Here is a 43,835-nt window from a genome sequence, read left to right on the forward strand (position 1 = left end):
AGGCATAGGAGCGCGAAGCGCGGCAGCTGCAGCGGACGGGCTGTCACGGAGTCTTTGGGTACGGCAAGCAACAACATAGCCAGAACGTGGGGCGTGCTATGTGAAAAGGAATTGAAAAGACCAAAGACTCCCAAAGTAATCAAAGCGGGCAGTGCGGGGTTTCGTTTTCTAAAAGTTAGGATAAAGAAGACAATCCAGCAGAGGATCCCGGCGATCCCTGTTTCAGACATCCAATCCAAAAGTTCCCCGTGGGCGTGATCGGTATGCAGTTCATTGTGATAATAGGCCGCGCCGCCGGGTGCCCACAATACGCGCCCTTGATAGGAAGGACTCCAGTATGCGAATTGACCGAGTCCTACCCCCAGCCATGGGTGATCCCGGATCATATCCGCGGCGCCTGCCCAAAACCACAGCCGTGCATGACCGCCCACGTCGTCTTCGGAAAAGCTCGCGGCACTGCGCTCATAGAGCTGGGCAGCACTGAGCGCCAGCAGCGCCATGGCCACGAGAAGAAGCAGGAACAAAGCATTCCGATGTCTTGCGCGCAGCGATCGGCGAAGGCGTTGAATACCACCCGGCAATAAGATGATGGACAGGCCGCCCAGAGCAGCGGCGAGCCAGGCAGAACGGGAGGAGGACACGATCAATGCTGCCAAGAGCAGGGCGAAAACCATGGCTTGAAACAAACTAAAGCCGCGCTTCCTTTTTTTTGATCTAAACCACAGAGAGAGGAACAGTACAAGGGTGAAAGCCGTATAGCCGCCCAACAAATCTTGATTACCGAAAACCGAATAGGCAGGCTGGTCGTAGCCGGGAAATACGGGCAGGAGCAAGGTTATCAAACCCGCGTATTGCAGTAGGGCCAGGGCGCTTACTGCCGCTCCCGCTCCGAGAATCGTGTTATAGAGCCAGCGCCTGCCGCCGAATACATCGAAATTAGCGAGGATAAGAGCGGCAGCCGTCAGGATCAGGAGCCAACGAATTATATTTTCCAGCAAATAGGAAGGGACTTGTGCCGTCACCATACCGGAGACTCCCCAAATAAGGAGTCCTAACCACAGGGGCGCAATCTGCAAAAAACCCTTTAGGGACACGGACACTTTGCTGCGGTATTGGAGCCATGCTACAAGAGGCAGCCCTATTGCCAGCACCAGATCCTTGGCATGCAAAAAAGAGAGGAGGTGAAAAGACCACGCCAAGGTTGAGGCAATGATTAATGCGGTCCATGCCGTTGCCGTTCCGTTTTTCAGTATGCGCGTTATAAGCGTCATCCTTGTTTATCCCGCGGGATCTCCCGTTTATCTGATGAGAAAGAGCAGCTCAAACAACTGCTTGACAAGACGTTACCACAGGCTCTCAATCCTGTGCAATTCCTTCTTGATTGCTAAAAGTTTCGGTGACGGTTGGTTATAGGAGTCGTAATTTTGCTAAGATACAGCCATTATGAATTTACCCAACCTTTTAACAATTGCCCGCTGTATTTTAGCCGCTTTTTTTGTTTTGTGCATGTCTTTTGATCATGTTGGCTGCTACACGATTGCGTATCTATTATTCATCGTGGCGTCCATCACCGATTATTATGACGGTAAGATTGCACGGGAACAAAATCTCGTCACCAATTTCGGAAAATTGCTTGATCCGGTGGCGGATAAGATCTTGATGGTCTCGGCCTTTATCATGCTCATGGGCGTGCCCGATCTCTTTATTCCCGGCTGGGCGGTCATCGCGATTCTCGCCCGCGAATTCCTCATTACGGGCGCCCGCTCTTTGGCCGCTACGGAAGGTGCCGTTATCCCTGCCAATATGTGGGGAAAAGCAAAAACCGTACTTCAAATGACCTATGTGTTTGTGGTCATGGCGCTGCTCCTTTTGTGGCGATTCGCCTGTCTATCCCCTGCGCTGTTTGATAGACTTCCGGGCAGCCGAGAAAACTATGCGACGGCGCTGCAATACATTTCGCTTGTCGGTATTATTTTGGTTGCAGCCTACACCATTTCTTCCGGTATTCAGTTTTTCTGGGCAAATTGGAAGGCGTTAAAGCTTCACCAAATCTAGTGAAAAGTTTGATCTATGTCCCGTAATGCCAATTCCAGAGTGATCATTGACCTTGACGCCTACCGTGCGAATCTTGCGTTTATCCGCAAAGTCGTGGGCAATACGGTTCGTATGATCCCGATCGTCAAAGCCAATGCCTACGGACATGGTCTCCGCGCCATCGCCGAAGCGGCCGTCGACGAAGGCGTGGCTTTGATAGGCGTTGCCACCGTCGATGAAGGCCTCTATCTGCGCGAGAGCGGCATGACAGCGCCCATACTCGTTATGTTACAGCCGCCCCGGCGCGCTTTAGAAGACGCCATTAAAAACAAGCTCACCCTGATGGTCGCTGACAAGGGCCTTGCCGACGATATCGGCGCCATCGCCTACGCCATGAATCAAGTCGTCCCCATCCATTTCAAGATCGACACGGGCATGGGTAGACAAGGCATTTGGCACGATGAAGCGAATGCGATGCTGCAGCATATCAAACACATTACCAATATTGATATTCAAGGGATTTGCACCCATTTCCCCTCCGCAGACATTGAGGAAGATTCTTTCACCTTAAATCAGATTAAAGTTTTCAAGCAATTGCTCAAGCAGCTGCAAAAACTTGGTTTCCCTTATGAAATCGCCCACGCTGCCAATAGTGCAGCCATTGTCAATTATCGGGACAGCTATTTTGACGCGGTACGGCCCGGATTGATCTCTTATGGTGTGTGGCCCTCGAAAACCGGAATAAAAGAGGAATTGCTTAAGCGAGTCTTGCGTTGGGAAACCAATATTATCCAACTCCGTGAACTGCCTCCGCAATCAAACATCGGCTATGACCGAAGCTATACCACCTATGGCCCCACGCGTACGGCAATCCTGCCCGTAGGTTATGCCGATGGATATCCTTATCGATTGGCGAATAAGTCCGATGTTCTGATCCGTGGGAAACGCTGTCCTGTGCGCGGCGCCGTATCTATGGATCAAATAGTCGTCGATGTGTCTGCGCTGCCCCGCGTATCCCAAGGGGATACGGCTATTCTCATTGGTAAAGACAGAGACATGGAAATCACGGCGGAAGAATTGGCACAGAAAGCCGGGACCATTCCCTACGATATTCTCACCGGAATAGGGCCGCGGGTTTGTCGCGAATATATACAGCAAAGCAAGGATAAGCAGGACTAAAGCGCTGCCATGACAACAACCCGCTATTTCATCGACGCCTTTAATATCCTGCATGCCTCGGCACGGTTGCGTAAAGAAGCGGCTCATGATCTTGAACGGGCAAGAGATATCCTCCTGGAACAGGTGCAATCTTTCGCCATGAATGGTGACTGTGAAGTAACGGTCGTTTTTGACGGAAGGCAACAACAAGATTATTCACCCGCCCAGTCTCAGGGAAAAGGCAGCATGACGTTTCTTTTTTCGCCGCCCCAAACCACGGCCGATTCCGTCATCGAAAGGCTTATTTATCAGGCTTCGGATCGTATTCATTGCATCGTGGTGAGTAATGACCGCAGCCTGCGCAGTCAGTGCCGCGGTATGGGCGCTCTCGTCATGGAATCCGATTATTTCCTTGAATCTATTGTTCGGATTGAGAAAAGTGCTCTCGAAAAGATTCAAAAAAAGAAGCCTTATCGCGCAAACTTGATCCAGGATCAATTGAGCAGCTCTTCTCTACAAGTTCTCGCCGGTGTGCGGGAGCAACTGCTTAAGAAAGCAGCGGCAGCGGAGAAGCGCCGGAAACAGCCCTCCTCCCAATCCTCCAGATCTTAACCGAAAAGAAGGCGTCGCCGAGGTACAAATCGCAGCAGCTCCACCCGAAGTGAGGATGTGTAAACATTCCCTTGTGTTATAACAACGATGCGAGCGCGTTGAGACCGAGATCATGGAGCAGCCCGTTAGAGGCAAAAAGACCTTCGTTGGCGTTGAGCCGTTTCCCTTGAGAGAAGTCCAAGGTCTTGCCCTTTAAATCGGTTATCCTGCCGCCTGCCTCTTCGAGTAGGAGTGAGCCCGCCGCTTGATCCCAAATACACTCACGATAATCGGGCTGAGCAGGGGATAAGAGGCGGAACAACATTTCAGCGCCTCCCGCGGCCATGAAGGTATATTTTGCTTGGCTGTCCATAGGCAGGTGCCGTTCCTGCGTGATACCGAGCAATTGCCCGAGCTTTTCCATGGCAGTTACATCGGTGTGGGCTCCTTCATAGGAGCGCATAAGCCGTGCCTCGCTCAAATTGTCGCAAGTGGAAACGCGCATTTCAGTGACGGATACATGGTTGTCATTCGACGACGTATACCAAGCGTTGTGTCCCCGCCCTGCCACAGCGACGATTCCCCCGCCTGTGTCGGATGAAGGGTCCTGTAGATCAAGGACAGGGCAAGCCAAGCCGCCGTAAACAACCGTTCCGTTGCGAATACATGCCAAGGCAATGGCGTATTGTCCGCCTCGGATATAACCTTTGGTTCCGTCAATGGGATCCAGCGTCCAGAAGTTATCATTAGGCGCGCCCGCGCCGCCGTCGATCCAATCGCAGAGGGCGTTGCCGTTTACCTCGGGAATGAAAGGGCTAAGGTGGTGCACAATCGTGTCAAGGAGTGCACGGTCTTCTCCGTTGCGCAGGGCTTGCGCGCCTTCCTCGCCAACGAGTACAGCGCCGGGAAAGGCGGCTTGCAAGCGATACGATGCCAATGCTTGTACGGCGAAGTCTGCAGCGGTCACCGGTGATCGGTCACTTTTAGATAGGCTGCGCAACTGCCCATCTTCCCGTATTGCTTGGGCAAGGGCGGCGCTTTCATAGAGCAGCCTTTCAATGAATAGAATTTCTGACGGGGCATCAGGAAACATGACACTTCCTTTGTAGAGGATTACACAGCGACGATGAAAAAAACATTATACCCCGTTGCAGGGGATAAGAGAGAATTACGGTATCAAGCCTTATTGCGGGAATGCTTGTTTTGCAGGTATTATTGATTCTGAAGGGCGGTCTTTTGACTGCGCAGTTCTCGGTCTATAAAAAGAAGTAAGTAGAAAATTATTGACTTTTTTGAGGGCGAGTGATAAGCTACCCACTACCCTCATAAGGATTTTTTTGGTTGTCACCCTTCTTTTTGTTCAAGGAATAGATGATGAGGAAACATCTCTGGATAGCAGGTCTTGCCTGTCTCATAGTTACGGTGTCTTTCGCGGTGTATGCCCTTGGCGCAGATGCCGCTGCCGGCGAATTGAGAGAAGCTTCGACGCCTCCCGACGCGATAGAGGATACCACCTCCTCGCAGGAGGTGTCGCTTACAGATACCTTGCTCAGCGTTGCGAAAGCGGGCGAGTTGTACGCGGCGTTGGATATGGTGAAGGCAGGCGCTAAAGATGAGTTGCGCGATGAAGAGGGCAAGAATGTGCTTCTCATTGCCGCGGAAAATCAGCATCCTGAGTTGGTCCGCGCCCTGCTCGATGGGGGCGACGATTTGATGGCGCAGGATTTGTTGGGGAATACAGCCTTGCATCTTGCGGTCAAAGCCAATGACGTATACACAGCGGATATGCTTATTGAAGATGGTATTCCACTGAACGCTGTCAATTCAGAATTTTATTCTCCGCTCCATGTTGCCGCTGCCGCAGGCAGCTTTGACTGTGTCCGCTATCTTGTGGAGCACGGTGCCAACCCGATGGAAAGTTTTAATGATGCACTCTATTTGCCTGCTTATACCGTTGCCGGTCAAGCGCGACAGTGGGACGTGACCGCTTATTTCCGCGAGCAAGGCGCTGATATGGGGCCTTTGAGCAATGCAGGGACGGGCGATATCCGCGCCCTGGAAGAATACGTTGAAAATGAGCCCACCGCCCTTTCCATGGCAACCCGTGTGGGGATCACCCCATTGCACAGTGCTGTTGGCGGCAATCAAGTGGAAGCGGTGCGCTTTTTACTCGAACATGATGTTCAACCTGCCCCTTCCTATGAAGGGATAACGCCGCAGATGTCTGCCGTACGTTTAGGCTATACGGAATGTCTGCGAGCATTCTTTGAGTTTGAAGTGACTCCCAACGATCGCGCGCCCGATTTCTATGGGTACACCTTGTTGATGCAGGCAACACGGGACGGTAATGTGGACATGATGCAATTTCTGATTGATCAGGGAGCCGATATGGGCTATCCCTCTGTGCGCGGTGATACGGCACTTCACGCCGCGGTGGAATGGGATCAGCCGGAGGCTGCCCTCTTTCTGCTTGACCAAGGATTCATTATTGATATTAAGAACGGCAGCGCCTGTTCAGCGCTGCATCTTGCCGCGGAAAAGAACAAAATAAAGATGGCACGGTTATTATTGGATCATGGTGCCAGCTTGGATATAACGGATAAGCGCCGCTGGACACCGCTGCACATCGCTGTGGACAGTAATCATTTGGATATGATTCAATTGCTGCTGAACCGTGGAGCCAACATAAGCGCTCCCGATAAAGTGGGTGATACGCCCTTGCTTCTTGCGATACAAAAGAAAGAAGAGAAGGCGGCATTGTTGATGATTGCCAAAGATCCCGATCTTTCTGTTGTCAACGAAAAAGGGGAAGGCCCCCTGTATCTGGCTTCACGGAACGGGCTGTTAAGCGTGGTGAAGTCGCTTTTAGACAAAGGCGCTCCCGTTGATACGGACGACGACCTCGGTCAGACGCCTCTCTACGCTGCGCTGCAAAAAGATCATTACGAACTTGCCCGTCTATTAGCCGAGAAAGGTGCTGACCTGCATCGGATGAGTAATCTGGGCGAATCGTTGCTCTTTCCCGCCGCTTACAGTGAAACCGCCGATGCATTGACGTGGCTTTGCGATGCGGGGCTTGATGTCCATATTCGTGCGGAGAATGGGTTGACGCCGCTTCATATGGCAGCCCGTTACGGATCGGAAGCGCCTGTTATTTTTCTGTTGGAAAAAGGTGTTGAAGTAAACGCGCAAGATGTGGAGGGGCGGACACCGCTGCATCTGGCTTCGGGGAGAGGGCACATTATTAATGTGCAGGAATTGGCCAAAGGCGGTGCCGATCTCTTTTTAAAAGATAAAGAAGATCAATACGCCTTGCATGCCGCCGCCCGAAACGGCCATTGGGGACCGGTACAATTATTTCTTGTGCGCGGCATTGATATTAATTCGCCTGACATCCATGGAGATACGGCGCTGCATTTGACCGCCCGCGGCGGCTTCCATCGTACAGCGAAACTGCTGCTCGTTCGCGGCGCTGACTTTACACTGTTGAACAAAGCGGGGGAGACGCCTTTGGTATCGGCGATGAACGCTTTTGCCACGTTGGACGAAATGGAGGAGCTCAGCTCGTCTCAGTTGGCGAGCAAAAATGCGCTGCGCAGCACCGTCCTCTTTTACGAAGCGGTCGTGATTGACGAATATCGTAATGCTGTGGAGCGGTCGGATGTAACGTTTTTGAAGCGATTGCTTGCCGTCTATGAAGACTACAAGGACGCGGCATGTTTCGGGTGCACGCCCGTGTATCGTGCCGTGCGCAAAAAAGATCTGCCCGTCCTGCAGCTCTTATTGGATCACGGCGCAGATCCTTCTTTATGCGCTTTGAGTGATGGCAGCCAAAGCCCGCTTCACCTTGCCGTACACGCTCGCAATGCGGATCTTGTGCAAGTCTTATTGGATGCCGGAGCGCCGGCGGATACGCCTGATGGGCAAGGCATGACCCCTCTAGATTTGGCAAAAAAAGAAATTCTTCCGGAAATTGCAGCGCTTCTTAAAAATGCAGGAGATACCCACACAACTGAAGAGGAATAAGATGGAAGAAGAACACTCAGAAGAAACGGCCGTTCCGCAGCCGCGGAGGTCATTGCGCAGACATGGTCTTTTTATTCTTATGTCTTTGGTTCTTTGGGTACCTCTTGGGTTGTGGTACTTTTTCCAACCTGCTCCGGCTGTCGTCGAAAAGCTCTATAGTTGCGGCTTCTACCCGGTTATGGCAAAGCTCATTATACCGGTGACCTCGTCGTTTCCTTTTTCCTTATCTCTCCTTATGGTCGCCGCAGCGCCCTTTTTATTCATCGTGCTGTGGATCCTCGCTTGCGTTATGGGCTACCGGCGGCATCAGCGTTTTCGCTGGCGGGGACTGTTGTGGGGGCCCAAATGGCTGCTCTTTGTTATTCCGCTTATCTGGCTTTGGTTTTTAATTTTTTGGGGCATGGGCTATGCCCGTCAACCCATTGAAGAACGCTTAGCCTTTGACGGGGAAGCAGTGTCTGCAGAAGAATTGGCCTCTATCAAGGAAGGGCTTTTTCAGGTGATTGATCGCGACCAGCCGCAAGAGGACTCGGATCGAAACATTGCTGAGGCGCTCGCCTCTGTGTCCAAATCCATGGAGCAGATGGTGAACGGTTGGGAAGGTAGTTCAAAACGTATTCCAAGACGTGTTAAGGCGACGCCGCCGGGGTTGCTGCTCATGAACGGCACCTCTGGTGTTTGTGCGCCTTTTACGCTGGAGCCTCATGTAGATGGCGGCCTTCCCGACACATGGTTTGTATCCGTAGGCGCTCATGAGCTGGGCCATATTGCGGGGGTTTGTGATGAAGGGGAAACCAATCTGATTAGTTATATTGCCGGGCTTCAGGCCGATCATCCCTATGCACGCTATGCCGTGGCATTAACCGTCTACGTGAGTGTCGCCAACCAGTTGACTGCTGAAGAGCGTAAAGAGGCGATAGCCAGACTGCCGGAACAGGCACGTGCGGATATCCAAGCTGCCCATGAGGCAGGACAGAAGTATCGTATTGACTGGTTTCAGAAATGGAGTTGGCGCGCCTACAATCATTATCTAAAATCTCAGGGAGTTCGGGAAGGGGTACGCAGCTATGGGCGTGGCACGCAGCTTTTGGTTCAGGCGTGGCGCAGCGGCTATCTCACGCTGCCTGAGTCTCCTTCGTCATCAGCAGCGGCAGAGACCGAGGAAGAAGAGTTGACCGCGGCGGAAGTGGAGTCAGCTTCCATGGAATTATAGAAAGACTTTAGCGTTGCTCTTCGTCGGGGAGCGGCGCAATATGAAAGCGTTCTTCCAGCTCCGTTAGTCTTGTTGCGATGGCATCCAGTTCCCGGATTAGCGCTTGAATATCGTGTTCTTGCTTCGCCTCACTCTTATGCTTTTGTACGGCGTATTCAAAAGCCGTTAGGATAGCGAAAAGCTGCGTATCCACGAATCGATGTTCTTCTTCGAAAGCTTTCATAGAGGCTTCGATCTCTTGGGCAATGCTATGGGTCGTCTTCAAATCAAGATAAATGGGCAGGTCAACAGGTATCTTGTTAATGATTACCCGTGTTGTTGCTGCTTTTGAAGTCATAGCTCTATTGATCCGGATATGGCTTTGGCGATGGTTAGGATGCGTTTGGTGCGTTCTCGTATTTCCAGATTTTGTTCGCGCAGGCGTTGGTTCTCGTCTTCAAGGGAAGGCAAACGGGCGAGCGTATGTTCCATTGTTTTCAAGTTGCGGCCGATACTCCACCATTCCTGAACTTTTTGTTCTTTTTCATCTTGCGCTGCGTGCAAGAGCCTTTCATGTCTTTCCAGCAAAACTTCTAGGTTTTCAACAGAGGCGCTGATCCGTGAAATATACTGTTTAAGAAAAGGATTCATCGCAGCACGGCTCCACAGTTTTTAACGACGGCATTAACGACACGATCCATCGCTTTTTGTGTATCTTTATCGGTAAGTGTACGTTCGGGAGATTGGAAGAGCAGGCTGAGCGCCACGCTTTTTTTATCAGGCGGCAGCGGTTTCCCCGAATACACATCAAAGATATTCACTGCTTTTAAGAGTGCGCCGCCTGCATTGGCAGCGGCTTTGATAATTGTTTCTGCAGGAACCGCTTTATCGACGACAAGTGCAATATCACGCAGCGCCGGCGGATATTGGGGAATGCTTTCGAACTGCGCAGGCGGCAGCGGTTTGGCCAACAAAAAGTCAAGGCTCAACTCGAAGACATAGCTGTTTTCGGGCAGGTCCCAATCGCGGGCTACTTGGGGATCCACTTTTCCGAGTTGCCCCAGATCTTGTTTGCGCAATTTGATTGATGCCCGCTGACCTTGTTGGAAAGCCGGAGATTCCAAAGTATCGAGTTGGAAAGAACGATTGAAGAAATCGGCGGTAGATTCCAGATAGCCTTTCAAGTCGAAAAAGTCCCAAGGCCGTTCCGGCGCATTCCACAGGCCGGGAGTAATTCCGCAAAGGAGCACGGCGAGGGTGGGTACTTCTTAGGGTAAAAGTTCATCTTCCACCGGAAGATATACAGGCCCAACTTCGAAGATGGCAACACTGTTTGCGCCTCGTTTACAATTGTAGGCGGCGGTGGCGTAGAGAGTAGGTATCAAGGAACTGCGCATGCCCGCATAATTTTCGGACAGAGGATTTTCCAACATGACCATGGAGGAAGAAGGAGTCTCCAATCGGGCGCGCGACACGTTTTCCCTACTTGAGAAGGACCAGTTAAGCACTTCTGTAAGGCCTAATGCAGCGAGTCGGTGCCGCAATGCGCGCAAGGTTTTCTCTTGGGGCGCAAAAATTATCTCAGACTGGCGTACAGGCGGCATAGTGACGGGGATTCGGTCATAGCCGTAATGACGAGCGATTTCCTCAATCAGATCGGCTTCATGGGTCACATCGTGGCGCCACGACGGCACTTCTAAAAGGCAGTCCTTCTCCCGAACCTGACTTGCGGTGAATCCCAGTTTTTTCAAAATTGCCTGTTGTTCTTCTTTCGCAATTGCCACGCCGAGCAGCCTGTCGGTCCGATCAAAGCGCAAGCGGACTTGAGGCGCTACGTGTTTTTCAGGATAGGCATCCAAGACGCCCGGCGCTACAGAGGCGCCGGCGAGTTCCTGCATTAAGGCGGCGGCACGATTTAAGGCGTAGGGCACCATATTGCAATCGGCGCCGCGCTGGATGTTTTGTGCCGCTTCCGTTAAAAGCGCGAGTTTTCGTGCAGTAGAACGAATGGATCGGGGCGTAAAATAGGCACTTTCGAGAAAGACATGTTTGGTGTTAGCGTCTACTTCGCTGTCGAAGCCGCCCATGACACCGCCCACAGCTTGGGGATTTTTGGCGTCAGCGATTACGAGCATATCTTCTGTGAGTGCGTGCTCTTGTTCATCCAGCGTTTTTATGCCTTCTCCCGGTCGGCTGCGCCGCACCACAATCCGATTTTCGGCGAGTTTATCAAAATCAAAGGCGTGCAGCGGGTGCCCGGTTTCCAACAACACATAGTTGGTAATGTCGACAATGTTATTGATAGGGCGTTGACCGGCTGCGATCAGCCGTGCGCAAAGCCAGGGAGGAGAGGCTTGGATAACCACATTGCGCAAGACACGGCCGGCATAGCGGGGGCATAAATCCGGGTCTTCAATGGTGACGCCGGAGACTTCTTTGGCTGCAGTGCCTTCCTCGTCTAAGTGAATTTCGGGCAGTTGCAGAGGAAGGTTGTAGTAGGCGCTCAATTCGCGGGCGACCCCGATCATCCCTGCCCAGTCGCCGCGGTTGGGGGTTACTTCGATTTCGAAGACCACATCATTTAGGCCCAAGACCTCTTTGATATCGGCGCCGATGGGGGCGTCGGGATCAAGAATCATGAGACCTGCATGCTCTTCTCCCAATCCCAATTCGCGAAGTGAACACATCATGCCGCAGGATTGGACGCCCCGCATTTTCCTGTTTCCGATTTTGAAGCCGCCGGGGAGGCAAGATCCATCAATGGCGGTGGGCACTTTGTCGCCGACTTTCATATTTGTTGCGCCGCAGATAATTTGGAGGGGCTCCTCTCCGCCAATGTTGGTTTGGCATACCACCAGTTTATCGGCGTCGGGATGGGGCTGGATGTCCACGATCTGCCCCACATAAATATCTTTGATCTCTTTGCCGGGCTCTCGGATCGCTTCAATTTCCATTCCGAGCATGGTCATACGTTCCGCAAGTTCTTCCGTACTCACTTGCAGCGGCACCAATTCTTTTAACCAGTTCAGTGATATTTGCATGTTAGAATTGCTCCAAAAATCTTAGGTCGTTTTCATAGAGGTGGGTGATACTGCTGATCGCATGGCGTACCATGGCGATGCGATCAAGCCCTAAACCAAAGGCATATCCGGAATACTGTTCATAGTCATAGGCAACATTTTTGAAGACTTGGGGATGCACCATGCCGCAGCCCAGAATTTCAAGCCACTTACTTTTGGTCTCGCCCGTATGCCGGTCTTTTGCCGTCCAGAGGATATCCACTTCAGCGCTCGGTTCGGTAAAGGGAAAGAAATGAGGGCGAAAACGCACCTTCACATCTGCGCCGAAAAAGCTATGGATAAAATGCATCAAGGTGCCTTTCAAATCGGCGAAGGTAATCCCTTTATCTACCAACAGCCCTTCCATCTGTACAAACATGGGGCTGTGGGTCGCATCCAAATCAACACGGTACACACGACCGGGTGCGATGACGGCGACGGGCGGCGGTGTCTGTTCCATCACGCGGATTTGTACGGGTGAGGTCTGCGTACGTAATACCACGCCAGGCTGTACGAAAAAGGTATCGTGTGAATCACGAGCGGGATGATCGTCCGGCGTATTCAAAGCATCGAAATTATAGTATTCCGTTTCTACATCGGGACCTGTCGCCACTTGGAATCCCATCTGCGTAAAGATGTCTTCGATTTCCTCACGGATGCGGTTGAGCACATGAAGATGGCCTGTAGCAACCCGTCGGCCCGGCAGCGACAAATCAACACTTTGATCCATTGCCTTACGCTGCTGTACAGTACGTTCTAATGCTTTGAAACGTTCGTCAATGGCGGCGGCGAGAATTTCTTTCAAGCTGTTGGCTTGCTGACCGATCTCACGGCGTTCGTCTACGGATGCTTTCGCAAGGCCGCGCAGAATTTCGGTCAATTTCCCTTTGCGCCCTAAGAAGGCGACGCGCAGTTCTTCCAAACTTTTGAGATCGGCTGCCGCGGTAATGCCGGCGAGCCCTTCTTGTCGCAGTGATTCAATCTGTTCTTTCATAAAAAAACACCCTAATTTAACGTGTATAAATAAGGACTGAAGTCCCTGTTGATTGCTCAGGATTAGCGTCCGGATGAGAACACTATTTTCATAAGCCCTATTATATAAATAAAGCTTGCCCAATCCGCACTTGTGTGGCACCTTCCTCGACGGCTATTTCATAATCGTTACTCATTCCCATGCTGCATTCCGGCAAGCCTGACGATTGTGTCAATTCCTTCAAGCTGCGAAAACAAGAACGAAGTACCTGTTCCGGCGCATCAAAGGGAGCCATCGTCATCAAGCCTTTGACCCGCAGGCGATCAAAAGCGCCCATCTCCTTGAGCGCTTCGGGCACTTCCGCAACCGTGAAGCCATGCTTCGACGCTTCTCCGCTGACATTCACTTCAATCAGTATTTCTAAACTTTTATCGTGTTGTTCACAGCGTCGTTGCAGATTCTCTGCAACTTTCACGCGGTCAACGGCATCAGCAACAGAAAATAGGGTGACCACATCGCCTGCCTTGCGTGTTTGTATAGGCGCTATATAGTGCCAGAAGATATCCTTGGGCAGCGCATCAACTTTTGGTTGTGCCGAGGCTAAGCGATTCTCTCCAAAGTGGCGTAAGCCTAAATCATAGAGGACTTGTATTTCATCGACAGACACCGTTTTGGTTATGGCGACCAGCTTGACTGTTGACGCATCACGCCCGCCGCGGACTGCTGCCTCCGTAATTTTTCCCTGAATTTGATTTAGATTATACAACAATCGTTCACGCATGAATGAGATGCCTTTTGCTCCCCTTAGAATGAGCAGGGCAGCGAGTTTAACAAATCTGCCGCACTAGATACAGAACAAGCCAAGCGGATCGGACTACTTCTTTATTAAAAATGGCGCGGCAAGAGGAGTACGCCCAAGTTTCTTTAAAGCGTATTCTGTCATAAATCGACTGCTTTGCTCTTAGGAGTACGCGGCTTGTCACCTATTCAGACACAAGTTTTTTTCTGTGATCTACATGAAAAAGGATTCTTAAAAATCTTGTGTCATTCTATTTTATTTGAAGCCAACCAATACAGGCATATGATCACTTAAGGCGTAGGAAGTGGGGTCGTCAGGATTGGGAACAAAGGGCACTTTGTTGAGCACTTCGGCGCGTTGTCCCCGTTCCGCGAGTTCCGGAGTAGCAACAATGTAATCAATTTGATATTTAGGATCGACGCTGTTAAAGGTCGGCACATCGCCAATACCCAGTTGTGCATTCATGTCCACCAGTCCCGCTTCTTGCAAAAGCTTATGTTCCGGGTCGCCGGGTTTATGATTTAAGTCGCCTTGTAAAAGCACTTCGCCCGTTTTGCGAAGTTTCTCAATCAGGGCAATGATCGCTTCCGTTTCTTGGATGCGAATGTCTTGTTTGTGGGCGTGGAAGTGGGTGGTAATGACATGCAGCGTGCCCCAAGGCGTTTTCAGTTCTGCACGACCCAGATGTCTGGTGAATAGGGCGGAACTATGGGCAGCGCCCGCACTGGGTCGGTCTTCGCTGTCGACAATGTCAAAGCGGGTGACAATAGCGCCGGGAAATCCGCAGGGGTAGCTAGGCGATCCTTTGACACCTGTCGAGAAATAGGCATGCTGCATGTTTAAGGTGAGGGCGAAACGTTCAACGAGGGGTTCAAAAGGTGCTTCAGACAAGTTGATCAGGTCTGGGGAAAATTCAGCCAATGCTTTAGCGGTTACTTCTGGAAGCTGATCGCGGTCCGTTTCTAATTTGCTGCGGTTCTCATCGGTTTCGGGGAAGCCAATGAAGGCAAGCACATTGTACGCGATACTTGTGAATGCGGTCGTATCAGCAGCTGCTAAAGATTTGGCACTTAAGCCAAGTAATCCGGCTCCTGTCAACTGTAAAAATAAACGTCGATCCATTTGTCGCATGATTTTCTCCTTAATTCCAAAAGGTAAAGCCGCCGGTGAGCGCGACCCAATACTGCTGTTGTCTAAGGCGTGTTTACTATAGATCGGATGAACCATAGCACCAGCAATCCAAAGGCTCTTTCTTCGCGTTGCTGTGACATTCGTAATCGAAGGAAGAGGTTTTTGTCGGCTGCTGCGAGCACACCCTATGTCCAGAACTCATTGTAACCAGAACACGTTGTCAGGCGCAAGAAGGGGCAATTCATCGGTCGGGGTAGTCGTGGTACATTAGCGAAGATTACGCATGAGCGCCACGCTGTTGGTGGACCATAGCGCTACGGCAATATCGGGATGTCCGTCATTATCCAAATCGGCGATTTTTAAGGTTCGTGGTTTACCAGGATTAAAGGCATAGGTCTCTGTGCGGAATTGCTGTCTGGCTGAGCTGTCTGTCGACGTGTTCAATAACACCACCACATTGCCCGAGGCATGACAAGCGGCGACGATATCCTTTCTGCCGTTTCCGTTTAAGTCGGCCACAGCAATAGCCCGTATTTCATGTTCGAGGGTGTTGCGGTCTTTTCCAAGCATCAATTCTTGCGACATAGAGTAGGAGAAAGGACCGTCTCCATAAAAGATGACAATGGAGTCGTCTGTGTGGGCGTGGCTTGTTACGATGTCCGGTTTGCCGTCGTTATTCATGTCTTCCACAACCACCGTAGTCGGCAATTCGCCGCGCGTTTTGAAACGGGTCATGGGGATAAACCCGCCTTTGCCTGTTCCGCGAAATAAAGCGATTTCTCCCGTCGTGTAAAGGGTTACGACGAGGTCGGGAATGCCGTCTCCGTCCAGATCCGATAAGGCCATGGCACAAGGGCCGCCGGAAACAGGAATATATTGGGGGGAAGCGAAGATCGTTTCGCTATGCCCCGCCATGAACAAGATAATGTCGCTGCTCCAGCCGGTAGCCAATAAATCGCGTAACCCATCTCCGTTTAAATCGCGGACTAAGACGGAAGTCAGTCCCGGCACGGTGAATAGGGGAATCCCTTCTCCGTCGCGATGGCACAGATAATCCATTCCTGTCTCCGGGATTTTAAACTCGAAGGGTGAAAAGACATCTTCATCTTTGAGATTTAAAAAGACAGAAATATGCCGTTGACGTGAGGCGAGAAAGTTGACCGTTATAATATCAGGCCATTTCAAATTGTCCACATTGGCAATGGCAATGGCATAAGGGGCGCTGCCCGCTTTCAGTGAGGGATGCCGCCTCGTATATTCGAAAGCTTTATCTGCCATGAGTATGGACAATTCATCATTGGCGGGCCTTTCTTCGCGGGGATCGTGAAGTTCACCGCGATCAGCTGTGATGATGTCGGGCAGCCCATCTCCATTTAAATCGGCTATGGCAATGTCATTTGGATTGGGCCCCACTTGCCAGGTTTTTGAGAGCACGGAAAAACTGCGCCCCTGATTGTCGCCCATGACGGTCAGGGGAAAGAATAAAAGATATGCTGTCAACAAGGACAGTAGAAGAACGTTCCCCTTGTGCGGAAAGGCGGGACGACTTCTGTTTACAGGAGTACCATGATTGAGAAAAAACTGTAGCCTTTGCGATGTCATAGAGATTCTTATTTCTCTTTCATCCGCGTCGCTGCCCACTGTGCCGTCAGGTTCATGGCGGCACACAGGCTGTTTTCTCGGGCTCGTCCTGTTCCAGCAATATCATAGGCTGTTCCGTGATCCGGTGAGGTGCGGATAAAGGGCAGCCCCAAGGTCACATGGACACCATCATCCATGGCAACCAATTTGAAAGGAATATGTCCCTGATCATGATACATAGCGATGACCAGATCGAACTCTCCATTATACGCGCGATTAAATACGGTGTCGGGCGCAAGGGGTCCTGCACAATCGATACCGCGGTTTCTGGCTTCCATGGCGGCCGGTCGGATTTCATCGATCTCTTCGCGGCCGAAAGCACCGCCTTCTCCGGCATGGGGATTCAAGCCTGCCAGCACCAGACGGGGATGGGGAAAGCCCAATCGGCATAGGGTGTCATATCCCATTTCAATGGCTTGAAGGACCAGATCTTTTTTAACGGCCGCCACCGCTTCCGCCATGGATAGATGGGCGGAAATATGGACAATGCGAAGGCGTTCATGGAAAAGACTCATGTGGCAATGCTCTACGCCGGCAATGGATTGAAGCATGGGCGTGTGGCCGGGAAATTTAGAGCCGGAACGAAGGAGTCCCTCTTTGTTGACCGGACAGGTTACGACGCCGTGGATTTGTCCTGCCATGGCGAGGCGCGCGGCTTTTTCAATCCACACTGCCGCTGAGCGCGACGCTTCCGGATCCAGTACGCCCGGCTGGATTGCGGGAGCGGGAGCGCCTGCATTCATGATGGGTACAGCGGGAGAAGACAAATCAATTTCTTTGACGTCGGTAATCTCGTAGAGGGGCGGCATGGAACGTATTGTTCTGCCCGCATTTTCCAGAGCCGCCTTATCGCCGATCACCAGAGGCAGACAGCAGTCTTGCCAGTTTCGAGACGATAAAGCTTTGGCCAATATTTCCGGGCCAATGCCGTTGGGATCACCCATAGTCAGGCCAAGTATAGGCCGAATTAAAACCGGTTTCTTATCCTGTTGCATGGTAGGGCACTCCTCTGACAGATTGCTGCTTTGTCAGGCGCACCGGATAAACCTATGTTCAGGTGTGCTTGTCTCGACAGCCGAACTGTTTTTGTTAAGGCTTCTTGAATGTCCTAAATAACGAATGGTTCATTCTAACACGAGTATTATCTTTCCGGGTAATTACTGAAGTGCCCTGCAAATTTTGCAGCCTCCTATAGACGGGGTTCCGGATTTTGCAGACGCTTCATGCAAGTGCGGCGTCCTATAAAGCTTCAAAATACAAAACACTATTGCAGAAAATTACGGTCATAAGGGCTTTCCCCTTGTAAAATGGCTTGAACCTTCGGTTGTGGTTGTCATTACAGCAGCGATAAGAGAGCCGAATAGAGAGATGGCATGTATCTTGCTCATTACTATTCAGAAGCTTAGAAGAAGAAAAACTTAAGATGCCGGTAAGGCAAGAAAGGAGTCAGTTATGACTATGAAACATTTAAAAATTGTGTTGGTCCTAATGCTAGTGATAAGCGGGTTCGCTTGGGCAGAAGGCAAGAAAGACACCGACCGAACAGAGACGGCGCCCGCTGTGCGCGGTCAAGGTCGTGCTTACAATTGTCCGCAATTTGTAGATGCTGACGGTGACGGTGTTTGTGATCGTTTTGTGGACGCTGACGGCGACGGTATTTGTGATTATTGGCAGAATCGCGCCGGTCGCGGTTATGGGCAAAGAATGGGACGCGGCAGGGGCGCCGGCGGCGGCTATGGCCGTTTCAGAAATGCTGATGTGGGCATAGACACGGACGGAGACGGCATTATCGATAGAAGACCGCAGCGGCTGGGTCTTGGCGGCCGTGGCCGTGGTGTAGACTGCCCCAATTTTGTCGACGCTGACGGCGACGGTATTAACGATAACTTTGTGGATGCCGACGGGGACGGTATCTGTGATCGATGGAAGGAACGCCGTGGAATGGATGGACGGGGCAGAGGAATCTTTTGTCCCAATTTTGTCGACGCTGACGGCGACGGTATTAACGACAACTTTGTAGATGCAGATGGTGACGGTATTTGTGATAATTGGGCTGCCGGTGGACGGAGCGGCATGGGCCGTGGCGTAGGCAGAGGCATGGGTGGCGGAGCGGGCGGAGGCTATGGCATGGGGCGTGGCGGCGGTGGTAGGGGCCTGGGAAGGGGTGTGGGCGGCGGCGGTAGGGGCTATGGCATGGGTCGCGGCGCAGGCTGTGGCATGCGCACGGGAGTTGGAAGCGATGCCTGTCAGTACGGCACACCCTCCACAAAATAAGCTGAGAATCTTTGTTGAAATCGAATAATGCGGCGGCCGCGGGATCCCCTTCCTGCGGCCGCATTTTATGATGGTTCTACGAGAATGATGAGAATTCGAGTCTCTGTGCACATACCCCGACTCTCTTCCCTATGTTTTTGATTCCGCTGCTCCGGTACAAGAAGAAATCTCCGAGACGGCAGACGTGATTAAGACCGCGGGAAATGCAGACAAGATAACCGTATAAGTACAGCAGTTTTTTTGCTGTTGACCTATTTCCTTGGGTAGGATCAAGTTTCGTTGGTACCAGCCTGTTGTTAAGAAAGAAAAAATAGTGTTTCCGTATACGTTCCTTAGCGGGGGCATTATTTTTTATAGGGTTCCGTCCTAATTTTTTTGAACCGCCGATTAAGATTGACGCGATGCCTTGTCGATAGGGTACAATCAAGGTGTAGGGTGAAGGACAATTGAAAAAACATTTGTACTGTTCAAGTATTTACCCTGTGTGAATGAAGTATCCATACGAAACGGCTCGCGGCTATGTGGCGATTTATTCAATTAACAGATACGCATTTGGCAAGTGAACAGAATGGGATTTGGAACAATCGTTTTCTGTGCTCCATGATGCCGGACATCATGGCGTGTCTGAAACGAGATTTGAAAACGCTCAACCCCGATTTTTTATTGGTTACGGGGGACATTGTCAGTCACAACACGCGGGAAGCCGTATTTCACGCACGGAATATGCTGGACACCCTCGGGCGGCCCTACTATCCGGCGGGAGGCAATCATGATTTTTTCAGTCCGGAATCCCGAGGCTGGTTTTTAGAAGCCTACGCCCATCGTTTGCCGACGAGCAACACCGTCTACAGTTTTCTTCATAAAAATCTTCGCTTTTGTGTGTTGGATCCTTGGTGGCTTTGGCGTGACGGATCCATGATGCCTTTTAAAGAAATACAGGATGAAGGACAAGAGGATGAGCAGGAGGCGCCGCCGCGTTGGGCACTGCCGCCCGAACAATTTGTCTGGCTTGAAAGTGTATTGTCTGCCTTTCCCAAGGAACCTGTTTGCGTGGTCACCCATTACCCTGTTTTTTCTTTGGAAGAACGCTTCAGCCAACCTGATTATAAATTCGCCGGCGCCTTAGAAAATGGTGATATGTTGGTGAGCCTTTTAAAGCGTCATCACCAGGTCAAAATTGTGTTTTCCGGGCATGCCCATACCAATGCGATTATGGAATACGGGGAGGTGATGTACGTATGCACCGCTGCTTTGCCGGAGTATCCCAGTGAGTTTAGGGTGGTCTCTGTTTATGACGATCACATCAGCATAAAAACACAGGGACTGAGCAACCAAGATTTCGCGAAGCAATCCCTTATCCCGGGGCATGAATACACGGCAGGTACGGCTGAAGATCGAAGCGCAACGATTTATTTCGACAAGAAAGTTTAGTTCTTAGAACCAAAGATACGTCTGAAATAATCAGGATTATCCAAACACTCCAGATCGATTTTTATAAACTGATCCATCTCTTGATCTGAAATTGGCGTTCTTGGTAAGCGCTTGTGATATTTATTCTCCAGTATACGTTTTATGGAGGGAGGGATGGTAGGTCGTCCGCCTGCGGGCGGAAAGGAAATAGACCCTGACTCAAGGAAAGCGGCGATCACCTCTGCCAGATGTTCTTTCTTTTCATCCAGGGTACCATGTTCGAGGACCTGCCTTTTTAAGGGAATGATTTTGTCGCGAAACAGTACGGACAGTTCTTCACAGTGGCGGCACGCGAAAACAGTGATGATCTCTTTCGGCATTCCGTCTTTATGCTGAACGATTTCGTTGCAATGTGGGCAACGTAAAGACTCCATATGATATCATTCCTTATTGACAGTTGTTTCTACCCTTTTACTTTAACGTTTATTGAGGGTAAAATTCAAACTTTAGTGTTATTTAACACGCCATAAAAGCAGAACACTCAATGAAAAGGATTTATTGCGTATTGTTCGAGTATGTGCAAATCCTGCCTGTGCTTTCACAGTAAAGGGTGATCTTAGGCTTTAAAAAAGAGAAGAGTATACGACGCTATACGAAGAAAGGAACGTAAATATGAAATCGCGACAGATCTGTGATCGTGTAAGTTTGATAGGGGCTGTGGATTGGAACCGCCGGCTTTTTGACTCGCTGATTCCTTTGCCCGATGGCACCAGCTATAACGCCTATCTTGTCAAGGGATCCGAGAAAACCGTTTTAATTGATGCCGTCGATCCGCCGATGGCTTCGGTGCTGATGCGCCAGCTTGAACCTGTTGAACAAGTTGATTATTTCATATCACAGCACGCCGAACAGGATCATGCGGGCGTGATACCGGAAGTTTTAAACAAATATCCCAATGCCATTTTATTGTGTACGCCCAAAGCGAAAGACTTGCTCTTGGATCATCTGGACATTTCCGAAGAACGTATCCGAACCGTTGCTGACGGAGAAGAACTTTCTCTAGGCGATCGAACACTCAAGTTTATTCATACACCTTGGGTACATTGGCCGGAAACAATGTGCACCTATCTGCCTGAGGATAAGATTTTATTCTCCTGTGACCTTTTCGGTTCTCATCTCGCCACTTCACGCTTGTATGCCGGTGACGATCCCTATGTGGTGGTGGCGGCAAAACGTTACTATGCAGAAATCATGATGCCTTTCCGAAAAATCATTGCCACCCATCTCACCAAATTGAGCGCCTATGATTACAACTGTATCGCGCCCAGTCATGGTCCCTTGTATGACAATCCCGACCTGATTCTAAATGCGTACAAAGAATGGATTTCTGACGCTGTCGCCAACAAAGTGGTTATCCCCTATATTTCGATGCACGGCAGCACGGAAATCATGGTCAACTATTTGGTTTCCATTCTGGCTGAATACGGTATTGAAGTCCAACCTTTTGACTTGACCGTTACCGACATAGGTAATCTTGCCATGGCACTGGTGGATGCAGCAACGATCGTTATCGGCACGCCCACCGTTCATTTTGGACCCCATCCCAATGTTTACGCGGCCACCCACCTTGCCAACATGCTGAAGCCAAAGCTGCGCTATGCCGCCATTATCGGGTCTTATGGATGGGGGACGAAAGCAATTGAACAGATTGCTGCGCTCATCCCCAATCTTAAGGTAGAAGTGCTTGACTCGGTCATGTGCAAAGGAGTGCCCAGAAAAGAAGCGTTGGCGCATCTTGATGCCTTGGCAGCGGCGATCAATGAAAAGCATCAGCAATTGGATTGATTATCGGCTGCCTGCTCTCTTTTGAGCCCGAAATTCTTTGCCCGCTGCCGTAAGGGCTAAGCCTGTTTATTACACGCGTTTAGAGTCACAAGCGCAATATGTAGGGATTGTGTGCAGCACCACCCACAACATTTAGTTGCAATTCTCCATGGCATCTGCTAGAATGAGTCTGATGATTTAGCCGCAGCCACGGGAGAATTTGACAGTGGATGAAGATGGAATAGTCAGTCTAAAAGTCAAACGGTTTTTGTGGGGAGTTATCTTACTCGTTGTCAGCCTTGCGCTTTTTTTTGCGTTGCTGTCTGATTATGATTATTCCCAACAAAACGCTGATAACACCATGATCGGCGTTGAGCCTGCTGTAAATTGGTTGGGACCCGTCGGGGCGACAATCGCAGGTCTTCTAGTCATCTTTTTTGGAGATGCGTCCCACATCATCTATGCCATTACTTTTTTATGGGCATTGAGACTCATTGCAAACAGGCCTTTCGGTTTTATTTTGCTTCGGTTTTTGGGGCTCAGTTTATGTGTTATCAGTGGCGCCAGTTTCATCGAGATGATCCCTTTTAGTAATGCGGCAGGGGATCGCGTGGGCGGCGCTTTTGGTTCCTTTTTCACATAACATGTTACAGATCAAAATTTTTGGCTCTTCGTTTTCATGTGGAGTGCCTTGGTACTGATAGGCTTTTTCCTTTCCACGGGAGGTCTCGGAACCATATTTTCTACTGTTACGGGTACTTCTTTCCGTATCATCGCAAAAAGCGGCATGCTTTTTCTTTCCCTGATTTGGAAAGGCTTGCTAAAGATTAGCGGATTGAAATCAGCTAAGGCGCAGGACGACGCATTGACTCCTATTACAGATTTTTGTGAACAGATTCCCGAAGGCGCTTTTCCGCCGGAACCTCCCCAAAAATGGTTTCGAAGAACCCGTAAAGTGCTGCGTTTTCTGCTGCCGCAAATTACGGTGGAAACGGTTACCGTTGAGATGAAGGACAATCCTAAAGGAAAGTACGCGCAGATTTTGGAAGAGGACTTCCAAGAAGAAGTCTTTGATTCAGAAACAGAAGTGCCCGCCGCTCCGGCGCAGTCCACAGCCGCGCCTGAGTTGATAGATCAGGAGGATGTTCCCTCCCAAGCGCCCATCATTGAGACCTACACTCCCGATGATTTTGAAGAAACAGAGTCGGAGACGGAAGAGAGCGACAGCGATTTCTCCACAGAGGACAGTCCTTTTGGTGAAATTCCTGATCTGGATTTTTCTGCTGATGACGGCGCTGCTCTCGATGAAACATTGGGGATGGGAGATGAAGAAGCCCTTACAGAAGAGACGGGCGGGCTTCTTTATTCTACAGGCGGCGATGAAGTAGAAGCGTCCGCGGCAGGAAAAAAAAGCGAGGAAACGAGCGCTGCCCTCCGGAATGCCGGTCTGCATAAGGGTGCGGCTGTGAGCACGGGTCAAAAGGAAGGTCCCGCAGGATTTACACGTCTGCGCAGAAAAAAAGAGGCGGGAGCAGCGTTGGCGGAAACGAACAGCTATCCTGCCCGCTATACGCCGCCGGCGCTGGATCTATTTAAACATGGTACGCGAAAAATTATCCCAAATCTCCATGAGAAATTGGGTAATTTGGCGACAAAACTTGAAGCCTGTCTCGCCACCTTTAATACTGAAGCCAAGGTAACCCATGTAAGCCGAGGGCCGACGGTAACCCGTTTTGAGCTGGAGCCGGCACCGGGCACCTTGGTAAACCGCTTTACGAAGCTCATCGATAATATTGCCCTCGCTTTGAAAGCCAAAGGGGTGCGTGTCGAAGCGCCCATACCGGGAAAAGGCCGTGTCGGTATTGAAATTTCCAATGACGAGCGGGATCCCGTCGTCATTCGCGAACTTTTGGAACACAAAGCCTTTAATAAACGCAGTACCGGTTTAAATTTAGCCTTGGGCAAAGATATTGCCGGTGAGGTGTGCATTGCTGATCTGACACAAATGCCCCATTTACTGGTGGCGGGGGCTACGGGCGCGGGTAAAACCATTTGTATTAAAGCCCTGTTGGCAAGTCTTTTATATCAACACACCCCCGATGAATTGCAATTGATGCTTGTGGATCCGAAAATGGTTGAGTTGTCAATTTTCAATGACATTCCGCATTTGATCACGCCGGTCGTGACGGATCCTAAAAAAGCGGCGACCTCTTTGCAATGGCTCATCACTGAAATGGAAGAGCGTTATCATCTTTTCACGGACTTGGGCGTACGTAATATTGAAGTTTACAATGACAGTGTTGAAAACGGCGAAATAGAGATGGAGGGCTCTTCAGAGCATTCGGCTCCCCAATCCTTCCATGTAGTTCGAAAATTACCCTATATTGTGTGTATAATAGACGAGTTGGCGGACTTGATGATTCTCGCGCGCGGTGATGTTGAAGAGGCGATTATGCGCCTTGCCCAACTTGCCCGCGCCGTGGGTATCCATCTTATAATTGCCACACAACGTCCCTCGGTAGATGTGCTTACGGGGGTAATTAAAGCCAATTTCCCTGCGCGAATTTCTTTTCAAGTTTCTTCGCGCGTGGATTCCCGGTGTATTCTGGATGAAATAGGTGCTGAACGCCTGATCGGCATGGGCGATATGCTGTATTTGCCTAAAGGTCAATCTAAACCCGTGCGTATCCAAGGCGCTTTCGTAAGCGACGATGAGATGACAGATTTGATCAATTATCTTAAACAACAAGCGCCGCCGCAATACCGGGATGAAATACAAAACTTTGGGAAAAATAAAGATCCTTTAGAAGATTTGGAGCAAGACGAAGACCCGCTATTGGAAGATGCCATACGCGTCGTTTTAGATACAGGGCAGGCATCGATATCAATGGTGCAAAGAAGGTTGCGAGTAGGGTATACTAGGGCTGCACGTTTGATAGATATGATGGAGTTAAAAGGCATCGTGGGGCCCCATACGGGCAGCAAAGCTCGTGAAATACTCGTGGCAACAACGATGAAGGAATAAGGTACATGAAAAAGCTACTCTTTCCTGGCGCGGTCTTGAAAGAGCAACGGGAACTGCTTGGGTGTAGTTTGCAACAAGTATCGCAAGAGATCCACGTTCCCATTGAATATATCGAGGCCTTCGAATCCGGGCGTATAGACAAGTCGCCGGGGCGTGCCTATGCCTTGGGCTTTTTACGTAGTTACTGTAGTTTTTTAAATCTTGATCCCGAACCCTTCTGTGATAAGTATCTCCTTTGTGACAGCAATTTAAAAGTCAACAGTCCCTTCCAACGCGGCGAAGGTTTCAACAAATCCAAGGCTGTGGACATGGCGCGTTCGCGGCGGCTCAATGAACTCATCAACTGGGGAACCGTCTGCGCCTTCCTGTTATTAGGCTGGCTCGCCTACACCACGATTATTCAACCCATTGCTGATTCTTGGAAAAGCCGTGTCGAAGCCGGTGCCGAAGCGATTGAAGCACCGATACATTTTAATGAAGAATTATAGTGCTTCATCTCCATCGCCGTATTCATTCCTTCACACCTTAAATACACGCTCCATTCTATCAGGCCGTACTATTTTTAATCCGCAATTTTCTGCATGCTGATTATCCGCTATATTGTGAAACATTTTTCCCTTCTGAGGGAGTCATAACGGTGGGGTGAGAAGAAAGGATGTCTGCCTTTAAGGCGGCATGATTATACTATGACACGAAAAAACCACACGTTTCACGCAGCCTCCCGCATCGGATTTATTCGAAAAAAAATGATCCTGTGGCTTAGCCTCATCGGTATCATTCTTGTTGTTGTCCTTGCCATCAGCGGCTATTTTGGAGAACGATCCCACAACCTTGCTGTTGGCGCTACCTTCACCGCCTTTGCCGGGCCCATGGAGATCACTGTTTTGGAAGGGGGCAGCATTGAGGCGAAAGACTCCTTGCAAATCCAATCGGAAGTGCAGGGAACCACACGAATACTGACGCTCATCGATGAGGGCTATTTAATCACACCGCAAGATGTGGAGCAGGGATTAATTCTGATTGAGCTCGATTCCAAAGATTTGGTGGATCGTCAATTAACGCAGGAGCTGGATTACCAAAGCTCACTCGCCGCATTTACAGAAGCGAGTGAAGAGTACGCCATCCAAGAAAATCAAAATGAAAGTGACATAAAAACGGCGGAATTAGCCGTACACTTTTCACGAATGGATTCGGAAAAATATCTGGGCGTTGGACTGTGCGAAAAGCTGCTCGATGAATTGGGACTTGTGGCTACTGAAGAGAAAGCAGCAGAAGCGGTAAAAGATGTGGTCTCTATTGATTTCGGACAGTACGCCGATCCTGAGAAATTAGGAGACGGCGAAGCACGCCAAAAGTTTAGACAACTCGAAGACGATCTGGAATTGGCGAATCAAGATCTCGGTTTGGCGGAAAATAAACTGGAAGGTACCAAGCGGCTTTACGAACGGGAATTCGTAATGAAGACCCAATTGGACACCGAAGAAAGCGGATACAATCGCCGACTTATCGCCCGTCAATCGGCTGACACGAACCGTGACTTATACATTAAATATGAGTTCCCGAAAATGGCGCAGCAGTTGCTTTCTGATTATGAAGAATCGCTGCGTAAACTCGTGCGTGCTCAGAAGCTTGCCAATTCAAAAATTGCACAAAGTCTTGCCAAGAAGAATTCCGCTGAAGCGCGCCATGAATTGCAAGCACGGAAAAGAGAGGAATTGACGACTCAAATTGAAAAGTGTACCATTCGTGCGCCGCGTCCGGGTTTGGTCGTTTATGGCACAGGGGAACGCGGGTTCCGCGCAGATCCTATCGAAGAGGGCGCATCCGTTCGTGAACGGCAGGTCTTGCTGACGATTCCCGACACCTCCGTTATGGCGATGCGCGTTCAAGTGCATGAGTCCTTTGTGACAAAAGTTAAGCCGGGACAGCGGGCTCGCATCAAAGTTGATGCCTATCCGAATCAACAACTGACCGGCGTGATCCATCGTATCGGCGTGCTGCCCGATTCACAAAACCGGTGGCTGAGTCCCGACTTAAAAGTGTACAGCACGATCATCCATATTGATGATGAGGTGGACTGGCTCAAACCGGGGATGAGTGCAGAAGCAGAAATTATTATTGCCACCATCGACAATGCCCTGCAGGTTCCGGTGAATGCCGTGCAAATGGTCGATGGTAAAATGGTATGTTATGTTGCCACTATCTTGGGCACCGAGCAACGTGTTGTACAAACGGGAGAATACAATATTTCTTTTATTGAAGTTACCGAAGGTCTTGAGCCCGGTGAACAGGTATTGCTCCGTGCGCCTAAGCGTTCGGGAGAAGCTTCGGAAAACGGAAAAAACGGCCGCAATAACCAAGAAAAGTCCGAAGCCCCGGGCGTGTCACCGGCGCCTCCTGAAGGCGGCGGTGGTGACGGCGGCGGCGGCGAAGGAAGAGGCGGCGGCGGTCGAGGCAGAAGAGAGGCGGCGCCTGCTGCTGAGAGCGGTACCGTATAATGGCGCGAAATATTGTTACATTGCAGGGCGTCACGAAAACCTATCGAATGGGGGATACGATTCTGCACGCCCTGCATGATCTCAATCTGGAAATTGATGAGGGTGAATATGTCGCCATTATGGGCCCCAGTGGCTGCGGGAAATCGACCTTGCTGAACGTGCGCGGTTGTCTTGACCGCCCTTCACAAGGGATGTATAGCCTTGGCGGACAGGATGTTTCTACACTCAATGATGATGCTTTGTCCGAGATACGGGGAGCGCGTCTCGGCTTTATTTTCCAATCCTACAACCTTATCCAACAACTGAATGTGCTGGAAAATATTCAAGTGCCCCTTTATTATCAGGGCAGAAATGCCCATGAAAGCCGCAGCATCGCTTTAAAATTGGCGGAACGTGTGGGCTTGGGACAGCGGATTCATCATAAGCCTATGGAGCTGTCCGGGGGACAGCAGCAGCGCGTCGGCATTGCCCGTGCTTTGGTCAATGACCCAATTTTATTGCTGGCAGATGAACCGACGGGAAATCTGGATTCTGCTTCAGGCGTAGAAATATTAGAACTCTTTGATGAACTGCGCCGAAATGGAAAGACCATTATCATGGTAACCCACGATCCTGATATTGGATTGCGTGCAGATCGTATTGTGCGCTTACGTGATGGTTGTCTGGAGGAGGATGTGCGCAATGTCCACCACTAGACTAAAAAGCCTACGCTCCCTTTTCGCATTGGGAAAAATGCGCCGTGCCATCATCTTGGGCTTTAAAACGCTCTGGCTCCATCGTATGCGTTCGATGCTTACCATGTTGGGTATCGTCTTTGGCGTGTGCTCCGTCGTTGCTATGCTTGCTGTGGGAGAAGGCGCGGGCTATGAGGCACAAGAACAGATCCGCCGTTTGGGCAGCCAAAACATTATTCTCAAAAGTATCAAGCCAACAGAAACGGAACGTATCAGCACAGAACAAAGCCGTATCTCTGAATATGGATTACGGTATGATGATATCAAGCGTATCCAAGACACGATCCCGAGTGTGCGGGTCCTTGCGCCGGGGCGGATCATCAGAAATCATGTGTGGAATGCGACCAGACGCGTTGATGCTGAGATCATCGGCGTCGTGCCGTGGTATCTTGATATACGTAAACTGGCGATCACGGAAGGGCGTTTTTTTACGGACATTGAATTTGACGGCTATGAAAATGTATGCGTAATCGGCACCTCGGTGGCTGATCGCCTTTTCCCGCTTTCCACACCGATCAACCACAACGTGCGCATTGGCTCCGATTATTACAAAGTGATTGGTGTCGTAGAATCGGAAGCCTCTGTTTCCGCCGGCGCCTCGGGAAATAATCAAGAAGGGGACAATGCGAAAAACGGCAGCGGCAACGGATACGCGCCACGGGTATACATCCCCTTGACAGCGGCGAAGAATCGCTTTGGTGAAACCTTGGTTCGTCAAAGCCAAGGTACCTTTGAAGCGGAACGGGTGGAACTTCATGAAGCGATTGTGCAGGTTGCCCGCCTTGAAGACGTGGAAGAAACGGCTTTGGTCATAGACAGTATTCTGTCTAGTCAACGGCGCACCCGTGATTATGAGATGGTCGTTCCTTTGGAACTGCTGCGGCAGGCAGAACGAACCAAGCAAATATTTAATACGGTGCTGGGCGCCATCGCCGCCATTTCTCTTTTAGTCGGCGGTATCGGCATTATGAATATTATGCTTGCCAGCGTGACTGAGCGCACCCGAGAAATCGGTATACGCCGCGCCTTGGGAGCCAAGAAGCGCGACATTATCATCCAGTTCTTGATTGAGACTGTTATCTTGTCGGGAACAGGCGGACTCATCGGCGTGATTATCGGCGTTACCATTCCTTTGGGGATCAGTTATTTCGCACACATGATGACCATTGTCACGCCATGGGCGCCTATGCTCGCCTTTTCCATCTCCTGCTTCGTTGGGATTGTCTTTGGTATTTATCCCGCCTTACGCGCAGCGAACATGGATCCGGTGGACGCACTGCGCCACGAATAATCCAGGTGGTGGGTGTGCCTTATCCTTGTCTGCCCCGCAGATCCACGACGCGCACCGCTTTGCCCGTAGAACGTTCCAGCGTCTGGGGACCAACCAATTCGACACGGGTATGTATATTCGTGGTTGCCTGTATTCTCCGTACGATCTGATCGCGGAGCAGCTGCATATCACTCATTTTGTCGGAGAAGACATCGGGACACAATTCCACTTTAACGGTTACTTCGTCTAAGGTTCCCGGGCGCGATACTTCAATAAGATAATGGGGAGACAGTCCTTCCATTTTAAATAGGGCTTCTTCAATTTGGGAGGGAAATACATTGACGCCGCGGATAATGAGCATATCATCAGAACGGCCGATTACACGGGACATGCGCCGCGTGGTGCGTCCGCAAATACAGGGCGCTGCGTCTAGTGTGGCAATATCGCGGGTACGATAACGGATCATGGGCATCGCCTCGCGAGTCAGCGCTGTGATGACCAGCTCTCCGTATTCGAAGTCCATGACAGGATCCAGCGTATCAGGGTGAAGACACTCGACCAAAAAATGATCCTCTTGGATATGCATGCCTGTCCGTGCTGCGCATTCGCCGCTCACCCCGGGCCCGATGATTTCGGAAAGACCGTAGTTGTTGAAGGCGTAAAGATCCATTTCAGCTTCTATTTTGTGGCGCATATCTTCAGTCCACATTTCGCCGCCGAAATGGGCAAAGCGCAGGGAAAGGCTCCGAGGATCAATATCCATGGAGCGCGCCACTTCCGCAATATTAAGGGCGTAACTGGGCGTGCTGATCAAGGCGTCGGCCTGAAGGTCTTGAAGAATATGGATTTGACGCGCCGTATTTCCCGAAGATACGGGGATGATGGATGCGCCGATTTTTTCAATGCCGTAATGCAGTCCAAAGCCTCCGGTAAAGAGCCCGTAACCAAAAGAAACTTGGACGGTGTGGCAGGAACGTAATCCGCCGGCATAAAGGAAGCGCGCGCACATCTGCGCCCACATCGCCAAATCCTTTTGCGTGTACCCCACAAAGGTTGGCTTACCGGTAGTTCCGGAAGAACCGTGAATACGGGCAAGTTCGCTGCGATCTACGGCGCACAAGCCCAAAGGATAATAATCACGCATGTCCTCTTTAGTGGTGAAGGGCAGCCGCTTTAAATCATCTAAGCTTTTGATACTTTCCGGAGTAATGCCGTCGCGCTTGAAAATATTTTTATAAAAAGGAACTTTCATGGCCCGTGCCACTGTTTCACGAAGACGTACCAGTTGCAGTGCGTCCATTTCTTCGCGCGACAGTTGTTCTTCACGATCTAAGATTTGGTTGTCCACAACAAAATCATTCATGGAATAGACCTTTTTGAGAAGGGGTAGATGATCGCCTTCATGAGAAGTAGGATATGTTGAGATAGAACGATACCCGGTATTGATTCTTAAGATGATATATAAACACGCATCGACAAGCTCAGAATAGGCTGTTAATGGCTTCGGTCATAAAGTTCCACACCGTTAACAACATTGATATTTTGAGCCTGAAGTGCTGCAATGGCTTGATCAGGGTTATCGAAACGAAAGACGATGACCGCCTTGTCATCACAACGGAAAGTGAAGGCATACATATATTCGATGTTCAATCCGGCGTTTTCGATAATATCAAGAATTTTTATGAGCCCGCCGGGCCGATCTTCTACTTCTGTGGCAACCACTTCTGTAACGTTCACGACGCCGCCGGCACTTTCCAATACCTGCTTGGCTTTTTCCCAATCGCGCACGATGAGCCGCAGAATTCCGAATTGCTGCGTATCCGCCACCGACAAGGTCAAGATGTTAATACCCGCTTCAGCGAGTAAACGACATGGCTCACTCAAGTGTCCCGGTTTATTTTCTAGGAACATGGACAATTGCTGTATTTTCATCTCACGTATTCCTTTTCTTTTACCCGGTACAGACAAAGAGTATCAAGAAACGGCCGTACCGGTATGTACCGTTTTGTTAGACGCAATGAAAGGGGTTGCTTATGATTTCCGCATATCCAAAACCCGCTTCGCTTTGCCTTCACTCCGTTGTATAGAGTTCGGTTCCACCAAGCGCAGTTTAACCCTGATATTAATAATGCGTTCGATGGAAGCGGCAAGCCGTTTTTGAAGCGTTTCCATCGTGCGTATCGTATCACCGAATACTTCCGGCGTAACCTCCACATGTACTTCCACATCGTCCATGGTCCCGTCATTGGTCAACACGATCTGATAGTGGGGAGAAGTGCCTTCCACAGCGAGAAGCGCTGTTTCAATTTGGGATGGATAGACGTTAATGCCGCGAATGATAAACATGTCATCACTCCGTCTGGAAATGCGGCGCATTCGGCGGATCGTCCTGCCGCAAGGGCAGCATTCAGTTTCTAACGAGGTGATGTCACGGGTTCGGTATCGAATCATAGGCATGGCTTGTTTGCTTAAAGTAGTCAACACCAGCTCACCTTCTGTTCCGTCGGGAACAGGCAGCAGCGTTTCCGGATCAATGATTTCCGGATAAAAATGGTCTTCAAAAATGTGCAGCCCTTCTTGAACTTGACATTCATTTGCCACGCCCGGCCCGATGATTTCAGAAAGACCGTAAATATCATAAGCCTTAATATGGGCTTCCGGCTCAATACGTTTGCGCATCTCTTCGGTCCAGGGCTCGGCGCCGAATACGCCGGCTTTAATCGGCAGTGCACGAATATCTACGCCCAGTTCGGGAGCACGTTCAAGAATACGTAAAAAATAACTGGGCGTGCAGCAAATGGCAGTGGCACGGAAATCTTTCATGAGCATGATTTGACGGTCTGTATTGCCGCCGGAAATGGGAATGGCCGTTGCGCCGAGTGCTTCCGCGCCGTAATGAGCACCGAGTCCTCCGGTGAACAATCCGTAGCCATAGGCATTTTGGATGACGTCGCTTCGGTCCAGTCCGCAGGCGGCAAAAGAACGTACCATCACGTTGGACCAAACCCGTAAGTCTTCTTGCGTGTATGCGACCACAATGGGTTTTCCCGTGGTACCGCTTGAAGCGTGGAGGCGTACAATGTCGCTCATGGGACTGGCAAATAAACCGAAGGGATAGGTATCGCGCAAGTCCGATTTAACGGTAAAAGGCAAGTCTTTCGCATCGTCAAGGCTGCGGAAATCTTCGGGACTCATGCCTCGTTTTTGCATACGTTCACGAAACAAAGAAACGTGGTCGTAAGAACGTTTAACCACGGCTTGAAAACGATGTAACTGCAGTTGTCTCAGTTGTTCCAAAGGTAAATAATCCGGACCGCTCGCCGGATGAAAGGAACAACCTCCATCATGCCAGTATTCACCCATAATACACTCCTTTTGTGCCGATTTGTGAACACCTATAAAAGGCTTTGGCCCTTCGAACCGAAAACCCCATTACCCAAATGTCTGCTCATAGTATATACCTTGATTGCCTTGGAGGCAAACAACGGCGTTTTTCTTCTTTTTGGAGATAGGGATTTTCCATGACGAGCCTTTCTAAAAATACGTAATTTTGTCTCGTAATTACAAGGGGAAGTTGCATTAAATTCAACAAATTGATACACTTCATTTACATTGTGATTTGAAAGTATCGAAGGGAATTGCCTTCTCCTTTCTCCGTTTCGAATTGATATGACCCAAAAAAAGAGTGGTGGAATGTACGAACTTAACTTCATCAAAGACTTTATTCGCACTAATTCCAATTATGTAGTGGAAAAACATCGGGAAAAACATCTCGTAATCGTAACGGATAAAGCCAATGACCCCAATAATTTGCTTACTGAAGTGGATTTAACAATTCAAAAGCGCTTCATCGACGCTGTCCAAGAAAAATTTCCCGATGACCTGATTGTGGCGGAAGAAAATAATTTAGATAAAACGCCGGAGCGTACCAAAGGGCGGATATGGGTGATTGATCCCATTGACGGCACCTATAATTTTATTCGTGGATTCAATCCTGTTTTTGCAATCAGCATCGCCTTCATGGAAGGGGGCGTTGCCACGGCGGCGGGCGTGGGATTGCCCTTGAAAAACGCTATTTTTCATGCTGCTCTCGGAAAAGGGGCGTGGTGTGATGCACGGCGCTTGGCAGTCTCAAAAGTGCAATCCATGGACAAGGCCTGTTTTGAAGTTGATTTTGACGGCATGATCGACCGCCGCAATCTTTTAAAACAAGGACCTGCCATTTTAAAGAAAGCCGGGCGGATCCGTTGTTTGGGCTCCGCCGCTGTCGGTATTTGTCAGGTAGCATCGGGGGATGTGGATGGCTATTTACACATGTCTCTTCACCCTTGGGATTATGCGGCTGCCCAGCTCATCGCCGAAGAGGCGGGAGCACTGGCAACACGTCTCGACGGCTCGCCCTTGCACGTTTTCGATAATAAGAAGGGAGTTCTTGTGACCAACGGGGCATTGCATCAGGCGGCACTGGATATGATCACCTTATAGTGGATTAGCTTTTATTTTGTGAAGCCTGTCTTAACGGGTGCCGTTTTGAAATGCCGAGAAGAGGAAGACCGTCTTTCGCGCCCTGTCGCGCCGCAGCCACTGCACACAGAAAGGACTTGTTCGATGGATAGTACCTTGGTGGAATATTTCAAAGGGGATCAGTTGGCGGCAACACTGGGCATAAAAATCGAAGAGGTTAAGCCCGGTTATGCCGTCGTGTCTATGCCTATTCAAAAAATGCACATGAACGGTATGGGCGTCGTTCATGGCGGCGCTTTATTTGCCTTGGCTGATTTCTGTTTTGCCGTAGCCTCCAATTCTCACGGGCGGGCAGCCACTGCGATCAACGGGTCCATTTCTTTTTTCAAGGGCGTACGTTCGGGTACCCTTACCGCCACAGCACGCGAGCAATATCTGGGGAATCGGGTGGCGGGCTATCTCATGGAAGTGGTAAACGAATCAGGAACACTGATCGCCAGCCTCCAAGCACAAGTTTTCCGTACCGAAAAGACACTGGAACAGATGTTGGCGCTGCGCTCTCAAGAAGAGTCGTCCGAGTGACACTTATTCCTTGGTGTCGTGCATGGCGCGGATAGAGTCCAAGCCTTCCCAGTATTTTTCGAGTGCCTCCCTCCCTCCTGCAGTAATACGGAACTCGGTGTGGGGGATACGGCCGTTGAAGGATTTCGTTACCGACACGTAACCGGCTTTTTCCAGCTTGTCCATGTGTGATGAGAGATTGCCTTTGGTAAGATCCAGCGTGTTGAGCAGGAAATTAAAGTCAGCTTCATCTAAACCGGACAGCAACGTAAGGATACGGAGTCGGGCGGGTTCATGTATGGTGCGATCCAAATCACTCATGAATAGAATCCGTATCTTCAGGTTGATCTTCTTCCGCATCGGAAGTTGTCATATCATCATATTGGGGAATAGCGCCGCGGGTCAGGGTTTTTAATTTCCAGAGCGCATAACGACTATAAAGGTGACCGGTCAAAATGGCGATCAAGCCGTATCCGAAAATGGGAACGACTATATTGAGCAGCTCTAATTCTCCGCTAAAGCGAATGGGAGCGCCAAAGAATAGGGCGATACCATGGAGCCCATATAAGAGGGGCCAGATCCACGCCCAAAATCCCAAACGTTGATAAAGAACCATGAGAATGAGGTAGGGTGTCATGTACGCCGCGGACCAAGGCTGCATGTGCCTTATGCTCACATAATTAAAACTGATTAATAAGGCTCCTACAAGGTGATACACCAAAAGTCCGCCGCCGAGCCCGGTCAGCCAAACGGGCATGGGGCCGTCTTGCCCGCTTCCGGAATAAGAGGCGTAGCCTTCGCGGCCATACAGCCAGTTCGTGATGTTATAGATTAACTCGCTGCTCCAACGGGATATGGAAAACCAAACCAGCGCGGCAGCAGCAAATACCATGGCCATAACGGATAGGTAAAAGGTGGCGATTTTCCCCTGCTGGTGAGCGGTGTGGGTCAGGCTGGCGGCAATGCCGATACAGATTACCATGACCATAATAAACACCCATTGCACGAGAAAGGAGATAGTTCTGCTTTTTGCATAGCTCCTTGCCCAACGCATGATCAACCGGGGATCACCCGGTTGATAGGATTTTTTTGCAGTTGCGATCATCGTTGTTCTCCTAAACCTACAGTCTCTTTTATCATATTCGAGCGGTAAAAGGAAAATGAGCCCCTATAAAAGGGTGGATTTAAGCGTACTATATCATGGGCGGCATCGAAGAGAAACAGCGTGTTGGCACAGATTCAAGGGTTAAAGATCCATGCAATCTTAGGAGGTGGCGCGCTCATGAAACACGATAACGGGATAAAAAGTGAGGCTTGATAAAAGAGCGCTCGAGCTTTGGTTTACCCTAGCTGAGACTGAAGGATCTAGAGCATTTGAACGAGGAATGAATAGAACATATATGAAAAATAAACAACGGCACAACCGGGGAAAAAAAACTTCAGCGAAGGCAAGACTATAGTGATGCTGCCTTTGCCAATCTTTTCAGGAAACTTTTTGTCCGGATAAAAATACTGAAGCGTGAAACATGTCAACATACCTAGCACCGCGATGAGAGAAGAAAGCATGAAGATTGCAAATGCTGCTACGATGAAGTATGCCAAAAGTTGCGAGTCTCTTTTGACTATGGCGAGCAATACAACACCTAGGGCGAGCACTATATGCAACTTGATGTATACACGGTTTGCAAACTGTATGGGGACGTCTTCATCTTCTTCTGTTTCAGGGACGCCAGTTATGGTATTTAAGAGAAATTTGGACAAATACCACTGGCTCAATACGAATAAAGCTATTGCAGCAACTTTCAAGAGACTGAACATAGCTATTTCCTCTTTTAAGTGTTGCAGCCGTCTTTTTGTGCAGTGTTAGCTATCATGGCATTTGCATCCACGCTAACTACATATCAGTATACGCGTGTATTGGTACTATGTCAATCAAAAAATGAGCTTCTGGAGCCGAGTAAAAGGACGATTGCTCTTTTCACTCTTGATTAACAGGGTAGCCTTGTTCGCGATATTCCTTGAGGCGGTAGGTGAGGGTACGGCGGCTGATGCCGAGGGCTTTAGCGGTGTCACTTCGGTTATAAGCATGCTCTTTGAGCACGCGCAGTATAGTTGCTCGTTCCATGGCACTCATGACGGTGTCGGCGCCGGTTTCATTCTGGGGCGTTTCCGGCTCAAGGGATTCCTGTTGCACGCGCCGGGGCAAATGTTCGGTGAGGATGACATCGCCTCGGGCGAGAAGGACAGCTCGTTCGATGGCGTTGCGTAATTCACGCACATTGCCCGGCCACGGGTAGCGTTCCATGCCGGCGATAGCGCCGGGCGAGAAGCGGGGCTTGCCTTTGCTGAATTCGGCGGCGAAGCGTTGTGCTAGGAGCGGGATATCGGTAACACGTAAACGTAAGGGCGGCAGATGGATTTCCATGACGTTTAGCCGATAGAAGAGGTCTTCTCGGAATCTGCCTGATTCTACCTCGGCTTCGAGATCGCGATTGGTGGCCGCAATGATTCGAACATCGACCTGGATTTCAGTATTCGTTCCGATGCGGCTAAAGCGACCGTCTTGGGTGACGCGTAGGAGCTTTGCCTGTAGAGCAGGGGACATTTCACCTATTTCATCGAGGAGCAGCGTGCCGCCATCGGCTTCTTCGAAGTGCCCGATGCGCCGGGTGAGGGCACCGGTAAAAGCGCCTTTTTCATGGCCGAAGAGCTCGCTTTCCAGCAAAGCTTCCGGTATGGCGGCACAGTTTACTTTGATAAGACGTCCATTGGCGCGGGCGCTCCAGCGGTGAACGATGTCTGCGATGACCTCTTTGCCTGTGCCGCTCTCGCCCGTGATGAGTAGTCGGGTGTCTGATGGTGCGACCAATGCCACCTCTCGGAGAACTTCCTGCATAGCCGCACTTTGGGTGATGATATCTTCGGGGAGCGCGTATCCCTCTGAACTTACTTGGGCGGGACCGCTTTCCGACAGCGCCATGCCATGCCGGACGGCTTCAAGCAGTTGGTCTAAGTCAATGGGTTTCTCCAAGTAATCCACGGCACCGCTGCGGATAGCACCGACGGCATCTCGTATGTCTGCGTAGGCCGTGACGAGTAGCACGGGCAGGTCGGGGTAGCGCTCCGCCACGAAGCCGAGCAATTCGAGTCCGGTCATGGCGGGCATGCGCACGTCAGAGATGAGCATGGCGGGTTGGGAGGTTTCGAGCACATGCAGGGCTTCCGAACCGGAGGAGGCGGTTGTCACGGGAAATCCCTGGCCGGTGAGAAAGGAACGGAGCAGGCTGCGCTGTCCGGGATCGTCATCCACAACGAGAATATCCCGTCGTGCAGCTTCTTTATTCATGATCATCCTCCGACAGTGGCTTTTGTGCGAGTGAAATACCCATGACTCGGAACACAGTACCCCGGTCGCCGGGTCGGCAGTCCACCGTCCAGTTATGGGCATCGGCGATTTGACGCACTACGGCGAGTCCGAGACCGGTTCCTTTTTCAGAGGTGGTGTAGTAAGGCCGAAACACTTCCTCGCGGTGTTCTTTGTCAATTCCGGGTCCGTCGTCGCGTACTTCCAGCCACACGGTTTTATTGGGCATCATTCCTTGCGCCACCTCCACGCGCCCGCCATTGGGAACGGCTTGCACGGCGTTCAGGAGCAGATTGAACAGTGTTTGGCGCAGCATACCTTCATCGGCCTCTACGCATAGTTGCGGCCCCGTTGCCTTCAGCGTAACGTTATTCTCTTCGCAGTCAAAAGCGAGAACACCAAAAACGGATTGAACGAGCCCCGTCAAAGCCATGGATCGGAGTTGGGGGCGTATCGGCCGCGCATAGTTTAGGAACTGGTTAAGCCGGCCTGTAACGCGGTCGGTTTCCTCTGTTATTTTAGAGGCAGTCGCTCGGATGTCCCGGGGAGTGTCTGTGTTGCCGCCGATCATTTGCGCCATGCCTCTGATTAAGTTCAAAGGATTTTTAGTTTCATGTACCAATCCGGCCGCCGTCACATTCATGTCTCGGAGGCGTGTGGCCGCTTCCCGTTCATGGATAAGTTGAATCTCGAGGTCGGCGGAGTGTCTGGATGCACGCCACGCCAAGGCGAGCGCCAGACACGCGAGCAATGCGCCGCCCATCACAATTGCGCGAAGTTGAAAATCTTTTGCCAGAACTGCACGTAGACCGCTGGTGGGAAGGGTGACCAAGAACCAGTGTATACCATGTTCTTTGATCAAGCGTTCATAGTCCGGTTTGTTCATCCACGGTGGCTGTTCTGGCGGCGGTCCCTGTGGCGGTCCCAGCACGATCATAAGCAGATCGGTCAGTGTTTTAGGATTCATAGGTTGGCCGGGCAGGATACGTCGAAGCTCTTCCTTGGTCTTTTCACTGACCGCGCCTTCATTAAAGAGAGCCAGTATTTTCTCTGTTTGTGCAGCATCTAGCGGCTCTTGGGTCATCATTTCAAGAAGAAGATTTCGGCTAGCTTCACTGATAACGCTGTCGAGGTGAGGGTCATCAAGGCTGAGTACCCAGTGTCCCGGTGGAGGTGAAAGACCTTCGCCCGGAAAATCGCGGTTCAACCCACGCTTCCGATCCCCGGGATGACCGCCAGACCGCTCCATCGGCAACACTGCCGCCCTGCCGCCGGGCCACTCTGTTCCCGGCCCTAATGCGATGAGATTGGCGAAGGAAGCGGACTGCAGTGTTCGGTATTCATGCTTTTCGAGTAGGACGCCCAGAGCTACGGGCAGCGGTTTTCCGGCGGAAGCCACCGTATCTCCCGACGCGTTAAGTAAGACCACGGATTCCAGTTCTGTTGAATTCACCAGTTCGTTCAGAGCCGCTTCAATCCGGGGTCTGGGGATGAAGAGCATTCTGCCCTGAGATCGAATGACCACACTCAGTGCTGCTGAAAAATCATGGGCGCGATCAGCCAAATTCCTTCCCGCCAGTTCTTGTACGCGTCGATGTTCATATATCTGCCAGCCCGCTACGGACATCCATATTGCCGCCAGGAAAAGATATATCAGTTTTTTACGCATGGTTTGCAGTAATCCTGTACGCAGGTATCCCGCCTCCCCTCTCACTCATTATAGTGTATTCTCGGAAAAATTCATCAATCAGCCTCTATTTCTCTTGCCGATGAGAAATAGCCGCGGTTCTGATAGACGAGGAAGCTGCGACACATCAACTGGGGGGGACATGCCGCAGCAATGAAGACGGAAGTCAAAGAGATGCACGAAGACTTGGGATTTGCTTAGTCGGATTCGCTGCGTCGTTGACCTGATTCACCGCGTCGTTGGTCGGGGCCGCCTCGGGAGCCTCGGGGTCCGCGTGGCCCGCCCATAGAAGCTCGGGCAGCTCTTAATTGTTCAATGCTTAGCTTACCGGCGTCCTCGGTATCCAATTCTTTGAAACGTTCGCGGCTGGCTTGTTGGTGGACCTTCAAAAATTCTTCTTCGCTGATTAGATCATCTTTGTTCGTGTCATATTCTTCGAAGGTCGGGAAAGAGCGACGACCGGGAGTATAGGATCTTCTCGGTTCACGATCAGAGAGACGTTGCCCTTGTGCTTCCCTATCGGGCGGTGGGGGCGGCGGATTGGCACCGTCACCGCGGCCCATTGCCCTGCCGCGCGGGCGATTCCCTTGGTTGAAGGGCCTCTCAAATTCTTCTCGGCTCAGGTTGCCGTCATCATTGCTGTCCAGTTGTTGAAAACGACCTTTCATGAGCTTGTCGTTGCCGTCCACGTATTCTTGAGCACTAACAAAGCCGTCCTTGTCCGCATCAAAATCAGCGGGGTCAAGTCTCATCGGTCGGGTTCCACCTTCGAATCTGTCTTGTGCCGGTGGTGGCGGCGCTTCGCTCGAATCGGGCTGTGCCCACAGGCTGCCTGTAGCCAGTAAGGCGGCGGTCAGCATAAAACATCCGGTCACCATTACATTCACTTTCATGATGATCTCCTTTCTAAAGGGTTGAGATTATTTTCAAGAAATCGCCGTTGCAATTTCCCTTACACTATAGCAATTATTGTTCCAAGTCTTTTTTTATCAAGACTTAAAAGCGCCTTTCAGAAGTATGGATGTTTGAGAGGACTCGACAACCACCGCTTGCGCAAAAATTACCCGGGAAGAAAGGCGGCGCGGGTCGGATTTGCGCAACAAGATTAAGATGAAAGAAACAGTGCGTCTACAACCGCGTCTACAGTAAAGATAACTCTTCTTTCCGGCTTGTCATTCCTTGGATTCAAATAAAAGTTGGGGCTGGCGTGCCGACAATTTAATCGTGGGATCCAGAATCCCAACCGCCGCCAAGTGCCTTGATGAGTAAAACAGTGGAGACGAGGCGTTCTTTAACTGCTTGTACCTCCGACAGTTCATTATTCAGCAAGGTCTGTTCTGCGTTGATAACGTTCAGGTAGTCGATAATCCCTGTATCGTATTGTATTTGGACGAGGCGCAAGTATTCCCGTGCTGAGGCAACGGCTTTTTCTCTGGCTTCCGCTTCTTCACTTCGCCCGTGAATATCATTAAGCGAATCCTCTACGTCCTTGAAAGCGCTGAGTATACTATTGTGATAGACGGCCAAGAGTTCCTCATATCTTGCTTGGGCTTTTTGTAAATTTGCCTTGAGTTTTCCGCCCTGAAAAATGGGCAGGGAGATACTAGGCCCGAAAGACCAATTTTTGCTCCTCCAATCCAGGAGATCTTCGAGTTTAGCGCTTTGTACCCCGGCACTGCCCATGAGTTTAATACTCGGCAAAAAGTCCGCCTGTGCCATGCCGATTTCTGCGCAGGCAGCCACAAGATTTTGTTCGGCTGCCGCAATATCGGGACGGCGACTGAGCAGATCTGCAGGCAATCCTGCGGGCAGCACAGGAGGGGCTGTGTTCCGAGGATGGGCTTCCAGAGCGAATTCTACGGGCGCCTTTCCAAGCAAAATGGCGATAGCATGTTCTAGATCTGCGCGCTGTCTGCGCAGATCGGAGGCTTGGGCATAGGTCGCTTCCAGTTGAATTTCCGCCTGCAGAGCGTTGGTTTCATTGACGAGACCGACCTCATATTGTTTTCTGGTCAGCGTTGCCTGTTCTTGATACAGTTCCAGGTTTCGGTTCAAGATCTCCAGTTGCGCATCCAGTGCGCGCAGGTTAAAATAGTTACGGGCAACATCAGCCAAGAGGGTTTGTCGCATAAGCTCAAGTTCATATACGGACGCCTGCACTTGAGCGCCTGCGGACTCATAGGAACGGCGGACACGTCCCCAAAAATCGATCTCATAGGAAAGATCAAAAGGAACTTGAAAACGGTTGCTCGTGGTGGAGGAAGATATTTTTGCGCCCGTGTCAGTCCGAAGACTTCCCACATTGGGTCTTTCCCCTTGGGCAATGGCGGTGACTGCTCCCAGCATGGTTGATACTTGTCCGAGGGTAGACGAGACTTCTTCAAGTCCGCCGGATTGGGTTGTAACGGTCTGTGCGGAGGAGCCTGAACGGCTTGCTGTGGGACTCATGGAGATGACAGGATAAAAGCCGCTTTTAACGGATGCTGCCGATGCGCGTGCTTGGGTCAGTCGTGCGATGGCGGCCTGAAGATCATAATTTGTTTCCTGTGCTTCCTCGCACAGAAGGTTTAAATCGGGATCCTGAAAAAGACGCCACCAGTCAAGGTTCAACCCGGGCTGCTCTGATTCAATTTCTGTGGCGCGTTTGTAATCTTGGGGCAGATCTAATGACGGGCGTTCATAGTCAGGGCCGGTCTTGCAAGAAACAATACAAGAGGTCATGAGCAGCAGAAGAAGTGTCTTCAGATAAGAAAAACGTGCTGTGCCACGATCAGAATACGCACCAATTATCCGGAATAGTAGAGGGTGATTATTCATGGCGTAAGGCCTCGATAGGATTAAGCATGGCCGCTTTTCTGGCGGGAAAGAATCCGAAAACGATGCCGATGACTCCGGAAAATAGAAAGGATTCCAAGATGATCGGCACATTGAGGATAAAAGGAACTTGGAGCAGGTTGGACGCGGCGAGAGCGGTCATGACTGCTAAGGCGATACCGATAAGACCTCCAACGGAAGACAAGACAATCGCTTCAACGAGAAACTGGAGCAGCACTTCACGTTCGAGCGCGCCGATGGCGAGGCGGGTCCCGATCTCTCGGGTTCGTTCCGTAACAGATACCATCATGATATTCATGATACCGATACCGCCGACCAACAGACTCACTGCCGCCACGGCTCCCAACAAGCCGGTGAGCACTTTGGTGGTACCGGTGAGCATGGTCGATATTTCCTTCATGTCCATAACACTGAAATCGTCTTCTTCCACATCGGACAAATGGCGCCGTTCACGCATGAGGTAGCCGATTTCAGTATTCATTTTGTCGGTAGATATGCCATCCTTTACAGACAGTCGAATCACATTCACATCCATGGTTCCTGAGATGCGGCGTTGATACGTTCTCAGAGGAATGATCACGGTATCATCCTGATCGCTGCCCATGGAGGATTGTCCTTTGCTCTCGAGCAGCCCGATGATTTCACAGGAAAGTTTATTCAGCCTGATCTTGCTTCCAATGGGATTTTGGTGTCCGAAGAGGTTTTCCCACACCGTTGCGCCGATAATGCAGACCGCCGCCCCCGATCGGATTTCCGGCTCGGTGAAGCTTCGCCCATCCTCTATTTTAAGATTGCTGACGTCAAAATAGCGTTCCGTTGTACCCGTGACCGTAGTAGACCAGTTTTCATTGCCGTAGATAGCGGTTATCGCGCTGGCGGATGTGGGAGCCACTGCCCTTATAGACGGTATTTCGCGTTCAATGGCTTCTGCATCGGCCAGTTTAAAGGGCGCGCCACCACCGCCTTGTCCGGGTCCCATGCGTCGTCCGGGCATGACCATCATCAGGTTGCTGCCGAGACTGGAAATCTGGTCGGTCACCTGCCGAGTTGCGCCGCCGCCAAGGGTGACCAAGCTGATTACAGCGCCTACGCCGATGATAATACCCAGCATGGTCAGGAATGAACGCATCTTGTTGCGGTAGAGTTCACGCAAGGCAAGTATGAATGCATTGGAGATCATCAGACCTGTTCCTTGTGGTTATGGTCTTGTTCAATTAGACCGTCCTTAAAATGAATGGTGCGCCCGGCATAGGCTGCCATGTCGGCCTCGTGGGTGACCATGACT

At 50.6% G+C, this 43,835-nt stretch carries 40 protein-coding genes; 16 read left to right on the forward strand and 24 right to left on the reverse strand.

Annotation, left to right across the window (positions count from 1 at the left end; all coding sequences use genetic code 11):
- On the reverse strand, positions 1-1,271 hold a 1,271-nt coding region (locus GX117_10050; protein ID NLO33678.1), incomplete at its 3' end, for an O-antigen ligase family protein.
- Between the two features lie 172 nt (positions 1,272-1,443).
- On the opposite strand from GX117_10050, the gene pgsA reads away from it, so the two are divergent.
- The 3 genes from pgsA to GX117_10065 are packed head-to-tail and all read left to right on the forward strand — an operon-like array spanning position 1,444 to position 3,804.
- Positions 1,444-2,055 (forward strand): CDP-diacylglycerol--glycerol-3-phosphate 3-phosphatidyltransferase, encoded by a 612-nt coding sequence (gene pgsA, locus GX117_10055; protein NLO33679.1) that lies wholly within the window; start codon positions 1,444-1,446, stop codon positions 2,053-2,055.
- A 15-nt stretch (positions 2,056-2,070) separates the two neighbouring features.
- Positions 2,071-3,213 carry an alanine racemase gene (gene alr / locus GX117_10060; protein ID NLO33680.1) on the forward strand — a complete coding sequence of 381 codons (1,143 nt, stop codon included), beginning with the start codon at positions 2,071-2,073 and terminating at the stop codon, positions 3,211-3,213.
- A gap of 9 nt (positions 3,214-3,222) precedes the next feature.
- The gene (locus GX117_10065; GenBank protein ID NLO33681.1) at positions 3,223-3,804 is read left to right on the forward strand and encodes a hypothetical protein; all 582 of its coding nucleotides are present in this window, start codon (positions 3,223-3,225) and stop codon (positions 3,802-3,804) included.
- 76 nt (positions 3,805-3,880) lie between these two features.
- On the opposite strand, the gene GX117_10070 is transcribed toward GX117_10065, so the two are convergent.
- On the reverse strand, positions 3,881-4,876 hold the full coding sequence (locus GX117_10070; protein ID NLO33682.1) for a 3'(2'),5'-bisphosphate nucleotidase: 996 nt from the start codon (positions 4,874-4,876) through the stop codon (positions 3,881-3,883).
- 278 nt (positions 4,877-5,154) lie between these two features.
- Here GX117_10070 and GX117_10075 point away from each other — a divergent pair, with 278 nt between their 5' ends.
- Both GX117_10075 and GX117_10080 read left to right on the forward strand, forming a co-directional pair.
- Positions 5,155-7,809 carry a hypothetical protein gene (locus tag GX117_10075; protein ID NLO33683.1) on the forward strand — a complete coding sequence of 885 codons (2,655 nt, stop codon included), beginning with the start codon at positions 5,155-5,157 and terminating at the stop codon, positions 7,807-7,809.
- A 1-nt stretch (position 7,810) separates the two neighbouring features.
- A complete protein-coding gene (locus tag GX117_10080; GenBank protein ID NLO33684.1) occupies positions 7,811-9,022 on the forward strand; it encodes a DUF3810 domain-containing protein in 1,212 nt (403 codons plus the stop codon).
- Positions 9,023-9,029: 7 nt separating this feature from the next.
- Here GX117_10080 and GX117_10085 read toward each other — a convergent pair whose 3' ends face one another.
- From GX117_10085 to pdxA, 9 genes are all read right to left on the reverse strand, one after another.
- Positions 9,030-9,359 carry a cell division protein ZapA gene (locus GX117_10085; GenBank protein NLO33685.1) on the reverse strand — a complete coding sequence of 110 codons (330 nt, stop codon included), beginning with the start codon at positions 9,357-9,359 and terminating at the stop codon, positions 9,030-9,032.
- A complete protein-coding gene (locus GX117_10090; GenBank protein ID NLO33686.1) occupies positions 9,356-9,652 on the reverse strand; it encodes a hypothetical protein in 297 nt (98 codons plus the stop codon). Before GX117_10090 ends, GX117_10085 begins: the two co-directional genes overlap by 4 nt.
- Positions 9,649-10,251: a hypothetical protein gene (locus GX117_10095; GenBank protein NLO33687.1), complete on the reverse strand. Its 603-nt coding sequence runs from the start codon at positions 10,249-10,251 to the stop codon at positions 9,649-9,651. The genes GX117_10090 and GX117_10095 overlap by 4 nt, the downstream gene beginning before the upstream one ends.
- An 18-nt stretch (positions 10,252-10,269) precedes the next feature.
- A complete protein-coding gene (locus tag GX117_10100; GenBank protein ID NLO33688.1) occupies positions 10,270-12,042 on the reverse strand; it encodes a phenylalanine--tRNA ligase subunit beta in 1,773 nt (590 codons plus the stop codon).
- A gap of 1 nt (position 12,043) precedes the next feature.
- Positions 12,044-13,054, reverse strand: a complete 1,011-nt coding sequence (gene pheS / locus GX117_10105; protein ID NLO33689.1) for a phenylalanine--tRNA ligase subunit alpha — start codon at positions 13,052-13,054, stop codon at positions 12,044-12,046.
- A gap of 100 nt (positions 13,055-13,154) precedes the next feature.
- Positions 13,155-13,814, reverse strand: a complete 660-nt coding sequence (locus GX117_10110) for a YggS family pyridoxal phosphate-dependent enzyme (protein ID NLO33690.1) — start codon at positions 13,812-13,814, stop codon at positions 13,155-13,157.
- Between the two features lie 273 nt (positions 13,815-14,087).
- Positions 14,088-14,963, reverse strand: a complete 876-nt coding sequence (locus GX117_10115) for a hypothetical protein (GenBank protein ID NLO33691.1) — start codon at positions 14,961-14,963, stop codon at positions 14,088-14,090.
- A 267-nt stretch (positions 14,964-15,230) separates the two neighbouring features.
- The gene (locus tag GX117_10120) at positions 15,231-16,397 is read right to left on the reverse strand and encodes a VCBS repeat-containing protein (protein ID NLO33692.1); all 1,167 of its coding nucleotides are present in this window, start codon (positions 16,395-16,397) and stop codon (positions 15,231-15,233) included.
- Between the two features lie 176 nt (positions 16,398-16,573).
- Complete coding sequence (pdxA, locus tag GX117_10125) at positions 16,574-17,599, reverse strand: 4-hydroxythreonine-4-phosphate dehydrogenase PdxA (GenBank protein ID NLO33693.1); 1,026 nt, start codon at positions 17,597-17,599, stop codon at positions 16,574-16,576.
- A gap of 457 nt (positions 17,600-18,056) precedes the next feature.
- Between pdxA and GX117_10130 the strand changes: the two genes are divergently transcribed.
- Positions 18,057-18,878, forward strand: coding sequence for a hypothetical protein (locus tag GX117_10130; protein ID NLO33694.1), 822 nt, complete (start codon positions 18,057-18,059; stop codon positions 18,876-18,878).
- A gap of 519 nt (positions 18,879-19,397) precedes the next feature.
- Positions 19,398-20,309: a hypothetical protein gene (locus GX117_10135; protein ID NLO33695.1), complete on the forward strand. Its 912-nt coding sequence runs from the start codon at positions 19,398-19,400 to the stop codon at positions 20,307-20,309.
- Here the strand turns inward: GX117_10135 and GX117_10140 are convergent.
- Positions 20,306-20,722, reverse strand: coding sequence for a hypothetical protein (locus GX117_10140; protein NLO33696.1), 417 nt, complete (start codon positions 20,720-20,722; stop codon positions 20,306-20,308). The two genes, GX117_10135 and GX117_10140, sit on opposite strands and share 4 nt — an antisense overlap.
- 238 nt (positions 20,723-20,960) lie before the next feature.
- Between GX117_10140 and GX117_10145 the strand changes: the two genes are divergently transcribed.
- From GX117_10145 to GX117_10175, 7 genes are all read left to right on the forward strand, one after another.
- The gene (locus GX117_10145) at positions 20,961-22,133 is read left to right on the forward strand and encodes an FprA family A-type flavoprotein (protein NLO33697.1); all 1,173 of its coding nucleotides are present in this window, start codon (positions 20,961-20,963) and stop codon (positions 22,131-22,133) included.
- Positions 22,134-22,338: 205 nt separating this feature from the next.
- A complete protein-coding gene (locus GX117_10150; GenBank protein NLO33698.1) occupies positions 22,339-22,755 on the forward strand; it encodes a hypothetical protein in 417 nt (138 codons plus the stop codon).
- Between the two features lie 192 nt (positions 22,756-22,947).
- On the forward strand, positions 22,948-25,137 hold the full coding sequence (locus GX117_10155) for a DNA translocase FtsK (GenBank protein NLO33699.1): 2,190 nt from the start codon (positions 22,948-22,950) through the stop codon (positions 25,135-25,137).
- 5 nt (positions 25,138-25,142) lie between these two features.
- Complete coding sequence (locus GX117_10160; GenBank protein ID NLO33700.1) at positions 25,143-25,625, forward strand: hypothetical protein; 483 nt, start codon at positions 25,143-25,145, stop codon at positions 25,623-25,625.
- A 198-nt stretch (positions 25,626-25,823) separates the two neighbouring features.
- Positions 25,824-27,635 (forward strand): HlyD family efflux transporter periplasmic adaptor subunit, encoded by a 1,812-nt coding sequence (locus GX117_10165; protein ID NLO33701.1) that lies wholly within the window; start codon positions 25,824-25,826, stop codon positions 27,633-27,635.
- Positions 27,635-28,330 carry an ABC transporter ATP-binding protein gene (locus tag GX117_10170; GenBank protein NLO33702.1) on the forward strand — a complete coding sequence of 232 codons (696 nt, stop codon included), beginning with the start codon at positions 27,635-27,637 and terminating at the stop codon, positions 28,328-28,330. Before GX117_10165 ends, GX117_10170 begins: the two co-directional genes overlap by 1 nt.
- Positions 28,317-29,660 carry an FtsX-like permease family protein gene (locus GX117_10175; protein NLO33703.1) on the forward strand — a complete coding sequence of 448 codons (1,344 nt, stop codon included), beginning with the start codon at positions 28,317-28,319 and terminating at the stop codon, positions 29,658-29,660. Before GX117_10170 ends, GX117_10175 begins: the two co-directional genes overlap by 14 nt.
- Before the next feature lie 19 nt (positions 29,661-29,679).
- Here the strand turns inward: GX117_10175 and GX117_10180 are convergent, their stop codons facing one another.
- From GX117_10180 to GX117_10190, 3 genes are all read right to left on the reverse strand, one after another.
- Positions 29,680-31,002 (reverse strand): phenylacetate--CoA ligase, encoded by a 1,323-nt coding sequence (locus tag GX117_10180; GenBank protein ID NLO33704.1) that lies wholly within the window; start codon positions 31,000-31,002, stop codon positions 29,680-29,682.
- Between the two features lie 131 nt (positions 31,003-31,133).
- Complete coding sequence (locus GX117_10185) at positions 31,134-31,571, reverse strand: ACT domain-containing protein (GenBank protein NLO33705.1); 438 nt, start codon at positions 31,569-31,571, stop codon at positions 31,134-31,136.
- A gap of 99 nt (positions 31,572-31,670) precedes the next feature.
- Positions 31,671-33,005, reverse strand: coding sequence for a phenylacetate--CoA ligase (locus GX117_10190; protein NLO33706.1), 1,335 nt, complete (start codon positions 33,003-33,005; stop codon positions 31,671-31,673).
- 327 nt (positions 33,006-33,332) lie between these two features.
- Between GX117_10190 and GX117_10195 the strand changes: the two genes are divergently transcribed.
- Both GX117_10195 and GX117_10200 read left to right on the forward strand, forming a co-directional pair.
- Positions 33,333-34,124 (forward strand): inositol monophosphatase, encoded by a 792-nt coding sequence (locus GX117_10195; GenBank protein NLO33707.1) that lies wholly within the window; start codon positions 33,333-33,335, stop codon positions 34,122-34,124.
- A gap of 123 nt (positions 34,125-34,247) precedes the next feature.
- Positions 34,248-34,685, forward strand: coding sequence for a PaaI family thioesterase (locus tag GX117_10200; protein NLO33708.1), 438 nt, complete (start codon positions 34,248-34,250; stop codon positions 34,683-34,685).
- Positions 34,686-34,688: 3 nt separating this feature from the next.
- On the opposite strand, the gene GX117_10205 is transcribed toward GX117_10200, so the two are convergent.
- From GX117_10205 to GX117_10245, 9 genes are all read right to left on the reverse strand, one after another.
- The gene (locus GX117_10205; protein ID NLO33709.1) at positions 34,689-34,985 is read right to left on the reverse strand and encodes a transcriptional regulator; all 297 of its coding nucleotides are present in this window, start codon (positions 34,983-34,985) and stop codon (positions 34,689-34,691) included.
- Positions 34,978-35,769: a hypothetical protein gene (locus GX117_10210; protein NLO33710.1), complete on the reverse strand. Its 792-nt coding sequence runs from the start codon at positions 35,767-35,769 to the stop codon at positions 34,978-34,980. The genes GX117_10205 and GX117_10210 overlap by 8 nt, the downstream gene beginning before the upstream one ends.
- A gap of 260 nt (positions 35,770-36,029) precedes the next feature.
- A complete protein-coding gene (locus tag GX117_10215; protein NLO33711.1) occupies positions 36,030-36,482 on the reverse strand; it encodes a hypothetical protein in 453 nt (150 codons plus the stop codon).
- Positions 36,483-36,642: 160 nt separating this feature from the next.
- A complete protein-coding gene (locus GX117_10220; protein NLO33712.1) occupies positions 36,643-38,010 on the reverse strand; it encodes a sigma-54-dependent Fis family transcriptional regulator in 1,368 nt (455 codons plus the stop codon).
- Positions 38,003-39,697, reverse strand: a complete 1,695-nt coding sequence (locus GX117_10225) for a hypothetical protein (protein ID NLO33713.1) — start codon at positions 39,695-39,697, stop codon at positions 38,003-38,005. The genes GX117_10220 and GX117_10225 overlap by 8 nt, the downstream gene beginning before the upstream one ends.
- Positions 39,698-39,912: 215 nt before the next feature.
- Positions 39,913-40,608, reverse strand: coding sequence for a hypothetical protein (locus GX117_10230; protein NLO33714.1), 696 nt, complete (start codon positions 40,606-40,608; stop codon positions 39,913-39,915).
- A 325-nt stretch (positions 40,609-40,933) separates the two neighbouring features.
- Positions 40,934-42,436, reverse strand: a complete 1,503-nt coding sequence (locus tag GX117_10235) for an efflux transporter outer membrane subunit (protein ID NLO33715.1) — start codon at positions 42,434-42,436, stop codon at positions 40,934-40,936.
- A gap of 88 nt (positions 42,437-42,524) precedes the next feature.
- Positions 42,525-43,730, reverse strand: a complete 1,206-nt coding sequence (locus GX117_10240; protein ID NLO33716.1) for an FtsX-like permease family protein — start codon at positions 43,728-43,730, stop codon at positions 42,525-42,527.
- Positions 43,730-43,835: macrolide ABC transporter ATP-binding protein (locus tag GX117_10245; GenBank protein NLO33717.1), on the reverse strand; the 106-nt coding region annotated here is incomplete at its 5' end. The genes GX117_10245 and GX117_10240, both read right to left, overlap by 1 nt.

This window comes from Candidatus Hydrogenedentota bacterium (genome assembly GCA_012523015.1).
Taxonomy (GTDB): Bacteria; Hydrogenedentota; Hydrogenedentia; order Hydrogenedentales; family CAITNO01; genus JAAYBJ01.

Excerpts from the sequence above, each read along its gene's own strand:
- GX117_10135 (NLO33695.1), top strand. The coding sequence starts at position 19,398 with ATGTGGCGATTTATTCAATTAACAGATACGCATTTGGCAAGTGAACAG.
- GX117_10180 (NLO33704.1), bottom strand. The coding sequence starts at position 31,002 with ATGAATGATTTTGTTGTGGACAACCAAATCTTAGATCGTGAAGAACAA.
- GX117_10160 (NLO33700.1), top strand. The coding sequence starts at position 25,143 with ATGAAAAAGCTACTCTTTCCTGGCGCGGTCTTGAAAGAGCAACGGGAA.
- GX117_10075 (NLO33683.1), top strand. The coding sequence starts at position 5,155 with ATGATGAGGAAACATCTCTGGATAGCAGGTCTTGCCTGTCTCATAGTT.
- GX117_10170 (NLO33702.1), top strand. The coding sequence starts at position 27,635 with ATGGCGCGAAATATTGTTACATTGCAGGGCGTCACGAAAACCTATCGA.
- GX117_10110 (NLO33690.1), bottom strand. The coding sequence starts at position 13,814 with ATGCGTGAACGATTGTTGTATAATCTAAATCAAATTCAGGGAAAAATT.
- GX117_10140 (NLO33696.1), bottom strand. The coding sequence starts at position 20,722 with ATGGAGTCTTTACGTTGCCCACATTGCAACGAAATCGTTCAGCATAAA.
- pheS (NLO33689.1), bottom strand. The coding sequence starts at position 13,054 with ATGAAAGAACAGATTGAATCACTGCGACAAGAAGGGCTCGCCGGCATT.
- GX117_10225 (NLO33713.1), bottom strand. The coding sequence starts at position 39,697 with ATGCGTAAAAAACTGATATATCTTTTCCTGGCGGCAATATGGATGTCC.
- GX117_10230 (NLO33714.1), bottom strand. The coding sequence starts at position 40,608 with ATGAAAGTGAATGTAATGGTGACCGGATGTTTTATGCTGACCGCCGCC.
- GX117_10220 (NLO33712.1), bottom strand. The coding sequence starts at position 38,010 with ATGAATAAAGAAGCTGCACGACGGGATATTCTCGTTGTGGATGACGAT.
- GX117_10205 (NLO33709.1), bottom strand. The coding sequence starts at position 34,985 with ATGAGTGATTTGGATCGCACCATACATGAACCCGCCCGACTCCGTATC.
- GX117_10145 (NLO33697.1), top strand. The coding sequence starts at position 20,961 with ATGAAATCGCGACAGATCTGTGATCGTGTAAGTTTGATAGGGGCTGTG.
- GX117_10215 (NLO33711.1), bottom strand. The coding sequence starts at position 36,482 with ATGTTCAGTCTCTTGAAAGTTGCTGCAATAGCTTTATTCGTATTGAGC.
- GX117_10240 (NLO33716.1), bottom strand. The coding sequence starts at position 43,730 with ATGATCTCCAATGCATTCATACTTGCCTTGCGTGAACTCTACCGCAAC.
- pgsA (NLO33679.1), top strand. The coding sequence starts at position 1,444 with ATGAATTTACCCAACCTTTTAACAATTGCCCGCTGTATTTTAGCCGCT.
- GX117_10080 (NLO33684.1), top strand. The coding sequence starts at position 7,811 with ATGGAAGAAGAACACTCAGAAGAAACGGCCGTTCCGCAGCCGCGGAGG.
- pdxA (NLO33693.1), bottom strand. The coding sequence starts at position 17,599 with ATGCAACAGGATAAGAAACCGGTTTTAATTCGGCCTATACTTGGCCTG.
- GX117_10165 (NLO33701.1), top strand. The coding sequence starts at position 25,824 with ATGACACGAAAAAACCACACGTTTCACGCAGCCTCCCGCATCGGATTT.
- GX117_10195 (NLO33707.1), top strand. The coding sequence starts at position 33,333 with ATGTACGAACTTAACTTCATCAAAGACTTTATTCGCACTAATTCCAAT.
- GX117_10210 (NLO33710.1), bottom strand. The coding sequence starts at position 35,769 with ATGATCGCAACTGCAAAAAAATCCTATCAACCGGGTGATCCCCGGTTG.
- GX117_10070 (NLO33682.1), bottom strand. The coding sequence starts at position 4,876 with ATGTTTCCTGATGCCCCGTCAGAAATTCTATTCATTGAAAGGCTGCTC.
- GX117_10090 (NLO33686.1), bottom strand. The coding sequence starts at position 9,652 with ATGAATCCTTTTCTTAAACAGTATATTTCACGGATCAGCGCCTCTGTT.
- GX117_10085 (NLO33685.1), bottom strand. The coding sequence starts at position 9,359 with ATGACTTCAAAAGCAGCAACAACACGGGTAATCATTAACAAGATACCT.
- GX117_10100 (NLO33688.1), bottom strand. The coding sequence starts at position 12,042 with ATGCAAATATCACTGAACTGGTTAAAAGAATTGGTGCCGCTGCAAGTG.
- GX117_10130 (NLO33694.1), top strand. The coding sequence starts at position 18,057 with ATGACTATGAAACATTTAAAAATTGTGTTGGTCCTAATGCTAGTGATA.
- alr (NLO33680.1), top strand. The coding sequence starts at position 2,071 with ATGTCCCGTAATGCCAATTCCAGAGTGATCATTGACCTTGACGCCTAC.
- GX117_10065 (NLO33681.1), top strand. The coding sequence starts at position 3,223 with ATGACAACAACCCGCTATTTCATCGACGCCTTTAATATCCTGCATGCC.
- GX117_10175 (NLO33703.1), top strand. The coding sequence starts at position 28,317 with ATGTCCACCACTAGACTAAAAAGCCTACGCTCCCTTTTCGCATTGGGA.
- GX117_10235 (NLO33715.1), bottom strand. The coding sequence starts at position 42,436 with ATGACCTCTTGTATTGTTTCTTGCAAGACCGGCCCTGACTATGAACGC.
- GX117_10200 (NLO33708.1), top strand. The coding sequence starts at position 34,248 with ATGGATAGTACCTTGGTGGAATATTTCAAAGGGGATCAGTTGGCGGCA.
- GX117_10185 (NLO33705.1), bottom strand. The coding sequence starts at position 31,571 with ATGAAAATACAGCAATTGTCCATGTTCCTAGAAAATAAACCGGGACAC.
- GX117_10115 (NLO33691.1), bottom strand. The coding sequence starts at position 14,963 with ATGCGACAAATGGATCGACGTTTATTTTTACAGTTGACAGGAGCCGGA.